The organism is Streptomyces sp. LZ34, from assembly GCF_053890475.1.
On record NZ_CM132680.1, the window covers coordinates 4,642,376 to 4,697,653 of the forward strand.

Genomic DNA, 55,278 nt, shown 5'->3' on the forward strand with positions numbered 1-55,278 from the left:
CGCCGACGACATCGCGCTGGACCTTCCATGACGGAGGCGCCGGAACCCGCCGAGCCGCTGGACCGGCTGCACCGAGGTCTGATCCACCACATCGTGAACTCTCTGGGCTGGCCCGGCCTGCGGCCCCTCCAGCAGGAAGCGATCGCACCGCTCATGGACGGTTCGGACGCCATCCTGCTCGCGCCCACCGCAGGCGGAAAGACAGAGGCCGCGTGTTTCCCCGTGCTGTCGAGGATGGCCGAGGAGAACTGGACCGGCACCTCGGTGCTCTACGTCTGTCCCCTCAAGGCACTGCTAAACAATCTTCTGCCCCGGCTCGAGACCTACACATCGTGGTTGGGACGCACCGCCGCACTCTGGCATGGTGATGTCCCCCATACCCGCCGCAAGCGCATCCTGCGCGAGCGGCCGGATGTGCTGCTGACCACTCCGGAGTCTCTGGAGGCCATGCTGGTCAGCGCGAATGTGGACCATCGGGCGTTCTTCTCGGGGCTGCGCACCATCGTCGTTGACGAGGTTCACGCTTTCGCTGGTGACGATCGAGGCTGGCATCTGCTGGCCGTGCTGGAGCGGTTGGAGCGCGTGGCCGGCCGGCCGGTCCAGCGGGTCGGGCTCTCCGCGACGGTGGGAAACCCCCAGGAGCTACTGACGTGGCTGCAGGGATCCGGAGCGGGCAAGCGCACGGCGCGGGTCGTCGCCCCACACTTGCGGGAGAAGGCTCCGGCTCTGCCACCTCCCGGAGACATAGAACTCGACTACGTGGGATCCCTGGCCAATGCCGCGACGGTGATCGCCGCCCTGCACCGGGGAGAGAAGCGCCTGGTCTTCTGCGAGTCACGCCAGTACGTCGAGAAGCTCGGCGAATCCCTGCGCGCGAAAGGTGTGACCACCTTTCTCTCGCACGCGTCGCTGTCCGTCGACGAGCGGCGCCGGGCGGAGGAAGCCTTCGCCGAGGCCCGTGACTGTGTCATCGTCTCCACGAGCACGCTGGAGCTTGGCATCGATGTCGGTGACCTGGACCGGGTCATCCAGATCGATGCGCCCGGCACCGTCGCCTCTTTCCTGCAACGCCTTGGGCGCACCGGGCGACGGCCCGGCTCAAGGCGAAACTGCCTCTTTCTGGCGGTGGACGAGGCGGGCCTGCTGTCGGCGACCGCGCTCCTCCTGCTCTGGTCCCGCGGCTGGGTGGAACCCGTCATCGCGCCTCCGGAACCCCGTCACCTCGCGGCCCAGCAGATCCTCGCTCTCTGCCTCCAAGAACACCGTGTGGGTGACCGGTTGTGGCAGGAATGGTGGCGTGGGCTCGGCCCGTTCGGTGCCGCAGCGGAGCCGATCGTGCGCCACCTGATCGACGAAGGCTATCTGGATGTGGACGGCGGGCTCATGTTCATCGGCCCTGAAGCGGAGCAGCGTTTTGGCTTCCGGCACTTCATGGACCTCACCGCGGTGTTCACTGCGGCGCCCGAGTTCACCGTGCTGTCCGGCCGCGCCCTGATCGGCACCACGGACCCCGCGCTGCTCACCGACGAGATCGTCGGACCGCGACGCCTGCTGCTCGCCGGGCGCAGCTGGCAAGTGACCTACATCGACTGGTCGCGGCGCCGCTGTTTCGTCGAGCCAGTGGACGGTGGCGGAAGGGCTCGCTGGGGCGGCGTCGGCTTCGTCCGCACCGCTTCGTACGAGCTGATGCAAGCAGCGCGAGAAGTGCTACTCGGCACGACACCACCGGTCACACTGACCCGGCGCGCCGAGGGTGCCCTCGCTCAGGCCCGTGAGGAAAGCACCGAGCTGGTCCACCCTGGCGGCACCGTAATCGTCCGGGGCGGGCGTGACACGAACGTGCGCTGGTGGACCTGGGCCGGATATCGGGCCAATGCCACGCTGGCTGCCACGCTCACCTCCGTCGCCGACCCTTTCCAGCGGCCCACGGACGCGTATGTCCGGCTACGTGAGGACATCACCCCGCAGGAGTGGAAGAAGGCGGTTACGGAGGGCGCGGAGCATCTGTGTCTTCCCGCTGTGGACCCTCGTGCCCTGGCCGGGCTGAAGTTCAGCGCGGCTCTGCCACAGCGCCTGGCAGAAGCGACGCTTGCCTCCCGGCTGGCCGATCTCGACGGGGCGGCCGCGTCGCTTCGCGAACCCACCAGGTTCACGACGGTTCGGTCGCCCCTGGCCTAACTAAGGATCCTGTACTCAGCACTTTCGCTGAGTACAGCGTCTTCGCGTATGTGCAGCCGAGTGCAACGCTGAACCGCTGTTCGCCGGCGCTCGTGGCGTATTCGTGGCGGGGATCTTGGGTTGTTTCCGCGTCTGAGAACGCCGAGGCCCCGGATAACGCTGGGGCCTCTTGCATTGCCTGGTCCCCAGGCTCAGGTCGGGCCAGTGAGGGCAGAGCCATCGACCAGTCGATCAGCAAGCGAGCCGAGGAAGTCCGCAGCGGCCTCCGGATGACCTTCGAAGACGCCTTCCAAGCGCGCTGCACTGATATAGGCGCCGACCGGCGATTGAGGTCTATAGAGCATGACCTCCGCCGTTTCGCGGGGCGGCAGTGGCGACGGGAGGTACATGATCTCGGACTTCTTGAGCCAAGCGCTGATCTCCGCTGCTCGCCCAACGCTTAAGCGTCCCCACTCCGGCTCGTAGTGCTCACGGAGCCATCCCATGGAGACAGCGGTAACCCCATGGTCCTCATCAACCCTGCTCCGGATGGCATCGCGCTGGTTTGGCATGTCCCCCCTCGGATCTTGCAGTGGGGGGATTCTGGCACTACGGCCACAGTTCCGCCACATGCTCCCTATCTACCCCTGAGTGCGACGCGCAGCAGGCCAAAGCAAAGGCCCCGAGACCCGAGTTTGTTGCCCGCCCGACCGCTACCTCGGTGGAGGCCACTCCCGCGTTGAGCCAGGTGGTCAGCACCGAGTGCCGAAAGCCATACGGGCGATCGATCAGTGATGGCGACCTCCGCCTCAGCCGCTACTTCAGCTTGTTTCTGTCAGCCGACGTTCGATTCCCTCACGCGCCGCCATTGCGCGAGGATCGTCGAAGTCGGCGAGGAGCCTCAACGTCTGTTCCCAGTGGCTGCAGGCTTCTTCCGGGCTTTCGCCGAGCACGGCTGAGGCCAGACCATCCAGGGCCAGGGCCTGGTGCCACGCATCGCCGAGATCGCGGTGCGTCGAGGCGGCCTGACGGTAGAAGTCGGCCGCCTCTGCATGCCGTCCGAGCCGGCAGTACACCTCGCCCACGCCCTGCCAGGCCAGCGCCTCTCGGCTGCGGTCCGCGAGGCGTCGGTGCAGCGTGGCGGATCGCTGATAGGAGGTCAGGGCCTCGGCGAGCTGGCCCTTCGCCTGCTGGGCATCGCCGAGAGTCAGTAGCCAGAAGCCCTCCAGACGCAGGTTACGGAGGCCAAGGGCGATGTCGATAGCGGCCTGAGCCGAGACCAGGGCTTCCTCGAGATCGCCCTGCTCACGCCGGACGTCGCTCAGCACGCGCAGGATGTTGCCCTCACCGCGCTGATCGCCGAGAGCTCGGTGCGCTGCCAGGGACTGGTCGATGACGGTCGCCGCCTCCGGAAGGCGCCCGGCGCGGTAGTGGGTGGTCGCGAGGTTGGACAGCGCGGTGGCGGCCCAGTGGGCGGCGTCCTGCTCCTGGAAGACGGCGATGGCCTGCTCGAAGTGGCAGGCAGCGGCGTCGAGTCGTCTGCCGCGGAGGTGATTGAGCCCGATCAGGTTGAGCGAGCGTGCCTCGCCCAGGCGGTCACCCAGCTCTCGCCGGATCAGCAGCGCGTTCTCGTGGCATTCGAGACTCTCAGCCGGGCGGTTGATACGGGTGTAGGCCATGCCGAGCCAGGTGAGGAGTATGCCCTGCGCGGCGCGTTCACCCAGCCGTTCCGCTGCCTCCAGACCGATGCGGCCCACAGCTGGCCAGCTCGCGCCTGGGACAGAAGGAAACTGCGCATTCCATAAGACTGCCGACAACTGCCACGCCAGTCGGTCTTGCCCGGCGTCAGCCGCTCTGCGTACGGCCTGGAGGAGGTTGGCGTGCTCCCGCTCGGCCCAGTCCACGGCAGCGTCGTAGTCGGAGAACGTCAGCGGGCTGACATCATCCGAGGCAGGTTCAAGGGTCAGGCGGTCCTCGGCAGGGTTGATCCAGCTCTGCGCGGCATCAGCGGTGTGCAGGTACCACTCCAGCACCCGGTGCAGGGCTGCCTCTCGCTCGGCAGGCGGCTCCTCGTGCTGGGCCTGGTCGATGGCATAGGCGCGCAGAAGGTCATGGAACTGGTAGCGGTCCGGGGCGGTCTGTTCCAGCAGATGGGCACCGACCAGAGAGTCCAGCAGTTGCCGGGTCCGGCTGCTGCTGGTCGACCCGACCAGGGCCGCGGCGGCCTGCAGTCCGAACTCGGGTCCGGGGTGCAGGCCGAGCAGGCGGAACAGGCGGGCGGCCTGCTCGGACAGGGCGCGGTAGGACCACGCGAAGACGGTGCGAACTGCTTCGGCCTCCTCGTCGTCACCCGTGCTCAGTGCGTCCCAGAGGGCCGATTCGTCGCGCAGGTCGGCGATCAGGTCGGCCAGCCGCAGGTGGGGGTGGCTGGCCGCGCGCTCTGCGGCTATACGCAGCGCCAGCGGAAGCCGTGCGCACAGCCGGGCCAGTTCGGCGAGTTGCCGCTCGTCGTCCACCGGCCGGTACCCCATGGTGACGGCCCGCAGCAAGGCGACCGCTTCCGGCTCCGGCAGCACACCAAGCGTGAGTCGGCGGGCCCCGTCACGGACGGCGAGGCCGGACAGGCGGCTGCGGCTGGTGACCAATACCAGACTGTGCGCGCTCCCCGGCAGCAAGGGTCGGACCTGGCCGACGGTGGCCGCGTTGTCCAGGACGACCAGTACCCGGCGATCGGCCAGCAATGAGCGGTACAACGCGGCGGCGGCATCGAGGTCTTGCGGTACGGCATCGGTCGGCACACCGAGAGAGGTCAGAAAGCGGTGCAGAGCCTCACGTGCCGCGACAGGCTCCCCGGGGTCGTAGCCGCGCAGATTGGCGTACAGCTGACCATCCGGGAATCGCTCCCGGACCTGGTGTGCCCAGCGCAGTGCCAGCGATGTCTTTCCAGCGCCGGCGGTGCCGGCTATCACGTATACCGAGACGACGAGCGGACCGCCGTCCTCGCTGGTGAGAACGGCGTTCAGCTCGCCGAGCTCATCGGTGCGGTTGACGAATCCGCGTACGTCAGCCGGTAACTGGCGTGGGGTGGGGCTGGCGGAACTTCCCGGATCCGGCTTGCCCTGCGCGTGGAAGTGGATGCCCCCGTGGACGTTCCTCGCCTGGACGACGTCACGTGAGGATCCCGACAGCTCGGAATGGGTGCTGCCGGACTGCTCGCCCCCTCTGCCTGGCGCTGCGATCGGCCTACTCCCTTCCTGCGCTCAGCGTCGGCGGATCAAGGTGCGCCACCTCACGGTCGAAGTAGGGGATCACATCTTCACCTACCGCGTAGAGCGCCTTGATGTAGTTCTCCCAGCGCGCTACAAGATCACGGTCGGTGTAGCGGATCGCACCGTTCGCGACTCCTGTCTCGGTGTACAGGACCTGGAAGAGGGTGAGACCTCCGAGTACGACCACTTCAGGGAGCGGGCGGGTGCTCTCCGAAGCGGCCACCCGTTGGGCGGGGACGACCCTGATCCTCTGCCCGTACTGCGCACGCTGCCGCTGGGAGTGGAGTTCCCACTGCACATACGGTGTCAGCGGCTTCTCGACCACCCGCACACGATGAAAGGCATAGCCCCTGCGTGTCTCCTCCTGAACGGCCGCGGCAAGGGTGTCGCGCCGGTCGGCGAGAAGCCGGAGCGCCTCATCCCAGTCGCCCCGACGCAGGGCGTCCCGGCTCGGACTGCCCTGCTCCTCGAAGTGCTGCCGGCGCTCCAGCTTCCAGGAACTCCCGTCACAGACCGCGTCCTCCCGTTCCCGAAAGTCCTGCCTGTAGGCGGTCCGGGTGAGCCGTTCACCATGCTCGGGGGTGAGGGCAGGGGCAAGGAGATCAAGCATCGGGGATGTCCTTCTTTGCCGCGCTGAGCATGTTCCCTGGGATGACAACCAGCCGCTCATCCGGAGCTAGGTTCACGCCTTGAGGCAGACGAGTGCGGTAGGCGGCTGTCAGATCCCTGCCGATCACAGCAACATCGCCATTGTCGAGCTGCCAGATGTCCGGGCACTCGTCATTGCCATCGGAGTTCCCCAGCTCTTCGGCTGATCTCCCCAGCCGACGCTCGAATAACGCGGACGGGTCAGCCTCCCAGGCTCGGGCCATGTCTGCCTCCGGTCGAGGTGGTCGAGCGCGCTGTTGCTACACAGTGTATCCAGGGCTGTACCCAAAGGTGAGAGAGCCGCCCCATGGCTGTCACGCGGATGATCACCATCGGCAGCAGCGGCCCTGCCGACGGCAGATCGCCACCCAGAGCTGCGGCAGCCAGGGCGGCACCGCCACGGGTGGAGCATTCGCGGCAGCATAAGGAGCATGAGCGAGCCCACCGACCTGACGGCGCGCGCCGTTCGCTGGACATGTCGTCTGCGACATATATCATTATCGGAGCGGATGAGCTCTTCGTGATCGAGATTGAACCTGAGGTGCGCGACTGACTGGAAGCTCTGCCAGCCAAGCACTTCCTCAAGATCGATGCGTACGTCGGACTCCTCGCCGAACACGCCGCCGCGCTCGGCGAGCCATACGCCCGCTACCTCGGTGACGGAGTCCGGGAACTGCGCCCCACCCTGGACGGTGCGGACATACGCATCACGTACTGGCTCACCCCCGTTCGGACGGCCGTCCTGCTGACCGTCTTCCGGAAAACGAAGATGCGCGAGGAGGCCAAGGTCAGGCGGGCCAAGCTCGCCCAGAAGATCTGCGAGGCAGAACACGGCCCCGCGCACGAGGAGTTCGTCCGCGTCACCGAGGAAGGAGAGTTCGAGTCATGAACCACAGCCGCTGGAAGACCCTGCGTGAACGGAAGCTCGCCGAGGGGTTCACCGAGCCGGACGACGTCGCCGAGGCCCGTCAGCAGATCGGGCTGTCCATGGCGCTCGCCCGCGCAGTTTACGAGCGCCGCACCGCGCTCGGCCTGACCCAGAGCGAACTGGCCGCCCGGGCCGGACTGACCCAGGCCAAGATCTCGCGCATCGAAGGCTCCGACACCATTCCCACACTGCCTCTCCTCGCCAAACTCGCCAAGGCCCTGGACGCCTCGCTCAACATCGCCCTCGACGATGACGACACACGCGTGACTTTTACCCCACACGAGACCAGCGCAGCCTGAGTCCCGATGGGCAGGGCGTCGTGCCCAAGGGCGGAGGGGACCCTTGCGCCCTGCCGAGCGTGCGCCAAGCGAAGGCCCACACGATGCCGGTCGTCCGGTCCGCCGCTGGTTCCACGCAAGCTGAGGTTCTGCGCGTGGCTCATAGAGGCGGCGGACCCGTCGGATCGCGCTCGTAGGCCCCGGCGAACCAAGTAGGTGGTGAAGCGGCCTGGTCCCTTCACCACCCAGCGGCCCTGCCACAGCAGAGCCGCCGGGCCGCGGCAGGTGGCCGCGAAGGGCGGCCCGGTGCGCAGCGGCCGAAGGCCCGATCGGCTACGTGCCCGCTCGTTTCACCGGGACGGCTGTCTCAATCACCAGCTCACCGCCCACCAATGGATCGGTTTGTCCCCATTTACTGGGTCCTTCGCCGGGGGCACTCGCCGAACAGCCAGCGTGAATTAACCGCTGACCAGGGCGAATACCGACACGAGAGAGCGGGAGTCAGTCTCACTGACTCCCGCTCTCTCTCGCTGCCTCTCGCTGTTCGCGACACACCTCTGACACACCATGCATCCCGGCCCCACCCGGTTAGGCAGCCGTCTTCCCCAGGGCGGAACCCTGATGCAACGATCACGGCATGGCGTCAAGCACGTGGACAGCTCTGATCGCCGCCAGCGGCTCGCTCGCGGGCGTGGGGGTTGGCGCATGGATGAATCTTCTTCACGAGCGCTCGAAGTGGAATCGCGAGAGTGCCCAGCGAGATCGAGAGAGTCGCGAGAATCGCTACGCGGACCTGCTGGCCACTGCCGAGCAAGTACAAAACCTGACTGAGAACATACACGCGCTAAGAGGCCATCCGCCGAGCTCAGCAACCCGACGGCTTGGTGACGAATACAACACCGAGATGGCCAAACTGCGCCGCTTGGTAGCTAACGCTCGGGTGCTGGAACCTGACGAGATCGGGAACGCAGCGAGAGCGGTCCTCGATTCAGCTAGCGCAGCGCTCAAGGTCACGAATGGACCTGATACCGGAGATGTGCTGGAACAGCGATTTAATGGGGCGCTAGGGCGCATGGACGTCGCCATGCAACGACTCAGAAATGAGGCGCGGTCTCATCTCAACTCGTAGCAGCGCAGGAGGAGTCCTGTCGAGCCGGTCGAGGTCGCCGCATAGTTCCGGATCCTCGGTGAGGTCGCGCAGGACCGACAGGAGGATGGTCAGGGTCGTGAGGCGCTGCTGGCCGTCGATGACATCCGCCTTCGGGACTGCGCTGTTCTTGACGAGCACAACGGATCCGAGGAAGTACGGCTCATCCGTCCCACGGTCCAGGGCTTCCTGCAGGTCGGTCAGCAGTTGAGCCGCCTGCTCCTCCTGCCAGGCGTAGGGGCGCTGGTAGTCGGGGATCTGAAAGTCGTAGTCACTGCTGAACACCTTGTGCAAGGGCATCTCGTGCGCCTCGAGCTTTTGCATGCCCTGATGATGTCGGAAAAATGGAGCTCCGCGGCACTAATCCGACGCAACCTCCTTCCACCGGGCAGCACTTCCATGGGAGCCGGGGCCATCCCACGCCCGGACGAGGGCTTCACCGCCTACTGCTGTATCGACAACAGCGTGAGCACCCGTCACGTCCGGTATGAGGCTCAACAGGGACCGGAAGTCCGTCATCCCCTCTCAGTCGGCGCTCAGCCGCGCCCGTATCCCTTGCCCCGCGCGTCTGGTCGCTCGGGACCGGTGTCGCCCAGCAGGGTGCGCGCCCGGTCGAAGCAGAAGTAGCCGCCGTAGGTGCGGGCCTCCTGTTCGCGGGCCACCCGCCGCGTCGGGCCGGGCCCGTGGCCAGAGCCCAGGCCTGTCAGGTAGACCAGCCGAAACTGGCCTTCCTAAGATCTGCCAGCCGAAGCGGGGGGTCGTCTCCGCGGTGAACGTCTCAACGATGCCCTGGCCCCGGCTCATCGCATGATCAGTATCGAATCTCGACGATGCGCCCTTCTGCATCCGGCTCGGGCACCCGAGGAAACCCGGTTCGCTCAGCGCTCACGCCTGCTGGCTCAGCCGATTACCGGTGAGCTCCTGGCATCGGCCGGCGGCCGCCCTGTAGTCCTGCTCCTGCCACGCCATCCTTGGTGCTATGGGGAGAACGCTGCCGCACCGCACCCCGAGCACCCTGGCCGCGAGATCTGCGGCACGCCAGCCCTTCTCGATGTCCAGCGAGCACGTCCGCGCCGAGTAGCGAAGCCATGCTTGGGCTACTGCGGCGATGCTGCGCGCTATGCCCGGCCAGGGTTCAAGGCAGTGGCTGCGTCTTGGCCGGCCCAGCCGTCCGCAGTTCGCCAGAGGACGTGAACGCCGAAGACCTCGCGCACGGTGGCAGCTGACCAGTCCTCGGCGGGTGGTTCGGAGAGAACCAGGTAGAGCCGGTCCGCAGTGGACGGCAGAGCGTGGTTGATCTCCATGAGTCGTACCGCCCCGGCACGCAGATCGGCGTACGACGAGTTTCCGGACCCGAGAACCTCGTACAGGAGGTGGCCATCGTCAGTCACACAGCTGACGTCCGCGATCGGGGAATCCTCGGGCTGCAGGTCCGCCCAGAGCAAAGCCGCCTTCAGCGTGTGCCGTACCGCTTCGTGCTTCTTGCATGTCCGGTCGGCTGCCGCTTGGGTCTCCAATGCCAGCAGCAGCGGCTTCTCGACAGGTGCTGTCGGACCGGGCATGTCGACGGTGGTCATGGGTTCGTTTTCCTTCTGCTCAGGCTGCTGGCCGGCGGGGGATACAGTTGTCCCCGACGGCGGTTCGGCCGTTGAGGCCAGGCGACGCTGGAGTTCCTCGCGGGCTTCGGCCAAGGCGGGCAGCCAGCCAGAGTTCGTCAAGTCGTCCCGAAGCCGGCTGACGTCGAAATTGTCGTCCTTGAGGGCCCGGTGCGTGCTGGTCGCGAGATTGCGCAGCAGGCCGAGGCGGTTCCTGTCAGGGGATCCGAGCACGCGCCGTACGTCCACCCAGTCCGCCTGGTCGCGGCGGAGGACGCGGTTGGCCATGCCCTTCAGTTCGGACAGGCGGTCACGGGCGTCCTGCGGCGCCGCACCTTCGATCAGCTCGTGGAGGACCCCGAGCGCGGCCACGTACCGCTCCGCCATGCGGGGCGAGATCGGATGACGCCCCCTCTGGTCTGCGGTGACCAGGCAGTGGCTCGTCTCGTGGGCGAACACCCAGCAGTCCAGCTCCTCGCCCCGACGGGGCGGAACCGACCCGTGTCGCACGGTCAGGACGAGGGGTACGTCCATCGTGGGGGACAAGGCCCGGACCTTGTAGCGCCCGCCGGGTCCCGGCTCCAGCACCCGGACCCGGACGTCGGTGCCGATCTCGGGGAGGCCGGTACTCGGCTCCGGTTCTGCCGTGGCGCTGGCAGAACCAGCGTCGACCGTGTTCGTGAGGGCCGCGGGAAGCGGAGAAGCGTGCAGGACGGTCAGAGTCTGGGTACTGCGGGTCAGGGCGACGTACAACTGACGCAACCCTGCCGGTCCCCGATCCGCGATGGTCGTCGGCTCGATGACGAGAACGTGGTCGTACTCCATGCCCTTGGCCTGAGCTGCGGGCAGAACGGACACCACCTCGCGTTGAAGCTCGCTGACGCTCTCGGCCTGGTCGAGCTGGCGGCTGATCTCACCGAGCCAGCCGGAGTCGTCGGGGACGATAACAGCCACGGAGCGCAGGGTGCGCCCGTCGTTCGTGCCGACGAGGCGGGTGGCCTGGACCACGGTCTCTTCCAAGAGCCGCCACGGCTCGGTCTCCACGATCTGCACGGCGGCACCGCCCGCCGCGCGCACCGCCCGCGGTCGGGGCAACGCGGGTGCGATCGTGCGGGCCAGCGGGGAGACGAAATCCATGATCTCGGTCGGCACGCGGTAGCTCGTCTTCAGCTCGTCGACCCGCCAGTCTCCGTGGTCGGAGAGCAGGTCGCCGATCCGGTGCCAGTCCGTGTACACGTGGGGGCCAGTCGCCTGGGCGAGGTCTCCCAGGACCGTCATGGATCCGTTCGCCGCCGACCGGCGCCGCAGTGAGCGGGCCTGCATGGGCGTCAGGTCCTGGGCCTCGTCGATGACGATGTGCCCGTAACGCTGCGGGGTCTCCCCGCTGATCAAGTGGCGGAGCTCTTCGAGGCACACGTGGTCATCGAGCGTCCAGGGTTCCGCGTCGGCTGTTTCGGCGCGGGGCCGGCGCAGCGCACCCTGTTCCTCGTCGTCGAGAATCCCCTCGGCGCAGGAACGCAGGAGATCGGGCGAGTGGTAGAGGGTCCGCAGCGCCTCTCTGGCGCCGGGCGACGGCCACACCCGCTCGATGAGGCGCTCGACCTGCCGATTGCGCTGCAGATCGCGGCGGATCGTGTCGTCGCGGCTGCGGCGCGGAGCCTGAGTGAGCAGTTCGCTCAGCAAGCGGTCGACGACCAGGCTCCGAAACCGTTCACGACGCTCCCGGTATGAGCCGTCACCACCGCGAGCCTCGTCCAGAAGCTCGAGCACCTCCGAACGCGGCACGCGCAGCGTCGTCCGGCCGATGGCAATGGTGAGTTCGGGCTTGGCGTCCTTGTACGTGGCGGTGGTGGTGAACTCGTCGATGGCCGCCGGGCGGCATTCCTGCTCCACTCGACGCCGCAGAACGGCGGCCATACGCTCGTCGGATTTCACCAGCCGGGCTTTGGCGGTGTCGGTCCCCACGATCTCGCCCCCGTCCCACAGGTGGCGCACCTGCACGGCGTTCACGTTGCGGGTGCCGAGCGTCGGCAGCACCCGGCTGACGTACTCGAGGAACTGTTGGTGTGGGCCGATGACGAGGATGTCCTGGGCCTTGAAGTGCTCGTTGTTGACGAGCCAGGTCACGCGATGCAGACCGACAGCCGACTTGCCCGTACCCGGGCCACCTTGCACGACGAGGACGTCCGATGGAGATCCGGAGACCAGGGCCATCTGGTCCCGGCGGATGGTTTCGACGATGTCCCGCATGCCGCCGCCGCGCGAGCGCTGGAGTTCTCGCAGCAGGAAGTCATCGAGCGGCTGGGGCTTCCGGCGCTGGATGCGGGTGACATCGACGGGAGTGGGAACGGGCGGGTGTGCTTTCCCCTGTTGCTGTACGTCGGCGGGCGTCGGCTTCGGGTCGGCATCCTGCGCCGACGGCCCGGTCGGTCCCGCGATTTCGTCGAGGAAGTCCTGGACGACGTGCTGTGCACAGTGCAGCTTGCGGCGCAGAAGCACGTCGCCCGGAGTATCAGGGAGCGCCTCGATCCACTTCTTCGCCATTGCGTTGGTCCACTCCACGACGACTATGTCGCGGGTGAGGACGTCGGAGACGGCACGCCTGCCGACGTACCACGTCTCGGCTTCGTCGCCAGGTCCCTCCTGCGCGTCGATGCGGCCGATGACCAGCGACTCCTCGCCTAGACCGCCATATGACGCAGCCCGCGCCTCGACCTCCAGCCGGTTGGCGACGCTGTCCTTGCCACTGGCAGAGGCCGAGGCGACCGAGAAGCCGGAAAGTTCCTTCAGCCGCTCGGAGTAGCAGCGGTAGGCGCGGTCGACTGCCTTCTGCTCGATGGCGATGACCTCGTCGCGCGTCATGGCGCCCATGCAGATCCCCCCTCCCCTGCAGCGCTCGGAAGGCGCTGCGCCGGGCATGAAGCCCGTTCCTCGATCAAGACAACTATCAGAGACCAGCTGGTAACAAGCGGTAAATGCTCAACAGATCGACCGCTGCTGGTGGGCCGATCTCGTAGTGGTGCTGGTGGCACCCCGGGCAGAGGTGCGACCAGACCTGCGTCCGCACGACGGGCGGTCTGTGCCTCGGTGTGGCAACGCAGAGAGATTTAGGTAAAATAGATTTACGTAAACTGATTCTACCTGGAAGCGGACCTTCATGACCGCACCGTCCCCCGCACCTTTCATCGGCCGTTCTGCCGAGCTCAAGCTGCTCCACAAACGACTCGACCGCGTCACCCAAACGGGTACGGGCATCGCTGTCGCCATAAGAGGACGGCGACAGGTCGGCAAATCGCGGCTGGTTCAGGAGTTCTGCGACCAGGCGCAGGCGCCATATGTCTTCTTCTCCGCGATCAAGGGTGCCTCACCCGTCGAAGGGGTGACGGCTTTCCTCGACGAGCTTCGCGAGTCGACGCTGCCGCCGGACCGTGAGCTGGTTCCGGTGCATACCTCCGCGAGCTGGGCCGACGCGTTCCGGGTACTCACTTCCGTACTGCCCGCGGAACCGTCCATCGTGGTACTCGACGAGCTCCCCTGGCTCGCCGAGCAGGATCCGGTCTTCGACGGGACGCTGCAGACCGCGTGGGACCGCCTGCTGTCCAGTCGGCCTGTGCTGTTGATATTGCTGGGCAGCGACCTGCACATGATGGAACGGCTCACCGCCTACGACCGCCCGTTCTACGGCCGTGCCGACAACCTGGTGCTGGGGCCGCTCAACCCGGCCGAGACGGGGAGGGCATTGGGTCTGCGCCCTTCGGAAGCCATCGACGCGCACCTCGTGTCCGGTGGCCTTCCCGGTATCATCCGCGCCTGGCCGCACGGCACACCCGCCCTGACGTTCATCGAGGCCGAATGCGCCGATCCGGCCTCACCGCTGTTCAGCATCCCGGATTCGGCCCTCATGGCCGAGTTCCCCGCTCCGGACCAGGCACGCCGTGTACTGGAGGCGGTCGGCAGCGGGGACCGTACGCATGCAAACATCGCCGCCGCGGCGGGCAGCCAGAGCGGAGCCCTGCCATCCGGCGCTCTCTCGCCCCTCCTGCGCCGCCTCACGGATGAGAAGCGCGTGCTCGCCGCCGACAGTCCGCTGTCCACCAAGGCCGGCAAGCCGGCCCTCTATCGAGTAGCGGACAGCAACCTTCGGCTGTACTTCGCTGTACTGCGCACCGCACAGCAGCTGGCTCTGCGCGGACGTCCGGAAGCCGCTTTCCAGCTGGTGCAGCGTCGCTGGAACGCCTGGCGGGGACGTGCCGTCGAGCCCCTCATCCGCGAGTCGCTGGAGATCGCCGCGGCGAGCGGCGCTCTGCCGTGGCCCGAGGCGGAGGTGGTGGGCGGCTGGTGGAATCGTCAGTTCAACCCCGAAATCGACCTGATCGGCGCGGACAGGTCGCCTGTCGCTGAACGACTGTTCTTCACCGGGTCGATCAAATGGCTGGCGTCACCGTTCGACCAGCACGATCTCGTGGCCCTTCAGAAAGGCGCGGGACACGTGCCCGGCTTCATTGCAGGCAGTACCGGGCTGGCTGTCGTTTCGCTGTCCGGTGCTGCCGAACAGCTGGACACCTCGACGATCGATCTGCTCTGGGGAGCAGCGGATGTCGTCGCCTCCTGGCAGCCATGACATGGGCCCTTGGCGGCAGGGCAGCTTGCGATAGCCGCTGCCCTGCCCCATGCCCGTACGGCGGAAGCCCATTCACTCCGCCACGGTAATGCGCCCCTCCGCGCTCCACGCCGCGCGGCGGCTCCGGTCGTACAGGCGCCGCTTCCAGGGACCGGCTGCGCTTCACAGGCCGTGCCGGTCGAGGAGCCGCATCAGGTTGCGTGACAGGGGGCGCGGCAGGGGGCCACGAAGGGCGGCCCCGTGCGCAACGGCCGAAGGCCCGATCGGCTACGTGCCCGCTCGTTTCACCGGGACGGCTGTCTCAATCACCAGCTCACCGCCCACCAATGGATCAGTTTGTCCCCATTTACTGAGTCCTTCGCCGGGGGCACCACCTGCGCAAGGAAAGGTGCAAGTCAGGGCCTTCTTGGGCGAACTCAGCAGCTGAGGGACCGACAGAAATACTCTGTCAGCCCCTCAGCTTTCCGTGTTCACGCAGGTCAGGTCTGGTACAAGTTCTTGCGCAGGTCGGTACCCCCGGGAGATACCCAATCCATAGGAACGCTTTTCCGGCGGATGGTGACCAGCCAGCGTGCGCGCTTGGTTCTCGTGCAGCCATACGATCCACTCTGCCGAAACTGCCGCCCTGACGCCAATCATCCCAGGACTTCCTTGACACGGGCTGACGGCCCCGGTAAGTACCGCGGACCTACGGCCCGCCCGCCCTCGGCATCTCCCACATCTCCCGAAGACACACCCGAACAGGGACGCTCGTCGCTCAGGATCGCACGATCAGCCCTCGTTCCAGTGCCACGACGACGGCCCGCGTGCGGTCGCTGACGTCGAGTTTCGCGAAGACCCGTAGCAGGTGGGTCTTCACGGTGGCCTCTCCGATGACCAGGCGGCGGCCGATTTCGGCGTTGGACAGGCCGTCGGCGACCGCGTGTAGCACGTCCCGCTCGCGGGCGGTCAGGGCGACCGGCTCGGGGCGGCGCATCCTGGCCACGAGGCGTTCGGCGACCTTGGGGGCGAGGACCGTCTCGCCGCGCGCGGCCGAGCGGATGGCGTCGGCGAGCTGCTGACGGGTGGTGTCCTTGAGCAGGTAGCCGACGGCACCGGCCTCCACGGCCCGTTCGATCTCGGCGTCCGTGTCGTACGTGGTGAGGATCAGCACCCGCGTCGGCACCGGCAGGGCGACGATCTCGGCGGTGGGGCCACCCCGTCGAGCACCGGCATGCGCAGGTCGACCAGGGCCATGTCGGGAACAAGTCGCTCGACCAGGTCGACGCCGGCGCGTCCGTCGTCGGCCTCGCCGACGATCTCGATGGTGGGCTCGGCGGTCAACAGGGCGACGACTCCGGCGCGCATCACGGTGTGGTCGTCGACCACGACCACACGGATCCGGTCGTTCACGTTGTCGGTCACAGTGTCGGTCATGGTCGGTCCTGACTGTGGGTGGGAAGGGTGGCGAGGACGCGGGTGCCTTCCCCGGGAGAGCTGGTGACGGTGAGCTCGCCGTCGAGTTCGGCGAGCCGTCGCCGCATGCCGTCGAGGCCGAAGCCGCGGGCGTCCTCGACGACGAACCCGTGGCCGTCGTCGGTGATCTCCAGCTCTACTACGCCCTGCGATGCGCTGAGGAGCACGCCGACGGTGGAGGCGCCGGAGTGCTTGCGAATGTTGGCGAGGGACTCCTGCATGCAGCGCAGCAGGGCGACGCGGGTGTGCTGGTCCAGGTCGATGTCGGGCAGTTCGGCGGTGGCGGTGAGGCCGGTGTCCTGCGTGAAGCGGTCCAGGGTTCTGCGCAGGGTGGCGGCGAGCGAGCCGGCCGCGACTGCGCCCTTGGGGACGGAGCCGACGAGGACCCGGGCCTCGGCCAGGTTCTCGCGGGCGGTCTGTTCGATGGAGATGAGTTGCTGGGCGCAGCGTTCGGGGTCGCCGTCGGCGGCGGCACGAGCGGCCTCCGCGAGCACCACGATGGAGGCGAAGCCCTGGGCGAGGGTGTCGTGGATCTCCCGGGCAAGGCGCTCGCGCTCCTCGGCCGCCCCCTGCCGCTGATAGGCCGCCGCCAACTCCTCTTGGGTACTGGCGAGTTCGGCGGTCAACTGTTCCTGCCGCTCGTTGCTCTGGTCGACGAACCGGTGCACCCACAGGCCCAGGCCCGCCCCGGCGACGTAGGCGACCACGGTAACCACCAGGTTGCCGGTGCGGAATTGAGGGCTCCAGTTCTGGCCGATCGCGCCGCCGAACACGGCAAGCACGGCGGCCGCCCCGCTGAGCGTGACCGCGTCGCGCGGGGCGCGAGTGTAGAGCCAGAACTGCGGCAGCGACATCACGTAGAGGGCGGCGACGCCGTCCAGGGAGTAGGACGTCGCGCCCAGGACGAGGGCGAGGACGGCGAGGTAGGCACGGCGGCCCAGGACGGGGTTGTCCGGGCGGGTCAGGACAACGATGTGGCACAGGGCGACCAGGACGAGCAGGCCGAGCGTTCCGTACTTCCGGGCCGGCGACTCGTCGAGCACGGCGACGGCCGTCGGCAGCAGGCCGAGCAGGATCCAGCACGCCATGTTCCAACGGCGGATCCGATCCAGGGTGGGCCGGTCGCCCGGCTGCTGCCACTGAGTCAATTGATTCACCTCGTACATAGGGCAGTTGAGTAGCGACCGATGGTCCGTTCGGGTCAGCCCACCGATTCCGGGGGTGAGCCATTTCGGCGTTGCTGGGAGCGAGAGCGAGCGGAGTTACGGCTCACGCGACTGTCCTCGAAGCCGACGGTGCGCTCACCAGTGGGGCGAATGATCCTCGATGCGACACCAGTCCGCACCAGTCGGCACCAGTCGGCACTAGTCCTTGATACCCGCCATGTCCCCAGGGCGGCCTCGCAGCACGGCCCCCGCCGCCAGCAGCGTCGTCGTCAGGGTCAGTGCTGCCGCCGCGGCCAGGACCACGACGAGGATCCACGGGGAGCCGCCGGGTAGCGCCGTGCCGAGGACGCTCATACTAAGCGGTACCAGCGTCGCCCCCGCGGCCAGGAGGCCGAGGACGATGCCGGCCAGGGCCACCAGGGACGCCTCGACCGTCATCATCTGCAGTACCTGGCGGCGCGTGGCGCCGATGAGCCGCTGGAGCATGAACTCCTTGCGCCGCTCCGTCGTCGCGAGGACCTGTGTGTTGATCAGGGAGAGCGTCGCGTAGCCGACGACGACACCGAGAACCAGGTACGCCATCCACGCCTGGGTCTCGTCCGCCTCCGCCTGCGCCGCTTTGAGCGCGTCCGTGCCCGACACCCGCAGGCCGGGCTGGAGCGCGGCCAACTTGGCGAGAGACGCCATGAGCCGGGCGCGGTCGGTGCCGGCCGATGCTGTCACCATGATCTGGGGCACGAGCGCGCCGTCCGTGTGTCCGACCAGCACCGACGCCGGAACGAGCGCGGTCTCGTAACCACGCCGTCCCTCGACCGTGGCCACCAGTTTCAGCTTGACCTGTGTGCCGTCGCCGAGCCGCATCGGGACCAGGTCGCCGAGCTTGCGGTCCTTCGCGTACGTGGCGGGCAGCGCCACCGAGTCGCCGCTGAGGGCGGTGAGACTGCCACTCGCCGCGTGGTAAGCCGTCGTACGGTCCAGGCCCTGTGGGGTGACGCCCTGCATCGACAGCTCGGTGGGTTGCGGGCCCGCGTCCTCTCCCTCGCTCGGGCGCATCGGCTCGTCCGGCTCGATGTACCCGGTCGTGGGGATCTGCGCGGACGCCGCCGCCACCCCCGGCTGCCTGCGGACCGTGTCGACGAGGTCGAGCGGCAGCCCGCCGGAGGCCGACGTCACGACCGCGTCCGCGCGCAGGTTCTCGTCGAACGCCCGCTCGGCGCCTTCGGACTGTGTGGTCTGCATGTAGATCAGGCCGACCGCGAGACCGCTCGCCAGCATCACCGGCATCACGGCCGAGGCGAGGCGTGCCGTACGTGCCCGCGCGTTGTGTGCGGCGAGCTCACCGGCGAGCCCGGACACCATGCCGACGGGCCGCCGCAGCACGGCCACCATGGCGCGTACGACGACAGGACCGAGCAGGCCGAACGCCGCCGCCCACACCATTGCCGCCGGCGTGGCGACACCGGCCGCGTCCGGCCCGGCCGAGCGCGCGGTGCCCCAGGCGAGGGCCGCGCCGCCGGCCATGCACAGCAGCCCGACGATCAGCCGGAACGCACTGAACCAGCGGCGCTGCAGCGTGGCCTCGGCCAGCGCCTCGGTCGGGCGGGTGCGCGCCGCGGCCTGTGCCGCGATGTACGCCGAACCAATCGCGGTGAGCAGGGCCGTGCCCACACCGACGATCACCGGCACGGAGCCGGCCCGGTACGCGATCGACCCCGGTACCACGCCCGCGTCCGCGAACGCGTCCAGGAGCCAGTGCCCGAACCGGGGCCCGGGGATGGTGGCGAGCCCGGTGGCGACGACCGCGAGGAACAGGGTCTCGCCGAGGATGAGGCGGCGCAGCTGCCCAGGGGTCGAACCGATCGTGCGCAGCAGGGCCATCTCGCGCTGCCGCTGCTGGATGGAGAGGCCCAGCGTGCCGGCCACCACGAACACGGTGACCATCGCCGACAGACCGCCGAAGGCGGCGGCGAGCGGGATCAGGTCGCTGCCGTCGGCCACCACGTCCGGGTCCTCGGCGCGGCCGCGGTTGTCCCCGGTCAGTACCGTGATCGGTGAGCCGTCGAGGACCGCGCGGACGGCCGAGGCGACCTCCTGAGTGTTCGCGCCGGAAGCCGGGAAGACACCTATGTTGTCGGTCGTGCCGACGCGGTCCGCGCCCCTGGCGGCCTCGGCGTCCGCGAGGAAGACGTCGCCTCCGTCGTCCGGCCCGGTGGCAAGGCCTGAGACCTGGTAGCCCTTCTGTGTGCCGTGGACGAGGAGCTGTATCCGCTCGCCGGTGGTCAGCCCCGTACGCTCCGCGAGCGCCTTGCCCAGGACGATCTGGCCGTCCTCGGTGGGTGCCGTGCCGTCGGTGAGCTGGTAGGGGGAGAGCCTGGCGGAGGACCAACCGTGGCCGGTGACCTTCCCGCCCTTGACGAGGGCCGCGGGGAAGGACATGTCCTGAACCGCCGCTGCAACGCCCGGTATCTTGACGATCTTTTCCGTCAACTCGGCTTCGATACGCAGTCGTTCCGGGAAGACGAGGTCTTTCTGTGTGTACTTGTAGCGCTGGTCGCCGGTGACGACGATCGGTGCGGCGGCCAGCCGGTGCGGCGGCGCCGCGTTGTGGATCCCGGTCTCCAGGAGCCCGCCGGAGCCGATGACGATGACGGCACCGAGGAACAGGGCCACGAACGAGACGATGAAGCCGCTCATGTGGTGGCGCAGGGTGTGCCACGCAATCCGGATCATCGGCGCACCTCGTGTCCGGTCCGCTGGATGCCGAAGGGGTCGCCCCAGGTGCCCAGCTTCTGCAACTGCTCCGTCACCTGCTCGACAGTCGGCCGGTCGACTACGCCGGTGAGCCGGCCGTCGGCCAGGAACACGACGCGGTCGGCGTACGAGGCGGCCACCGGGTCGTGCGTGACCATCACTACGGTCTGTCCCACCATGTCCACCGACTGCCGTACCAGCATGAGCACTTCGGCGGCGGTGCGCGTGTCCAGGGCGCCGGTCGGTTCGTCGCCGAAGATCACCGCGGGCTGTGTAACGAGCGCCCGCGCGATGGCGACGCGCTGCTGCTGACCGCCGGAGAGCTCACCGGGACGGCTGCGCCGCTTGTCGGACAGGCCGACCTGTTCGAGGACTTCGTCGACGACGGCCTTCTTGGGGCGTTTGCCCGCCAGCCGCAGCGGCAGTGTCACGTTGTCCACCACGCTCAGTGCCGGAAGGAGGTTGAACGCCTGGAAGACGAAGCCGATGCGCTCGCGGCGGAACTTGGTCAGGGCCTTCTCCCGCAGCAAGGCGAGGTCCACCCCGTCCAGGTGCACCGCACCCGATGTCGGACGGTCGAGGCCTGCGGCGCAGTGCAGGAAGGTGGACTTGCCCGAACCCGACGGGCCCATGACGGCGGTGAAAGTACCCCTCTGCAGACTGATGCTGACGTTGTCGAGTGCGGTCACTCGGTTCTTCGGTCCGCCGTAGAGCCTGCTGACGGCGTCGAGCCGGACGACCGGCCGAGCATGCGGGTCCTGTGTCCCGTCCATGGGCTGTCCTTTGGCCTGGGAAAGGGGGTGGCTTGGGGGTGCGGGGCGTATCACCGGGGGGAGATAGGCGCGCCCCGCTGCCATTCATGCTCTTCGTACGGGGTGTGGTGCCGACAGCAGCAAACAGTTGAACCTGAGGTCCACCGAACGGTGGACCCCCGTACGGCTCAGTGGAAGCTGAGGGTGTGGTGGACGGTCACATTGCCTTCGAGCCCAGGCACAGTTCGACTGGCGCACTCTTTGGTGAAGGCGTACGCGCGCCAACAGAGCGGCGTGCATCTTCCCTGTATCGTCACTCCGACTCGGCCGAGGGTCGGCTGTCCGCTCCGGACTCGTCGGCGTTCCCTTCGCCGGGCACTCGAACGTGCGGCAGCGCCTCGTCACAGCAAGCGGTCCACGCCATGCGGCGGCTGCCCACCACCGGCTCCGGTCGTGCGGGCGCAGCTTTCGGGGGCCGGTTGTGGATTCACAGACCGTGCTGGTCGAGGAGCCGCATCAGGTTGCGTTTGCGCTTCTGGTTGGCGCGCAGGGCGGTGAGGTACGTGGTGAACTCGTCCTGGGTACCCAGGCGGCGGTGGCAGTCGCGGATGCTGAGCAGCAGGCTGGTCAGTTGCTCGTAGGTCGCATTGCCCGTCTGCTTCGTGAGGGGTTCGGCCAGGCGCAGGTAGACGCCGAGCGCGTCGGCGGGGCGCGCGGCACGGGCTTGGTCGGCGAGCGTGAGCCACTGCCGGTCGTCGGCGCCGGTCTCGGTGGCGGCCTGCCAGGCGGCGTCGAGGTCCTTGTCGTCGAGCAGGGCGTCGACCAGGACAGGGCCGCCGTACCAGCCCTGTTGCCGCCGCCCCGCATCGGCACGCAGCAGGGCCAGCGCCCCCTCGCGCTCGGCCGGCCAGCAGTCCGCGGCCCGTGCGGCGACTCGCAGTTGCTGGTACGCGAGCAGGGTGCGGCGGGCGCCGAAGTGGTCGCGGCGCAGGGCGACGGCATCGGGGAGCCGGTCCGCCTGCGCGTAGCGGTCGCAGAGGTAGTCGACGAGGGCGGTGTCGACGGCGGCGAGGTCCCGGGCGCCCTGGATGCCGCGTTCCGCCCAGCTCAGGGCCTCGTCGGGGCGCCGAGCGGTGTCCAGCTCGCGGGCGATGACCAGGTGTGTGTGGCCGTTCGGTGAGAGGTCGGCCGCATGCACGGCGATCACCGCGTCGACGTCACCTCCCGCCTTGGCCAGACGCTCCATCAGGTACTTCTCCGCCCAGCCGCGGCGGTTGCCCCGCCACGCCTCGACCGCCAGCTTCCGCAGGACGGTCATCCCCTCTTCGCCGAGGACGTCCTCGTAGTCGAGCGGATCGATGTCAGTGAGGCCGTCGTCCATGTCGCCGAGCGCATGGCCGACCAGCCAGCGCGCGAGCTCCCTCGGATCGGGGCGCGCCGCACGGCACGCTTCGAGGTGGACGCCGGCGAGGTCTGTGCCGACCTGTCCGAGCGAGCCGTCGGAGTCGTCGACATTCTCCATGGCCTCGGTCAGCAGCCGCATCGCCTCCCGCGCCAGGGTGATCGCGTCATCGGCCCGGCCAGATCCGGTGAGAGCGCTTATCGCGGACACCACCTGCCCGGCCTCGTCGGCGTAGGCGCGGGCATCGGCGTACTCGACGTACCCGTACTGCGCGAACGGTGAGATGTCCAGCAGATCGCGGATACGGACGCGGACCGCGGCGAGGTCTCCGCGAGCACTCGCGGCCCGAAGCTCCAGGCGGCGCCGCAACCGCCGGTCCTCGCCGATCTGTTCCCGCACCAGAGCGAGCAACTCGTCCTTGGACAGGCCGGACAGCCACCCGTCAAGGTCTTGCGCACGGTCCCGGGCCGCCTTCCGCTGCCGCGGCAGGCTCTCCCGCTGGGCGAGCACCGTCAGGCCGAGGGCGACCAGATGCTTGCAGAAGTTGCCCTCCATGCCGTACGGGCAGTCGCACTCGCCGGACAGCCCGCCGGGCCCGTCCAGCGTCAGCTCCACCTCGTACCGCTCCGTGCCGTGGACACGCGCGGTGACCCAGCCGTCACCGACCTCGACCCCGGACACCGCGTCCAGGTAGCCCAGCCCGCGCTCGTAGGAACGGGGGCCGGCCAGCATCTTGAGGTTCCCCTCAGTGAGGCCGCGCATGATTCTTCCGCTCTGCTGTGGTTGTGCGCTTGGTGCTCCGCCAGCCTAGGGGAGGCCGGGGGCGCGGGCCGACGACTTCGGCAGACTTGACCTCCAACGCGTGCAATGCCCGGGGGCGGCCGGTGAACACCTTCAGACGCGCGGTGTACGGGGTCGGACCCCAGCTGACCGACAAGCGGGCACAGAGCCCCACCGGCTCGCACCTGCCCGGGTCACCCGCGTCGAAGAGGCCACGGCGCAGCGTTAGGTGGTCGGCTCAAGGCACCGGCGCGCGGTGACGGGCCCGGCTGACCACCTCGGTGAGGACGCGTGCGGTCGAGCGGACCGGCCGCACCCGGTGCGGCCGGTCCGCTCCGTACCGTGCGTACCTCGGCTTCGTCCCTGCGCCGGGACCAGTCCGCCACAAAGCCACGGAGGTGGGCAACGGCCTCAGCCGAACGAGACGTGATTGCTCTCGACCACCTCGTACAGCGCCCGGATCGCATCGCTCGCTGCCGGAGGCACCTTGGACGAGTAAGGTGCCGAGAGAACCCGTGATCAGCAGTTTCGCTGAGCGCAGGGTCTTCGTGCAGCGACGGCCGGATGCAGCCGAAGGCGGTGCACGAATTACTGGCAGCCTTGCCCGCCGGGCACTTCCTCAAGGTCGACGCGTACGTCGGCCTCCTCTCCGAACACGCCGCCGCGCTCAGCGAGCCGCACGCCCGCTACCTCGGTGACGGAATCCGAGAGCTGCGCCCCTTCAGCAGGCCCGCAGGCGGCAGACACGCGGCGGAGGGAACGCGGCGTGACGCGCTCCGCTGCCGTACCCGGCGGCACCCTGGTCCTCGACAGCGAGGGACTGGCCGGGGCCGTACTGCGAGCCCGCGCGGTCACCGGATGGCTCGCCCTGGCCCGTGCCGATGACCTGCGGGTGATCAGCAGTGCCGCCGGCCTCGTGGAGGTGGTCCACCCGCGGGTCAACCGGCCGGCGTTGGAGTGGACGCTGTCCCGCATCGTCGTCGAGCCGGTCCGCCACCGTGCTCAACTCCGACCCCGAGGGCCTCGCGGCGCTGTGCGGCGGACGCGTCACCATCATCAAGATCTGACGGCGCGCCCCTCGCGCGCTGCCGGACGCGGCCTCGGATATTGGGGGCAGCAGGCTGAGTTGTGGCGGAGCGGACTGCTTCTTTCTCGCAGTCGGCGCCTGGCTGTTGCACCCGGGGCCTGGGGGCGGTGGAAAGCGGGGCAGCTGTACGTCATCGACCAGCTGATCCCGGTCGGCGGGCGGAACAACTACCCGCAGGACGTGGCGACGTGGAGACGTGGAGTCCGCGGCCCGAAGGGCCGACGGCTCGCCGAGCGCGGGCGCTGCGTGCGCGGTGTCGGCCGGGGGGTGGGCAGGAGCGGTGGGCGGTCAGTGGCTGAGCAGCCAGCCGACGCGGTCGTAGGCGAGGATCTGGTAGACGACCATAACCGCCAGCAGCCACCGGGCCGCGCGCCGCAGGCCGGCGAAGTGGAGGGTGGCCACCGCGCCGAAGAACACGGCGAGTTCGAGGAGCAGCCGTGCCGGGCCCGGCGTGTGGATATCGCTCTCACCGGACCGGGACGGGTCGTCCGGCACGGTGAAGGTCCCCCACGCCCAGCCCACGGCGACCGGGAGCGCGACGACCGCGAGCCAGCGCCACGGCGAAGGCACGGTACGCCACGCCCAGAGCGTCACGCTGGCCAGCGAGACGAGTTCGAGCAGGAAACGGACGGCGAGCATGCCGTCGTTGTTGGCGAGGGCCAGTGTGACGTTCATCTGGTCGCCTCCGGGCGGTCCGCCTCGGCCGCCGGCTGGAGGGCGGCCGGCCGACGCCGCTGGTGGCGCGTCGTGCCGGATAGGTCGCCGTAGAAGACCCGGTCAGGTATCGAACGTGATGCGACAGGCACGGTTGCCACCTTTTTGCGAGGAACGGTAAGAGCGTCGGTCAGGGTCGGCGCTCCAGTTGGCGGGCCGGCCGCCGTCCGGCGGCGCTGCTGCCGGCAGGACAGTATCCGAGGTGCCCGACGCGTACGTGTTGTCGAGGCTGGATGAGCCAGTCCGGTTCGGTGCCGAGCCAGGCGCTGTGCTTGTGGGGCACGAGGCGTGGCGGAGGATCTTCGGTATGACGACTGACGATCGGCTGGTCCCGCCGATACCGGATGACGCGACCCTCGTCGCGTGTCCGTGCTGCCGCCACCGCACTCTGCGGGAGCGCGCCAACTTCGAGATCTGTATGGAGTGCGGCTGGGAGGACGACGGCCAGGACGACAAGGATGCTCACATCGTTCGGGGCGGCCCCAACGGCTCGCTGAGCCTGGCCCAGGCCCGACGGGAGCACCTGGCCTTCCTGGAGGAAACCGCGGACACGACCGACCCGGCGTCGGTTGCGCACGGCGGTGAAGGGTTGTGGTGCGCAGCCGCTCAGGAACACCTCCGGGAGCAGCCCGAATAGCCCCTTCACCTTGGTCGGGTGAAGGGGCTGTCGGTGATCGGGGTGATCAGGGTGATCGAGGCGATCAGGGTGTGGGTGGGGCGGCGGGCCGCCGCGGCTCGTTGGGCTCGGCGGGAGAGGCGGGTTTCGGGGGCGGGGGGCGGCGGGGGGCTCGGGGGTGTCGTCGGGGTAGATGTCGAGTTCCTCGGCCGGGTTGGCCACGAAGGCGCGCACCATGGGGAGCTCGATGAACGCCGAGGGCCTACCGCTTCACCGGCGTCGAAGCCCTCCTCCTGACCCCCACCCGCCAGTCCCCACCGCCCCACCTCAAGGTGCTCGCCCCGCGCCTCTTCGAGCCCGGGGGCAAGCTGATCCAGTGGGGCGCGGCGGAGGGCCGACCCCGCCCCGACGGCCGAAACCCGACTCCTGGCCTAAGCCCGGGAGCGGTGGGCCCGTCGGGCGCGAGTGCCGCGTGACATGGTCCGCGGCCGCGCCCGGCGGGCCCCTTCGGTCTGACGGCGCTCCCGACCGATCCGGCCATAGGTGAACCACATGTTTCGCCTCTGTGTCGCCGGGCACCCTCACCGAAATGGGAGCGCTCCCATCGCGCGGGCCTCCCCGGCACCCATCGACACCATCCCCCCACCGACGACGGAGATCGGCCATGAAGAATTGTCATGATCACACCAGACACTCCTTACGCTGGGCACTCCGCGCCCTCGGCATGCTGTCCGCCGCGCTGCTCGCTCTGATCCCCTGGACCGGCACCGCCTCCGCCCACGGATCGGTCATCGACCCCGCGTCCCGCAACTACGGCTGCTGGCTGCGCTGGGCGAACGACTTCCAGAACCCTGAGATGGCACAGAAAGACCCCATGTGCTGGCAGGCCTGGCAGGACAACCCGAACGCCATGTGGAACTGGAACGGCCTCTACCGCAACGGCTCCGCCGGTAACTTCCCGGCCGTCGTCCCCGACGGCCAGCTGTGCAGCGGCGGCCACACCGAGGGCAACCGCTACAACTCCCTGGACACCGTCGGCGCATGGCAGACGACGAACATCAGCAACAACTTCACCGTAAAGCTGTATGACCAGGCCAGCCACGGCGCGGACTACTTCCTGGTCTACGTCACCCGCCAGGGCTACGACCCCACCACCCAGCCGCTCAAGTGGAGCGACCTCCAACAGGTCGCCAAGACCGGCAAGTACGGCCCCAGCCAGAACTACTCGATCGACGTCAAGACCTCGGGCTACACCGGGCGCCACGTCGTCTACACGATCTGGCAGGCCTCGCACATGGACCAGACGTACTTCCTGTGCAGCGACGTGAACTTCACCTGAGCCGCTCACCAGCGGCAGCACGAAGGGCGGCTCGCCAGGAATCTGGCGGGCCGCTTTGGCTTGCGGCGGCTGAGGAGCGTGCGCCCCGAGGGCGGCACAGTCCAGGCCGGCCCCGGGGACCGGGGCCGCGCAGTCGAGTTCGGGTGAACGTTTGCCGGGGTTGCTGCGTCATCAGGGAAACGAGGAGGGACCGCGGATGGCCGGATGGCGCAAAGCAAGATCGGTCGGCCCGGACGAGTTATCGCCGCTGACCGAGCCGGAGTACGTCCGGCGGGTGCGCGCGATGCTCGTCCTGGGCGGTGTGCCCTGGGACCAGCTCGACGACGGGGTTCAGCAAGTCAGGCTGAAACTGCTGGAGGAGCAGGCCAAGCCGGGGCAGCCGGAGATCCGCGAACCGATGGCATGGCTCACGGCGGTCGCATCCCGGGTCGCGGTCGACTGGCACCGGGCCAGGACCAGAGACGCGGGCCTGCGCGAGCGGCTGGCGGCGCGCTGGTCGCGGCGCCCTCCGGAGGAGCATCCCGAAGACCATCGCGTCCTCGCGCTGACGGTGTCCCGTGGGCTGGAGGGCTGTCAGCCGTGCAGCGGCAGGTGCTGACGTTGCGTTACTACGCGGATCTGCCCGTGCGCGATATCGCGGTGCTGCTGGACGTGCCGGAGGGCACCGTCAAAAGCCGACTTCACAGCGCCGTTGCCGCGCTGCGGACACAACTCCACGAAATGGAGGTGTTCTGAGATGGCCGACTCCACTGATGTGACAGAGCTGACGGAATCGGAAGAGAACGATCTGCGGCTGGCACTGCGAATGATCGGCAAGGAGGCCGGCCGAGCCGACGCACCGCCACGACCCGCTCCTCGCACCATGTGGTGGCGGCGCCGAGGCACGATCGGGGGTGTCCTCGCGGCCGCGGCGGCGCTGAGCGTCGGGGTGCTGATCTTCTGGCTGGTGGACGGCACCCCGGTCCGGTCGTCCATCGGCGACGACCAGGGCCTGACGGGCGTCGAGTGGGTCGCCTGTGCCCGGATCGCCGCCGAGGGCGAGGTGGTCTCGGTACGCGACGCCTCGCAGCCCCACCAGGTCGTCGTGACCTTCGCCGTGCGGGACTGGATCAAACCCGCACAGGGAGCCAAACAGATCGAAATCAACACCGTCGACCCCGAGTGGCTGGAGGAAAAGCCCTTCAAGGCGGGCCAACATCTGCTGATCGTGGACGCGGGCCTTCCCAACGGCGAGGTCAACTACTTCACCGGCCGCCACATCAAGTACGAGCGAGAGCTGTTCAATAGCGAACTTCCCAAGGCGGCGAACACGGAGTGCCCCGCCTTCTGGCGGGACCAGGACGACGACAGCGCTGTGCCGGAGGACAACTGACCCCGCTACGAGCGCGCGGACAACCGGAGGACATTAGCGGGGCGTTAGCGGAGCGTTAGTGGGGCGGCAGTAGTACGGCAGTGGCCGGGATCAGGGTGGTTGTCGTAGCAATCAGCTTCTCCGATTCCCCGTAGGAGATCCGCCATGCGCCCCGTCACCTTCGCCGAATGCCGTGCCCACGCGGTGCAGATCGCTGCCGTCGCCCTGACCACGGTGGCTGCCCTGACCGCGGTCGTCTGCGGCACCGTGGACGGTACGGGGCTGCGTACGGAGGGGAAGGTGGACCACGGTGGCGGGACGCAGACGGTCACCGTCGACCCCATACGGGCCTCGCTCGTCACCGACGCCACGACCCAGCCCATGGTTCGCTAAGGCCCATTGTCACGGGGGCACGGTGCGCCGGGGGCGAAGCGGTTCGGGGAGCAGGTCACCAGCGCCAGGGACAGGAACGACGTACGGCCGACGTAGAAGCCCACGGACACATCGCCCCCATGCGTCAGCGTGTCCGCGGCCGTGGCCACCAGCCGGGCCAGCCGGGTCGTGTCCGCTTCCTGCTGGGAGTGGAAGCCCGGGGCGTGCTCGGTGAGCTGCCTGCCCAGCCAGGCGGCCGCGTCCTTCGGCTCCTCGAAGGTCTCGCGGATGAGGCGGGGGGTCTTGAGCAGCCAGTGCGCGGTCTCCGTCGGGGGCAGCTCGGAGCGCCTGAAGGCGTCGACCTGCTGCCGGTGGTGCTCCTGGTCCTCCGGGGTGACCGGGGGCCTGGGGCGGTCCGGCAGGCGGCGGAGCACGTCCCGGTCGAACAGCTCCTTCTCGCCCAGCCAGGAATACGCGTGGATGTGCACGCGACAGCTGTTCCCGCCGCCGCGCCATCCGTTTCTTTCAGCCGTCCTCCTTCACCGAGATGTCGGCAACGGTGTCGTAGAACGACAGATGGTCCTTGACCTCGGCTACCGCGTCGATCGGGTCCGGGTAGGCCCACACCACATCCTTCCGCGGACCGCTTCCACCCTCCGCGCCCCGATACGTCCAGTACGCCGCCTCACCCTTGAACGGGCAGGTGGTGTGCGTGTCGGTCGGCTCGAAGAGGGACAGGTCCACGTCCTGCGGGGGCAGGTAGTAGCGGACCGGCAGGCCGGTCTCGAAGAGGAGCAGTGGGCGGCGCGACTCGGCGACGACGCGGCCGTCGATCGTGACCGTGACGTGCTGGGTGCCGCGGGTCACTTCCACGCGGTGGGCACCGGTGCCCCTGCCGGTGCCGGTGCCCGGGGAATGGGTCGTCATGACGGGTCCCTCCTGCGGTAACGATTCCGGTGGTGGTTGCCGGGGCTCGCGTACGTGCGTCGGCGCGCCCCCGCCTCTACCACTTACGTCAACGCAGATCCCGGGCCGGCGATTCCGCTCCCTCCCTCAGCCCTCCGCCACCTCGATGAAGATCGGATTCGTGTAGCACCAGGTGTCGGCCCACGGGTCGCCGTCGCCCGGCTTGTGCGGGATCAGGCCGTGCGGGTTCACGGCCCCGCGCCGCGCTACGCGCCCTGTGCCTGCTGTGTGTCCTGTGTCTCCTGTGTGTCCTCCGGGCGTGGCCACGAGCGTCCCTCGTCCGCCTCCACCTCGCGGTTGAACCGCGTCAGCGCGTCCTCGAACCGCCTCACGTCCTCGGGCAGCCAGCCCGCGAGCACCCGCGCCAGCCCCGCGCGGCGGCGCTCCCGGTCGGCGGCGAGGCGGTCGGCGCCGAGGGCGGTGGCGCGCAGTTTGCGGGCGAGGCCGCCCTGGGGATCAGGGATGCGTTCGAGCAGGCCCGCGCGGAGCAGGGCGCCGGCCTGCCGGTTGACGGTCGAGACGTCGAGCCCCAAGGCGTCGGCGAGCTGGCCGATGGACAACGCGCCCTCGGTGTCCAGGAAGGAGAGGAGGAAGTACGCGGAACGGTCGAGCCGGTCGCCCGAGCACTGATCGGTCTGGCCGCTCTGGCCGGACTGATCGGTCTGGCCGCTCTGGCCGCTCTGGCCGGTCTGATCGGTCTGGCCGACCGGGGCGCGCTTGTCGTCCTGGTCGCCCTGTTCGGTCCGTTCGCCTTGTCTGCCCTGGCCCTTGCGGTCCCGCGGCGTCAGCAGGTTGCACCTGGCGACCAGCATCAGCTCGCGTTCCAGCCTCTCCAGCACGCTTCCTCCTCGTCCCCCGGCCGCTCGTCGCAGGACATGTGCACGATACACACCATGTGTAGGATGCACATCTCATCCTTCCTTATGCCTTTCATATGACAGGTCAGACAGGTCATCTACCAGGACACCCGCTTGGAGGCGGCAGCCGAATGTCCCCGTCAGCTCCAGCAGCCCGCGTCGAGCCGGTGAGCCCCGCGCCGCCCGACCAGAAGCCCTCGCAGCAGCTCCCGCGCGAGGTGGGCGGCGGGTTCGTGGCCGTGCTCGCGTTCTGCGGCATCGCCGTCTCGGTGATGCAGACGCTGGTCGTCCCGCTGGTGACCGAGCTGCCGCAGCTGCTGCACACCTCCAGCTCCAACGCCTCCTGGGTGATCACCGCCACCCTCCTCGCGGGCGCCGTGTCCACCCCGGTCATGGGGCGGCTCGGCGACATGTTCGGCAAGCGCCGGATGCTGGTGGTGGCCCTCGGGCTGCTGGTCGTCGGCTCGCTGGTGTGCGCCGTCACCTCCGACCTGGTGGTCATGGTGATCGGCCGGGCCATCCAGGGCGGCGCGATGGGCGCGATACCGCTCGGCATCAGCATCATGCGCGACGAGCTGCCGCCGAAGAAGCTGGGCTCCGCGATGGCCCTGATGAGCTCCTCGCTGGGCATCGGCGGCGCCCTCGGCCTCCCGGCCGCCGCGTTCGTCGCCCAGCACACCAACTGGCATGTGCTGTTCTACGGCGCCGCCGGGCTCGGTGTGCTCGCGCTCGTCCTCGTGCTCGTCGTCGTCCCCGAGTCCGCCGTACGGACCCCCAGCCGGTTCGACGCCGTCGGCGCGATCGGGCTCTCGGCCGGTCTGGTCTGTCTGCTGCTGCCCATCACCAAGGGCGGCGACTGGGGCTGGACCAGCGGCACCACCCTCGGGCTGTTCGGCGCGGCCGCGGTGATCCTGCTGGTCTGGGGGTTCGTGGAGCTGCGGACCGCCGAGCCGCTGGTGGACCTGCGGACCACCGCGCGCCGCCAGGTGCTGCTGACGAACCTCGCCTCGATCATGGTCGGGTTCTCCTTCTACGCGATGTCGCTGATCCTCCCCCAGCTGCTGGAGCTGCCGAAGGCCACCGGCTACGGCCTCGGCCAGTCGATGGTCATGGCGGGTCTGTACGTCGCGCCGATGGGCGTGGCGATGATGCTGGTCTCGCCGCTGTCCGCGCGGATCAACGCCACGAGCGGGCCGAAGGTCTCGCTGATCCTCGGGCTGATCGTGATCGGCGCCACGTACGGCGGCGGCATCGTGATGATGGACCACGTCTGGCAGGTCGCCGTGCTCTCGACCGCGCTCGGCGTCGGCGTCGGGATCGCGTACTCGGCGATGCCGACCCTGATCATCAGTGCCGTGCCGGCCTCGGAGACGGGCGCGGCGAACGGGCTGAACACCCTGATGCGGTCGATCGGCATGTCCACCTCCAGCGCGGTGGTCGGGGTGATCCTGGCGCACCAGACCACGAACTTCGGCCCGCGCGCGCTGCCGAACACGGACGGGTTCAAGATCTCGTTCGCCGTCGCGTGCGGGGCCGCCGCCGTGGGTCTGCTGATCACCCTGTTCCTGCCCAGCCGACGCCGTACGCCCGTGACGGGCCAGCCGCAGACGGCCCAGGCGCCGGCAGCCCAGGAGGCCGACGCGGCCCCGGCCGCCCCGACGGCCGAGGTGGCCGAGGTGGCCGAAGTGGCTCAGCCCGCGGTGTCGGCCGAGCCTGCCGAGTCCGCCGAGCCGGCCCCGCCGGCCGAGGCCGCCCCGGCCGTCGCGCGCCTCACCGGCGGCGGTGTCCAGGGCCGGGTGCTCGGGACCGGCGACGCCCCGCTGGCGGGTGCCGCCCTCACCCTCATCGACAACACCGGCCGCCAGCTCGGCCGTACGGTCAGCGGCCCGGACGGCCGGTACTCCCTGGCCGCGCCCGACGCCGGCAGCTTCGTCCTGATCGGTTCCGCCCCGGGCCACCAGCCGCAAGCGACCACGCTGCTGCTGTCCGACGCCCCCGTCACCTGTGACGTGCGGCTGGCCGGAGGCGGCGGGCCCACCGGGACCGTACGGACCCTCGGCGGCGGGCCGCTGACCGGGGCGACGGCCACCGCGATCGGCCCCGACGGCGCGGTCGCCGCAACGGCCACCGCCGACGAGAAGGGCGACTTCGCGCTGCCCGAGCTCGCGCCCGGCTCGTACACGCTGACCATCAGCGCCGAGGGCCACCGTCCGCACGCCGCGCAGTTGGAGATCACCGGCCACGGGCAGCCCCCGCGGATCGACGCCGAGCTGCGGCCCGCGGCCAAGGTCCGCGGCACCGTGCGCGCCCAGGGAGGGCGGCCGGTCGAGGACGCGCGGGTGGCGCTGCTGGACTCGGCGGGCGATGTCGTCGGGCAGTGTGTGACCGGCGCGGACGGCGCGTTCCGCTTCGAGGGGCTCACCGGCGAGCACTACACGGTGGTCGCCAGCGGTTACGCACCGACGACCGTTCCGGTCACGCTCGGCCGCGCCGCGGGCACCGGCGGCGCCGAGGCGCGGAACGTCGACTTCCTGCTGAGCCACGGCTGAGGGAGCCGGACCGGTACCGGTACCGGAGCCTGTACGGGAGCCGGTACCGGGTACGGGAGCCGGACCGATCTGGGGCGCCTGCGGTCACCTCGGCGGCCGGCGCCGCATCCCCCGGTCCCCCATCCCCCTGCGTCTCGTCCCCCGGCGTCTCGTCCTCCTGGCACACCTCATTCCCCCTGCGCCCCTACGCCCCCCGGCGCACTCCCCGGAATGCTCTATTCCTCCATGGCGCCCTCCTCTTCCGGAAGGCTCTCCTCCTCCGGGAGGCTCTCCCATGCCTCCCCCCTCCTGAACAGCTCGTACCCTTCCTCCTCCGCGATCGTCTCCGCCTCGGTGCGGCTGTGGAGGGGGACCTCATAGGTGTGACTGTCGACCGTCGCGTGGACGCCTTCGCCGTCGGTGATCGTTTCGATCGCGTGCGTCTCATAGATGACGCGCCCCGGCTCGGCCGTGCTCCAGACCACGTGCATGCTCACTGCCATCGGACACTCCCGAAGGACGAGCCCCCTGGTATCAGGGTCTCACCTGCGGACCTGGTCTTCACCGACTTCCGGTGCACCACCTAGAGCATTGAGCAACGCAAGCTCGGAAACAGGCGTGTGTGCAAGGGTGTTGACGAAAGGATGTTGACGACGGGCCGGGACCGCACCTTCCCCAGGAACCGGCAGGGGTAGAGGAAGGAAGCACGACGATGACGAGCATCGCGGCGGATGCCGAGACGTGGATCAGGCGGTACGAGAAGTCCCCGGACAGCGCGTTACGGCTGGTGTGCCTGCCGTACGCCGGAGGGTCGGCCAGCTACTTCTTCCCGGTGGCCAAGGCGCTGGCGCCCTCGATCGAGGTGCTCGCCATCCAGTACCCCGGGCGCCAGGACCGGCACCGTGAGCCCTGCATCGACGACATCGGCAAGCTCGCCGACGCCGTCGTCGGCGCGCTGGACGGGCTGGACGACAAGCCGCTCGCGCTGTTCGGTCACAGCATGGGCGCCACGCTGTCGTACGAGGTGGCGCTGCGCCTGGAGGAGCGGAAGGTGATGCCCGTCAGGCTGTTCGTCTCCGGGCGGCGGGCGCCGTCCCGGGTCCGTGAGGAGTCCGTGCATCAGCGGGACGACGCGGGGGTGCTCGAGGAACTGCGCATGCTGAACGGCACGACCGGCGAGGTGCTGGAGAACGAGGAGCTGCTGCGGATGGCGCTCCCGGCGATCCGCGGCGACTACCGGGCCATCGAGTCGTACCGCTGCGAGCCCGGGCGGCGGATCAGCTGCCCGATCACCGCGCTGACGGGGGACGCCGACCCGAGGGCGGCGGTCGACGAAGTGCGCGACTGGGCGAAGCACACCACCGGGGAGCTGGACCTCACGGTGCTCAGCGGCGGGCACTTCTTCCTCAATGACCATGTGCCTCAGGTCCTCAAGATCATCTCGGAGCGACTGCTGCCGGCGACCCGCTCCTGAGCCCGGGGCCGCGGGGCCGGGGTATCGCCGTGCCCCGGGCCCGCGGCCCCCGCCTCACCTGTCGCCCTCACCTATCGCCTCACCTATCGCCTCACCGATGACGTACGACCGCGACGTTCACCAGGGCCAGCACCGCGAGCGCGCCCCCGAACCACATCACACTCGACACCGCGATCCCGTCCTCCGCCCGCCCGCCGAGCAGCGCGCCCAGGGAAATCGCCACGTTGAAGACCCCGACGTACAGCGCCGAGGCCGCCTCCCGCGCCTCCGGTTCCGGCACCGCCTGTAGCACCCACGTCTGCGAGGTGACCGACACCCCTCCGTACGCCAGCCCCCACAGCATCAGCAGCACCGTGGCCCCCGGCGTCGTCCCGCCGGCCACCGGCATCAGCAGGACCGCCGAGGCGAGCAGGACGAAGATGACCATGAGGGTGCGGCGCGGGTCGCGGTGGGCCGTGGCGCCGGCCAGGAAGTTCCCGGCGATGCCCGCCACGCCGTACGCGAGCAGCAGCGTGCTGATCAGCCCGGTCCCGACCGCCGAGACCTCCTCCAGCACCGGGCGTACGTAGGTGTACGCGCCGAAGTGCCCGGTCACCAGCAGCAGGGTCGTGATCAGGCCGGTGCGCAGCCGGGCGTTGCGGAACAGGCCGGGCACCTCGCTCAGCCGGATCGCGCGGTCGGCGGGCAGCGGCGGCAGCGTGACGGCCAGCGCGGCCGCGACGGCCAGCGAGAGCGCGCCCACCACCATGAACGCGGCGCGCCAGTGCACCAGATCGCCGATGAGCGTCCCGACCGGCACGCCCACGACCGAGGCCACGGCGATGCCGCTGAAGACGACCGACGTGGCGTGGCCGACGGACTTCTCCGGCACCAGCCGGGCGGCCAGGCCGGCCGCGATGGACCACACGCCGCCGATGCTCACCCCCACCAGGATCCGGGCGAACAGCAGGACGGCGAAGCCGGGCGCGAGCGCCGACAGCAGGTTGGCGGCGGCCAGCAGCCCCATCAGGCCGATGAGCAGCAGCCGCCGGTCGAGCCGGCCGACGGTGGCGGCCAGCAGGGGCGCGGCGACGGCGGCGACGAGGCCGGGCACGGTCATGGCCAGGCCGGCCGTGCCGGCCGAGACCTCGAGCGCGGAGCCGATCGAGGTGAGCAGGCCGACCGGCAGCATTTCGGTGGTGACGACCGAGAAGGTGCCGACCGCCACGGCGGCGACGGCGAGCCAGTTCCTGAGCGGCGAGCGCACGGCTCCGGCCCCGGACCCGGACATGCCTTCCGGGGTGCTGAGTTCCGTGGTGTTGGACATGTCTCAAGCGAACAGCCGGTATCGGCCGGGAACAACGGCGAATTCCTCAGCCTTCTATGAGCCGGGCTCATCGACGCCCGGAAGCGAGGAGGTGGTGGAAGGTGGGGACGGGCGGTCTGGACATCCGCGAGCTGGAGTGTTTCCTGGCGCTCAGCGAGGAGTTGCACTTCGGCCGGGCGGCGGAGCGGCTGTACGTATCGCAGAGCCGGGTCAGCCAGCTGCTGCGCTCGCTGGAGGGGCGCATCGGCGCCCGGCTGCTGGAGCGCACCAGCCGCCGGGTGCGGCTGACCCCGCTCGGCGAACGGTTCCTGGCCGACGTACGGCCCGCGTACGCGTCGCTGCACGGCGCCCTGGAGGCGGCGCGCGACGCCGCGCGCGGGCTCGAGGGCGTCCTGCGGATCGGCTTCCAGGGGACCGCCGACGAGCGGGTGATGGAGGCGGTCGCCGCCTTCCGCGACCGGCACCCCGGCTGTGAGCTGGAGGCCGTGGAGATCCCGCTGGCGGACCCGTTCGGCGCGGTGCGCGGCGGCGAGGTGGACGCCGCGATCGTCTGTCTGCCGGTCGCCGAGCCCGACCTCGTCCTCGGCCCGGTCTTCTCCCGGCAGCCGCTGACGCTCGCGGTCTCCACCCGGCATCCGCTCGCGCGCCGGGTCGGCGGGGGTGGGGCGGGCTCAGCGGGCGGGGCGGGTGCGGCGCTCGGCGTGGTCGACGCCGAGGAGTTGGCCGACCACCCGGTCATCGGGCCCGGCGAGCCCGCGCCGCGCTACTGGCGGGACGTCATGGCGCCCGCCACCACGCCCGCCGGCCGCCCGGTCCCGCGCGGGCCGCGCGTCTGCACCCTTCAGGAGGGCCTGGCGGCGACGGCGGCGGGCCGGGGCACGATGCTGCTGTGCGCGCCGACCGCCGCGCTCCACGGCCGCCGCGACATCGCCTTCGTACCGGTCGAGGGCCTGCCGGAGTCGGCCCTTGGCCTGGTGTGGCGGCGGGCCGGGGAGACCGCGCGGGTACGGGCGTTCGGCCGGGCCGTGGCCGAGCTGTACGCGACGCCCGCTCAGGCGGCCTGACCGCCGTGGCCCGGGGCGCCCCGCACCTCCATGTGGGTCACGAGGCCGTCGCGGAAGGTGTAGACGTGTTCGATGGTCTCCTCGGCCCAGTGGTCTCCCTCGGCGTCGCGCATCCCGGGCCGCACGGTGACCACGACCCGACCGTCGCCGACCGGTGACAGCCCCTCCGGCGACACCAGCGGATGCGCCACGTCGAACTGGGCCTGCCAGTACGCCCGTACCTCGGCGTGGCCGTGCAGGCGGGTGTTCTCGGCGACGTTCGGCCAGTCGACCTCGGGGTGGAGGGCCTCGGCCATCATCGCGTCGACGTCCTGGGTGTTGAAGACGTCGTACATGCGGCGCAGCAGAGCCTCGGTCTCGGGCGGGACGGAATCGGGCATACCAGCACCCTAGGCACCCGGTGCCGCCGCCCCAAGCGATTACGTCCACAGCGATTGCGTCCACAGCGAACGCGCCGGGGGGAAGCGCGGGGGCGAGGCGAGGGGCGCGGGGAGCCGTCCGGGGGGAGCCCTCAGCGGGAGCCGTCAGCCCACCTCGCGCCGCATGCAGACCCGCGGCCAGCGGTCCAGCCCGTGCGCGGCCTCGCTCTGCCGGATCTCCCGCAGCCCGGGGGTCAGTTCGTCCTCCCCCAGGGTTCGGAACCCGCACCGCGCCGCGTAGTACGGGGCGTTCCACGCCACATCGACGAACGTGGTCAGCGTCAGCGCCGACGCCCCCTCGGCCGCCGCCCGCCCCGCCGCATGCTCGATCAGCGCCCGCCCCAGGCCGCGCCGCGCGCTGCCGGGGTGCACGGAGACCTGCTCGATGTGCATGTTCCCGTCCACCGGGTCGGTGATCAGATACGCCACGGCCCGGTCCTCGCCGTTCGCCGCGACCCACGCCCGCCCGTCTCGCTGGTACTGGCTCAGCTCCTCCAGGCTCAGCGGCTCGTCGTCGGCGATCTCGTCCATGCCGATGTCCCGGAAGCACAGGCCCGCGGCCCGCTCGATGTCCTGAAGGACGGGAAGCTCTTCGATGGTGCTCAGTCGTATCCGCACGCACCTATCATCCTCCCGGGCGGCCGACGCGCCCTGCGGGCAACCCGCTCACCCGTCCGCCGCCGACGAGATCCTCAAATCCCCCGCCGACTACCTCGCCAAAATCGGCCCACCAGCCACCGAAAACCAGCAGGAAACTTAAGACCGGGATTTCTGACGCATCACACCTGGCCCACGGTGTGATCCCCCTCGTCCGCCGATGTGAGGGCGTCGAGGTCATCGGCGTAAGAGCGGATATGGATGTCCCGGTGGGCGCGGGCGGCGGCGATCACGGGGGCGAACGCCGGGTACGCGTGCGGGTGTTCCTCCAATAGGCCCACGGCGGCGACGGCACCGCACTCCGCGGTGTCCTCGTCTTCCGACTGGGTCAACCGTAGGCAGGTCTCCGCCGCACGGACCGGGTCAGCCATGGCGATGAGCGTCTCTGCCAGCGGGTTGTCCGACCAGCGCCACTGTTCGCCTTCGATGACATCGCCGTTGAGCACGTCGCCGTGCTCCCAAGCCTCGGCGACGGCGGTGGTCACCTCGGTGGTCCACGGCAGTCCGGCTTGGGCGATGCCCCACGCCGCGGCGGCGCGCACAGCGGGCGTGTGACGGGACGCCAGAGCACCGGAGAGCCAGGCGGCGCGGTTGGCGACGTCGTGCCGGGCGACGCCACCGGTCATGACCGCCGCGATGAGCGGGTCCGGTTCGCTGAGGGCGCGCTCGCCCAGCGCGCGTACTGCAAGCTCCTCGTGCCCGGTGCGCAACCCGGTCACGTAGGCGACGCGGTGCCGCACTTCACGGACCGGGTCGGCGAGGAGGGGGAGCAGGCGGGGTGTCGCCCGCGCGTGGGCCGCACGGATCTCGTGGTGCACGGCTTCGGTCTCCGCGATGCCGATGGTGATGCCGAGCAGCAGGTCAGCGAGGGTTGCCCGGCTAGGTGCCGCGGGGTCGAGCAGGAGGTCCACGAGAACGGGGTACGCCTTGGCCGACCCCGCGTAGACGCTTCCCTGGTGGACCAGGCAGTTGTGGAGGACGTCAGCGGCCCGCTCGGCGCGATCCGAATCCTCACCACAGGCGTCGCGAAGCCACTTGAGAGTGTCCGCTCCGTCGCCGTAGGCGTGTCCCGCCCCGGTCCAGTCGGCGTCATGTAGTTCGATCCGTGCCCGCATCGTTGCTTTCGTCCCCTCCGAGGTGTGCGCACTCTCTCGCCATCGGTCGGACCAAGGCTAACGACGGCACGTCGGAGCAGGCCGCGGACCCGGCGTTCGCCGGCTTCCACCGGAGATAGCGCATGTCGGCGCTATTGCGCTCCACGACGATGAGGGCCCCGCTGTCGTAAACGACCTTCGGCGTCATGCGGTGCGCGGGAACTTGTCGAAGAAACGATCGAGCACCGCGTCAAGCTCCGCCTTACGCTCCTGAGGCAGCGGCTCCGGATCGGGCCAGATGCCAGCGTCGGCGGCGGCGTAGGCCGCGTTCGTCGCCGCGTCCGCGTCCGCGAAGGTTTTCCTTATGGCCTCGTCCTGCTCGATCGCGCCGTATGACCCAGCGCGCCGCATGGCCCGGACCCGTCACACGGGACGCACCGGGTGCCGCAGAATCGTACGCATCTTCGCCGGATCGGTCTCACGGACATCGGAGAGATAGATCTCGTGGTGCATACCTGCCCGCTCCAGGCCCTGCCCGATCATGTACTCGTCCAGCAGGGCCAAGGAGGCGGGCTCGTCGGCGTAGTGGCCGCGGTGGGTCATCTGCACGCACTGCCCCTCGGTGAAGGTGACCGACTGCACCCGGTCCACCGCGATCCCCGACGGCCGGGCGTCCTCGCGCGCCCGGTCGACGGCGCCCGGCTCCAGGTTGTCGGGCAGCCGCAGGAACAGGTGCCAGCGCCACTGGTCACGCGGCACCTCCAGATACGGGCGCGGGTCCTCCACCCACCAGCGGCCTTCCAACGGCGCCATGTGGGGCGAGGGCAGCGCGGCGGCCACGGCGTACAGAGCAGAGACGCAGATGCCGTACTCGCTCCCGCCCGGTTCGCCCTGCCCGGTCACCCCCAGGCCGTGGACCGGCCCGAACGTCACGAGTTCGGGCTTGTCAGCGGCGGTGTACCAAGCGTCCAGGTGGTTCACGGTGTCTCCTCCAGGGGGATCAGCAACTGGGTGACCAGGTGGTCGGGGGCCGTGGTGGCGGGGTCGTTGAGGTAGAGCTCGCGGATGGGCCCGGTGGGGGTGTGGCCGCGTTCGATGCACCAGGCCAGCAGGGCGTGGGCGGTCAGGGAGATCTGGTCGTACGGGCCCGTGTGGGTCGCGCGGGCGAACGTGCCGCCGGGGAGCAGGTCCGCCGTGGTGCCCGGCGGCGCGGGGCGGCCCTCGGGGAGCATGGCCGCGATGGTGACGGGGACGTACTCGCCCAGGTCGACGGGGAAGAGCCCGATCAGCCGAAGCCTCTCCCCCGGCGGCCCCGGCGGCCCCTGCGATCCCTGTGCTCCCCGCTCTCCCCGCTCTCCCGCTGCCAGCAGCGCCAGCAGCCTGCCCACACACGCCCCCGTGACCCGTCCGATGTCCTCCGGCGAATCGGCGACATCGCGGACGACGGCCACCCGCTGCGGTTCCTCCCGCCGGAGGGTCACCTCGGAGGTGGGCAGGCCGTGAGCCAGGATCCGCCCCAGGGTGGCGAGCGCCCGGCGGCGGCGGGCGAGCTCGTCGTCGAGCCGGTCGCGTACAGCGCCCAGGGCGTGAGCGGGGTCCTGCCCGGAGAGCACGTCCTCGATGGCGGCCAGCGGCACATCCAGCGAGCGCAGCAGGCCGATGGACAGGGCATCCCGCGCCTGGTCCGCGCGGTAGTAGCGGTATCCGGTGTCAGGGTCCACCCGAGCGGGCGGCAGCAGGCCGAGGTCGGCGTAATGGCGCAGCTGTTTGACGCTGAGCCGTACGAGACGGGCGAACTGGCCGATGGACAGGGGGGCGTCGTCGTTCACGCGCCTCAGCATGGTCTCTCCCACGGGGGGAGAGTCCAGCCGCCGACCCACGGCTCGCCCCCACCCCTTCCGTTACCGGGTCAGGCCCAGTGCCTTGAGCACGCCGTCGCTGAGGGCCACGTCGTTGTCCGGCCCGGCCTCGGCGTGGCCGGACTCGGTCCCGTAGGAGCCCTGGGCGGTGTTCACCAGCGCGTACCTCCCGTCGTCCATGCGCTCCAGCAGCAGGACGTACTCGTGCCGGACGGTGAGTTCGGGCCCCGCGGGCAGCGCGGCGCCCGGGCTGATGTACGACACCTGGATCGTGCGACCGGGGGGCTTGCCCTTGCTCGTTGCCACCACGCTCACCGTGGCCACGGTCTCCGGGATCCCGTCCTCGTCGGTCTCGCGCGTGGCGTCGAGGCGCGCGCGGACGATCAGATCGGCGGACCGCTCCAGGTCCCCGGTGGTCCGGTAGTACGGCTCGTCGGCGACGGGAGGCTTGGCCGCCGGGTCGCCGGAGCTACCGCCCTGGGTGCCGAAGACGGCGAAGACGGCGATGACGGTGACAACGGCGGCGGCGAGAACGGCCACGACCCCGCCCAGCACCGGCCCTCGTCGGCGCAGCGGCTTCCTGGGCGGCTCCGCCGACTCCCCTGGGACCGCCTCCGGGACCGGATTGGCCTGCTGCATCAGGTCCTTGACGCGGATCATGCTGACTCCAAGGGCGAGGGGGCCGGGGCCCGGTAGAGGTCGCGAAACGCCTTGCGCGCGCGGTGCAGCCGCACCCACACCGCCGGTGCGCCGCACCCCAGGACCGCGCCGGCCTCGGCCGCGCTCAGCCCGTCCCAGTAGCTCAGCGCCAGCACCTCGCGATGGTGGGCGGGCAGCCGGTCCAGCGTGTCCAGCACCGCCGAGTCCTGGCCGGTGGCCGCCGTACGGCCCAGCTCCTCGGTGATGCGCCGGTGCAGCTCGCTCAGGCGCGCCTCGGCGCGGTAGTGGTTGCGTACGAGATTGCGCGCGGTGACGAACAGCCAGCCGGCCGTGATCTCGCCCCCGTCGGCCTCGGGCACGAGAGTGCGCTCCCACGCGATGCGGAACACCTCCGCCGCGAGTTCCTCGGCCGCGCCGCGGTCGCCCACCCTCCGGTGCACGAAGGCGACGACGCGCGGGTGCTCGCGCGCGTACACCTTGGTGAACCGCGCCGAGCGCCCGCGCTCGTCCCCCGTCTGAATCGTCTTCACGCCCCCTATATGTCTCGCGCCCCCGGCATCCTTACGGGATCGGCATCCTTACCGGGCCGCGCCCAGGACGCGCCGGAGCCCCACGAACTCGAACTCCCCGAACGCCGCCACCGCCACCGCCCCGACGACCATGAACGCCCTCCCCAGCCCCGTGAGCTCCACCACGTCCGTGCAGGCGAGCACCACAAGCCCCACGCACGACAGCGTGTTGACCACGACCACGGCCGCCCCCAGGCGCGTCGGGATCCGTGGGTATCCGGCGATCAGCGCGAGCACGGCGGCCCCGCCCAGCATGGCGATCCCGAACGCGACCGACCAGCTCACCGGCAGCCCCAGCAGGCCGTCGAACGACGTCGCGCCGACGAGCATGACGACGCCGAAGACGGCGGTGGACCAGCTGTCGACGCGCAGGGTGGTGCGCAGCAGGTCCGGTGTCGTGGTCATGGGCTGGGTCATGGTCTGAGTACTCATACGGGTCCCCTCGCTGTGCGGGCCGGGGCCTGACCGGGCCCCTGGTCTGCGCAAACGGTGACACCGCGCGGTCATGGACTCAATGACCTCCGAGGTCATGGCCGCGATGATCCGCCGGCGGCTACGCTCCCGGCCATGGATGTCGATCAGCCGTCCCGTGTGGGTGCCCTGCTCCGGGAGTGGCGCCGACGCCGCAGGCTCAGCCAGCTCGAACTGGCCCTGCTCGCGGACACCTCCGCGCGCCACCTGTCCTGCGTGGAAACCGGCCGCGCCCGCCCCAGCCGGACGATGGTGCTGCGCCTGTCCGCCGCCCTGGACGTCCCCCTGCGCGAGCGCAACACGCTGCTGATGGCCGCCGACTACGCCCCCGCGTACCGGGAGAGCAGCCTCGACGACGAGGACATGGCCTCCGTGCGCGCCGCGCTCGACATGATGCTGACCTCCCACGAGCCGTATCCGGCCGTCGTGGTCGACCGGGTATGGAATGTGCTGACCGGCAACCGCGCCATGTCCGTGCTCATGGACGGCATACCGCCCCACCTGCTGGATCCGCACCCGAACGTCTACCGGCTGACCCTGCACCCCGACGGCCTGGCCCCGCGCCTGGCCAACCTCGACGAGGTCCGGCCCCTCTTCCTCGAACGGCTGCGACGCCAGGCCGACGCCACCGGCGACACGGAGCTGCGGGCGCTGTACGAGGAGGTACGCGGCTACCCGGCCCTTCCGCTCCTCGGCGACGAGGCCGCCCCCGATGCCGACGCCGGCCCGCCGACGACGCGGCCGAGCCCCATCCAGGTGCCGCTGCGGGTGCGCACGCCGATGGGCGAGCTGTCGATGTTCGGCACGATGGCCACGTTCGGGGCCCCGGCGGATGTGACGCTGTCGGAGCTGGCGATCGAGCTGTTCTATCCGCTCGACGAGTTCACGGCGAATGCCCTGCGGGCGCTGGGGTCCGCTCTCAGCCCGTAAGGCGGTCGAAGTCCCCGGCCTTCGCGGCGGCGACGAAGGTGGCCCACGCGGTGCGGGTGGTCGCGGCGGTGACGCGCGGGGCGTCGCTCTCGCGGAAGTGGATCAGCCCGTCGGGCCCGGTCGCGATCTCGACGCACTCGCCTTCGCCTCCACCGCTGTACGAGGACTTGCGCCACGCGAGCTGGGACATGGGGCTCCTTACTCAGAGTCTGTACATGACGTGCTGGATGAGGCTCAGCGAGTCGCGGGACTCGTGGGCCTCGGGTGCGGATTCGGGATCGACTGGCGCGAGAGCCAGTTCCGACAGTCGCTCAAACATTTTGGCGTACTCGTCGACGTGCTCTCCATCCCGCAGGAAGACGGAACTCCACGGATGCTCCAGATAGACCGTGTCAAGCTCGGGTACCCTGCCTCCGAAGATCACGAAAGAGCGGCTGAACGCCGAGTAGGCGCCTGCTTCGAACGGGAAGATCTGCACGGTGACGTTGGGGAGACGCGACGTTTCGATCAGCCGGAGCAGCTGCCGCCGCATGACCCTCGCCCCGCCGATCTGGGCATGGAGCGCCGCTTCGTGGATGATGGCCCGGTAGGTGACGGGTGATCCCGAAAGCACCTGCTGTCGGCGCATTCTGAACTCCACGTACCGCTGAACGCGTTGAGGGTCGCTCTCCGCCTCTGACATCACCGCGTGTGCGTACTCCTCCGTCTGCAGCATGCCGGGAACGAACACCGACTCGTGCGTGCGGAGGGCAGCCGAACGGGACTCCAGCTCGGCCAGATCACGACCCATGGGGCCAACGGTGTCCCGGAACTCATCCCACCAGCCCTTGCCCCGGTCTTGAGCCATCTCCATCAGCCCTTCGAACAACGGGCCCTCAGCGCAGCCGTAGGCGCAGAGCAACTTGTGGAGTCCGTTGCGGGGAACGTCGACCCGCCCCGCCTCGATATGGCTGATCCGTGTGCGCTCGATGTCGAGCAATGCGCTTGCCTCGTCTCCGGACATCCGTGCACCAGTACGAAGTTTGCGCAGCTCGACACCGAGTCGCCGCTGCCGTTCGCTGGGGGTCTTCCTCGGCGGCATTTTTCCTCCTCGTAGCCGTGCGGCAGTTTGACGTGAAGCCCCCGAGCGGTCCACCCATTCGCCCGCCCCGTCACCCACACGGAGGGACTTCGAGGGACACAGTTGCAACAACTCGACATTTGACCATACCGTCGAGAACGACCCGCTCGCGCTGCGGAGTACACAAGTGCGGCCCGTGCACAGCCACTTGAGCCAGCTCCCGCGCATCTCACCCCAGGAGGCCGACATGCCGCCTTCCAACTCCCGCCTCGTCTCCCTCGTCTTCCCGCCCGAGCCCGTCTGGGTCCGGGCCGCCAGGGAAGCCGTCCGCACCCTCCTCACCGCTGCCGACCGGCGCGACCTCGCCGACACCGCGCTGCTCCTCACCTCCGAGGCCGTCACCAACGCGGTGAACGCCTGCCTGCGCAGCGGCTGCTCGACACCCGTCACGCTCTTCGCCGAGTGGACCGACCCACACGTCCTCCGCGTCCTCGTACAGGACGAGGCACCCGGCCGCCCCGTCCCCCGCGCACCGGCTGCGGAGGACGAGCACGGGCGGGGGCTGGCGCTCATCTCCTCCGGCGCCGACGCGTGGGGCGTGTGCGCGCACGGTCCGGGGCCCGGCAAGGCGACATGGTTCGAGCTGGGCCCCTTTCCCTCGCCCCCGCAATCGGGTGAATCCGACGCCTTCCCGCCGCGTACTGCGATCCGCTCCGCCGTGAATCACTGAAGGTGGTTGTCCTGACGTCGGAGTGATCGGAGTTCACCGTGCGTCGACCGCGCCTGCTGACCGCCTGTGCCGCCGCCATCCTCATCGGCCTCTCCACAGCGGCACCCGGAACCGCCACGGCGGCCCCGGCCCCGTCGGCCGTGCCCCAGCGTGTGACCGGGGTGGTCAGCCTGTGGGCGGCCGACTACAAGGGCGGCGGCAACTACGTCGACTGCCCGAGGATGGACCACCCCATCGACATCTCGCTCGTCCTGGACACGCCGCCCCTGGAGCGGCAGTACATCGACCGCTGCAACGACTCGATTCGGGTCGAGTGGTTCGTCACCTACCGCTATGTGAGCCCGGCCCAGAATTCCGCTGCGGCCGCCGCCAGGGAAAACCAGGTCAACGTCCATGTGCACGGAGTCATGTACGAAGGCGACTCGGAGCAGACGATGGGCAAGAAGGGCGAAGTCGACAGGGACTTCTTCATCGGGCCGGGCCGGCCGCTGCAGCAGACGGTCGAGATGCTCAACCAAGCGCAAGCCAGCCCCAACGACGCAAGAATGACCGACAAGGCCTGGGCCCAGTTCGACCTCAAGAACGACGATCCGCTCTCGCCGCCCCAGGGGCAGCCCGCGCTCTCCCCGCTGAAGGACAAGCTTCCCGGCCTGGACAAGTTGCCCGGCTTGGACAAGCTGGGCAATGGGGCTGGGCTGCTGGACAGTTTGGGCGGCCTGGGCGGGAAGCCCCTCTCAATCCCCTAGCGCTCCCGTCGTGACCCGCCCGCCCCTCTGGGGGTTCTCGGCCAAGTTGGCTGACGTGTCCCTTGCAGTACGTAACCAACCTCCCTACGCTCCGTAGTGATCGATGGAAACGTGTAGGACTTGTAGGGGGAGACAGCATGGCCCGTCCCTGGGAGGCCGATCCGTCCGCGTTATTCGTGCGGCGATTGGGAAAGTCGGCCAAGGAACTGGGCACGACCAAGGACGAGGACGGCTGCCCGGACATCTGGGAGCTCGGCAACGGCGATATCGCCGTCGTCGGGCGTGACCTCACCGATGCCTATGCCGCGCGTTTGCCCGCGGATGTCACCATCGCCTCGGATGAGCGCCTGGTGGTCATTCCGGGTAGCATGCTCCGCTCCGCGAAGCCGGACATCGCGGATGCTTGACCCGAGCGACCTCGAACTCCCCGCCTCGCAAGGAGATCGGCTGCCTACCGAGGCTTACAGGCGCGACTACCGGCAGCGTCGAGCCGAGCTCCGCGACCGGCATTCCTGGAAGTTCGAGCGGCAGCAGGAGTTCGAGGAACAGGATGACAGTTGGGAAGCCCTTCGCCGGGGGCGCTGGGAAGAAGCCCTGCGCCTCCTTGAAGGCGAGCGGGAAGAACTGGCCAAGGCTGCCCAGCGGGACCGGGAACGCGGCACCGCCTTCCACCGCGTCCGGGTGGTGGAAGAACCGCTCACGCCCTATATGCAGTGGGAGTTGCACGCACTGCGGGTACAGGTGGAGTCCGGCAAGAACATTCGGGTCGTCACCCCCGCAGCCCTGGGCATGCTGGAGAGTGTCGGCCCGCTGCCCGAAGTCGTCGTGGTCGGCGGCCAGGTCCTGTACGAGGTGGTCTACACCGAAGCGGGTTTCCTGGACGGAGCCATCCGCTTCACGGACGCCGAGCTCATCGGGCGGTGGGAGGGCTTCATCAGGGAGCTCTACAAGGCCGGCGAGGATCTGCTGTCCTACTTCGGACGCCGCGTGGCGCACCTTCCGCCGCCGCAACTGAAAGCGGTGTAGGCGATCAGCAGCGAAGACGCGGATGAGGGGCGTCGGGGAGGTACGGACAACGATCTATCGGGATCCTCTCGCGATGTCGTACAAGCCGGAGCCATCACCGGAGGCGTGCACTTCCACCACACCCGGGCGTCGGAAGACCATGTCCGGGTTGTTCCGCGGCAGCTGCCCGGTGATGCCAGGGGCTTTGTCAATCGCAGGGCGGAGTTGCACCGCCTTGACGCGATCCTGACCGGTGGCGAGGGCGACTCCGTCGTCGTCGCCATATGCGTGATCGCCGGTACCGCTGGAGCGGGGAAAACCTCTCTGGCCCTTCGCTGGGCCCACCAGGTGAAGACCGACTTCCCCGACGGTCAGCTCTACGTCAACCTGCGGGGCTACGATCCCGGCGAGCCGATCACCGCACAGGAGGCACTGCACCGGTTCCTCACCGGCCTTGGCGTCGCGGCAGGCGCGGTGCCGACGGATACCGAGTCCGCCGCGGCCTTGTTCCGCTCCCTGTTGGCCGACCGCAAAGTGTTGATCGTCCTGGACAACGCCGCCACCGTGACCCAAGTACGGCCGCTGTTGCCCGGCCATCCCGGCTCCCTGGTGGTCGTCACCAGCCGTGGCCGTCTGTCCGGGCTCGCCGTACGTGACGGGGCGCACCGCATCACCCTCGGGACCCTCCCCGAGCCAGAGGCGGTCGCTCTTCTGCGGGCTGTGACGTCCGGCTACCGCCCGGAAGACGACACGGAGAAGCTGGCAGAGCTTGCCCACCTCTGCGCACGACTGCCCTTGGCGCTGCGCATCGCGGCGGAGCGGGCCGCGAGCCACCCGTATATGCATCTGGACGAGCTGATCGCCGACCTGCGTGACGAGTCGGCGCTGTGGGCGGCTCTCAGCACGGGAGACGAGCAGGACGCGGACGCGGTGCGCACGGTATTCGCCTGGTCGTACCGGGCGTTGCCCCCGGACGCGGCCCGCCTCTTCAGACTGCTCGGTGTCCACCCGGGGCCCGGGTTCGGCGTGGCAGCCGTCTCCGCCCTGGCCGGTGTCAGCGTGCGACAGGGGCGGCAACTGCTGGATGTGCTGGTCGGTGCCCATCTGCTGGAGCAGACCGCCCCCGATCGCTTCGAGTTCCACGATCTCCTCCGGGCCTACGCGACCGATGAGAGCCGTCTGGAGGAGACGGCCGACAGCCGTGCCGCGGCACTGCGGCGCGTACTCGACTGGTATCTGCACACCGCCGATGCCGCGCAGAGCTGGATCGCCCCCGCCCGCGAACACGTTCCGCTCGGTCCAGCGGACGAGAGCGCCGTTCCCCTGTCCTTTTCCGACTTTGAGACTGGACGCTTGACGGAAGCGGAAAGCAATCTCGGGGAAGCCCTCGCGGTGCATCAGCGGATGGTGAACAAACGCAGCGTGGGCAACGTGCTCCGCATGCGCAGTGCGATCCATCTGGAACGCGGGGAGCTGCCCGAAGCCGACCGGGTGGCGCACGAAGCTCTGGACATCTCTCTCGAACTGCGCGATCACGCATTGGAGGGTTACTGGCTCCTTTATGTGGGCGATGCACAGCGAGCTCTCGGCCAGTACGCCGAGGCTCTGACCTCATACCAACGCTCCGCAGTGCTTCACCGCCGTTTGGGCGACCGCAGCCGCGAAGCCCTCGCGTGGCACGGTGCCGGCGGGGCCTACCAGCGCCTTGGACGTCACGGCGAAGCCGCCGACTTTTACCGCAGGGCCGCCATGGTGCATTAAGAGCTCGGTGCCTCCTGGCACCAGACCATCGCACTGGATGGCCTCGCCGCTTCGCTGTGCGACAAGGACGCGGCGGCGGCCAGGAGACATTGGGGCGCTGCGCTACGGCTCCTGGCCGACTTCGACGACGCGCGTGCGATGGCGCTGCGACAACGGATCGACGGCCGGCTGGGGCATGACCGCTGAGCCTCACCCCAGGCTTCGGCTTGAGCGGCCGAATCAGAAACCGCGAAAGATGCCGTCTTCGTCGACGCGGCCACCTCCTCGGAGCGCCCCGAGGCCGTGGCGATTCAACCCACCGGGAAGGTGGCGCCAGGAGCGGCGTAGTCGATGGGACCGTTGAACCGGGTCGAGGCACGAGCCACTGCCTGCTGCGGTGTGAGGAAACGCCCGACGTGCGTGACGAGCAACCGTCCCGCCCGGGCCGCGCCGGCGGTGTCACCGGTGTCCTCCGGTGTGTGGTGGACCTGTTCCCCCGTGCTCGGGGCCTGGGCGCTCTCGGCCTCGCACAGCAGCACATCGCACCCCTCGGCCAGGCTCGTCAGCGCGGGGCAAGGTGCCGTGTCGCCGGAGTACACCAGCGACCGGCCCGCGGCCTCGACGCGCAGGGCGAAGGCGGGGATGCCGTGTTCCACCGCCCGGCTGGTCAGCGTCAGCGCGCCGACCCGCGCCTGATGTCCGTCGTGCAGTTCCTCGACGGCGAAGGCGGATTCGACCGGGCTGCGGGTCGCGGTGTTGGTGAGGAAGTGGGCCAGCCGGTCGGCGATGCCCGGCGGGCCGTACAGGGGGATCGGCGCCGCGAGCTGGATGTCGGCAAAGAGCGCACCGTAGTAGGCGGTGAGCAGGTCCGCACTGTGATCGGCGTGCAGATGCGAGATCCAGATCGCGTCCAACTCGTCCAACCGGACGTGTCGTTGCAGCTGAGCCAGCGTCCCGCTGCCCGCATCCACCCACACCCGGGTGCCGCCGCCGGACACCAGGTAGCCGGAACAAGGGTTGTCCACACTCGGGTAGGGCGTTGCACAACCCAGAACCGTGAGACGGAGAAGATCGCTGTTCATCCGCGAACTCTAGAACACTTGCCCGGCGTCGCTCAGTGCAGCGCCGCCACCCATCCGGGCAGCGGCTCGCGTCGCTCCAGCCAGTCGGCCGGGGCGGCGGAGACGCCCGTGGCCGCCCCCACGACGCCGCCCACGATCGCGCAGGTCGTGTCCACGTCGCCGAGGCCCTCGGCCGTGGCCCACAGCGCGGCGATCAGGTCGTCCTGGTGGCGGGCGGCGCACCAGAGGGCGAAGGGAACGGTGTCGTCGGCGCGGATACGGCGGCCGCTGCCGAGGAGCTCGGCGGCCTGGCGCGGGGTGGTGGTGGGTGGCAGGGCGATGGCCTGAGTGAGGCCGTCGCGGACCGGGCCGGGCGGGGTGCGGTCCACGACCTGGCGCAGGAGGTCCGGGGTCGGGCCGAGGGGGTCCGAAGTCGGGGCGCGCAGGTCCGGGGCCGGGGCGCGGCGGGCGGTGAGGGCCGCCGCTACGGCGACCGCGACCGCGCCGGCGATGCCCTGGGGGTGGGCGTGGGTGACCTCGGCCGAACGGCGGGCCTGTTCGGCGGCGCGGTCCGGGTCCGCGCTGAACCACGCGCCCAGCGGCGCGACCCTCATCGCCGCGCCGTTGCCGAGGCTGCCCTCGCCGCCGAACAGGGCGCGAGTGGCGGAGGGCCAGGAGGCGGGGGCGGCGGCGAGGGAGGGCAGGAGTTCGTGCATGCCGCTGCCGTAGCCGCGCCCGGGGTCGGACAGGAAGGTGTCGGCCAGGGCCTGGGCCAGCCGGGGCTGGTCGATCTTCCCGTGGCCGTTCAGCACGCTCAGTAAGCCGAGCGCCATCGCCGTGTCGTCCGTCCAGGGCCACAGCGACTCCTCCGGGACCGCCCGCGCCCGGATCTCGTCGTACGCCCGCCGACGGTCACGGAAGAGCGGGAACCAGCGCTCGCCGAAGGCGTCGCCGAGGGCGAGGGCCTCGATGCTGCGGCGGGCCGCCGACAGGTTCGGGGCCGGAGTCGGAGTCGGGTTCGGGGCCGGAATCGCGGTCATGGTGCGCATCGTGCCAGTGGGGGGTTGCCCGCGCATCGCGGTTTTCCCGCGCGCCGCCTCCCCGCGCCGCGGTGTTCGCCCCTTACGCGCGTCCGCGCGTGAAGTGGGCCTCGACCGTGATCGCGGTCTGCCCCTTCATCATGCCGAGCCGGTTCCAGGTGAGCCCGAAGTCGGCCGGGTCGACGGACAGTTCGGCGGTCAGCGTGACCCCGTCCGCGGTGGCGCCCGGCGCGGTGGCCGTGAAGGCCAGCGGGCGGGTGGTGCCGCGCACCGTCAGCTCACCGGCGATCTCCACCGCGCCCCGGGGGTCGGGCGTGGCGCGGTGGGCGGTGAAGACGAGGGTGGCGTGGCGGTCGGTGTCGAAGAAGTCCGCGCTCCGCAGATGGGCGTCGCGCTTGGCGTGGCCCGTGTCCACCGAGGCCGCCTCGATGGTCAGGGTGCCGCTCGCGGAGCCGTCGGGCAGGACCTCGCCCTCGCCGTCGACGCGGGTGAAGCCGCCCTTGACCGTGACCATTCCCCACATCGTCTTGTGCTGGATGCGAACCCGCGTCCGCGCGGGGTCCAGGATCCAGGAGCCGGACTCGACGGCTGGGAGGGGCTTGGCGGCAGCGGGTTCGGACATGACGGGTGGCCTTTCGTACGGGCAGGTCAGGGGAGTGTTCAGATAGCCAGTTTTAGATAGCCAGATATTAAGTAGCTAGTTAGACAATAGCTGGCGTTGATACCCTGGGCAAGACCGGTCGACAGTGTGAGTCGACAGTGTGAGAGGGGAGCGAGACGTGGCGGAACGCCGGGAAAAGGCGTGCGCGGGCGAAGAGGACGGCTCCCGGTGCCCCACCTCCGACGACCTCGCGCTGCTCGATCAGTGGGACGTCCTGCAGTCCGGGATGCGCCGGCTCACCGCTCAGCTCCTGGACGACGTCGAGGCGAAGACCGACCTGGCGCCCTCGTCGTTCCGGGTGCTGTGGTTCCTGCTCACCGCCTCGGACCACGCCGCCCCGATGAACCAGCTCGCCGCCACCCTCGGCTTCACCACGGCCGGCACCACCAAGGTCGCCGACCGGCTGGCCGAGGCCGGGCTGCTCGAGCGCCATCCCTCGCCGAGCGACCGCCGGGTCACCCTCGCCCGGCTGACCGAGCCGGGTCTCACCGCCGCCGTGACCGCCGCCCTGACCTTGGCCGACGCCCTGCGCAAGCGCGTCGTCGGGCCGCTGGGCGCGCAGAGCTTCGCCTCCCTCGTGGACGGGGTCGGCACGGTCGACCCCACGCCGGCGCCCCGGCACAACTGCGGCTGAGCCCCCGAACCTCAGCCACCCCCGCAGCCACCCGTCAGCCGTCCGCCGCGCCCTCGGCGATGGCCGCCGCCACCTCTCCCGTACGCGCCGCCTCCTCCGCCCGGAAGCGCCTCGCGTCGAGCCGGTCGGCCAGCTCCTCGTCCTGGGCCATCAGCTGGTCGAGGTCGCCGTCGCCCAGCTCCAGCACGCCCAAGTCGACATAGGCGCGCCGCAGCCGCGTGCCCCACAGCCCGATGTCCTTCACACACGGCACGATCCGGCTGAACAGCAGCTTGCGGAAGAGCTGGAGCTGCGGCGACCGCTCGGTGTACTCGTGGGCCTCGGCGCTCGGGATGCCGAGGTTCTCCAGGACCTCGACCCCGCGCAGCCGGTCGCGCATCAAGTAGCAGCCCTCGATGACGAACTCCTCGCGCTCGCGCAGCTCCGCGTCCGTGAGCTGGCGGTAGTAGTCGCGCAGCGCCATCCGTCCGAAGGCGACATGGCGGGCCTCGTCCTGCATGACGTAGGTGAGGATCTGCCGGGGCAGTGGCTTGTCGGTGGTGTCGCGGATGAGCCCGAACGCGGCGAGCGCCAGGCCCTCGATGAGCACCTGCATGCCCAGGTACGGCATGTCCCAGCGGGAGTCGCGGAGGGTGTCGCCGAGCAGCGCGGCCAGGTTGTCGTTGACCGGGTAGAGCGTGCCGAGCTTGTCGCGCAGAAACCGGCTGTAGATCTCGGCGTGCCGCGCCTCGTCCATGGTCTGGGTGGCGGAGTAGAACTTGGCGTCCAGGTCGGGCACCGATTCCACGATCCGCGCCGCGCACACCATGGCGCCCTGTTCACCGTGCAGGAACTGGCTGAACTGCCAGGCGGCGAAGTGGTGCCGCAGCTCACCCTTGTCCCGCTCGGTCATCTTGGCCCAGTGCCGGGTGCCGTGAAGGGCGAGGGCCTCGTCGGGGGTGCCCAGCGGGTCGTGCGGGTCCACCTCCTGGTCCCAGTCGATCCGCTTGACGGCGTCCCACTGCTTGTCCTTGCCCTTCTGGTAGAGGGCGAGCAGCCGTTCGCGGCCCTGGCCGTAGTCCCAGCTGAAGCGGGCCGCCCCGGCGGCGGGCACCTGCCACATCGGATCCCCGGGGTCCATCGCGTAGAGCTCCTGCGTCGGCATTCGACGCCTCCTTCGCCTTACTCGCTCCCCCGTGAACGGATGGGAAAACGCGGGCTCACACGTCCGGTACGGCCGAGCCATATGCCGCTCGAGGATCGGTCGAGCGTATCGGCGGCCCGCTCCCCGCGCGGCCTTGGCGCGGCCGTGCGCCGGGGATTGACGTGCTTGCTGACACAGCGTCTCATAAGACGTATCCGCCGGTAACCCTCCCGGCGGCACCCCCGCCTACCCGCCCGCCCCGTTGCACCACAACCTCGGCCGCTTCTTCAAGACGGTCTCCACGACCCCCGGCTCGTTCACCGCGACCCTGCTGGGCGAGGAGATCCTGGACTGGATGCAGCGGCTGACCTTCCCCGACGAGCGGATCCAGCCGCTGGTGCGCGGCGCGACCCGGATCCATGTGGTGGAGGAGGCGCGGCATGTGCGGTACGCGCGCGAGGAGTTGCGCCGCCAGATGGTGTCGGCGTCGCGCTGGGAGGCGGAGCTGACCCGGCTCGGCTCGGGCGAGTTCGCCCGGGTGTTCGCGCGCGCCTTCGTCAACCCCCAGGTGTACGCGGACGTCGGGCTCGACCGGCGCGCGGCGGTCGAGCAGGTACGGGCGAGCGGCCATCGGCGCGAGGTGATGCGCGCGGGCGCGAAGCGGCTGACCGACTTCCTCGACGACATCGATGTGCTGCGGGGCGCCGGGCACCGGTTGTGGCAGAGCTCGGGCCTGCTGGCCACGTCGGCCGGGGGCACCTCCCAGCGGTAGCTGGGGGAGCCGAAGGGGCGCGCCGCCCGCGCCGGAGGCGCTGATGTGCGCTGTGAAAGGGAGAGCGCGCGGAGGCCCTGAGGCGCGAAGGGCCGAGCACGGTCGACCGTCGACAGGGGCTGAGGCGCCCCGAAGGCGGTTCGAGCCCTGAAAACAATTCGCACGCAGGGCCGGTTACGCTGCCAGGCATGACGACAGGCAGCGGCACCGCCCCGGCGCACCCGGCGGCAACGACCCGTGCCGCGGCGTCGCCCGCGGCACCCGCCACACCGGCGGCCGACCCCGCGGTCCCCGCGGCCGCGGCGCGGCGCCCCGCGCGGCGCGCCGCCTATCGCAGGCTCGGCGTCGAGGAGCGGCGGGCCCAGCTGATCGCCGCCGCGCTCGGGTTGTTCGCCCATCGCGCCCCCGAGGACGTCTCGCTGGACGACGTGGCCACCGCCGCCGGGGCCTCCCGGCCGCTCGTCTACCGCTACTTTCCGGGCGGCAAGCAGCAGTTGTACGAGGCGGCGCTGCGCAGTGCCGCCGACGAGCTGGAGCTGTGCTTCGCCGAGCCCCGGAGCGGCCCGCTCACCGTACGGCTGCGCCGGGGGCTCGACCGCTATCTCGCCTTCGTGGACGAGCGCGACGCCGGGTTCAGCGCGCTGCTCCAGGGCGGCAGCGTCGCCGACACCTCCCGGACCAACGCGATCGTCGACGAGGTGCGGCGAGCCGCCGCCGACCAGATCCTGCTCCATCTGGAGGTGGCGGAACCCGGCCCGCGGCTGCGGATGATGGTGCGCACCTGGATCACGGCGGTCGAGGCCGCCTCGCTGATGTGGCTGGACGACGGCAAGCAGCCGCCGATGGCGCAGCTGCGCGACTGGCTCGTCGACCACTTCGTCGCGCTGATGGCCGCCACGAGCGCGAGCGACCCGCAGACGGCGCGGGTGCTGCGCGCGGTGCTCGCGCTGGAGACGGCGGAGGGGCAGGCCGGGGCGCTGGCCCGGCGCGTGCTGCCGGTGCTCGGCGACGCCTCCCACCTGCTGTGAGACTGGGCCGGTGAGAAGCGAGGAGACGCCCTTCGTGGGCGGGCCGCTGGACGGCCGGGTGCTGCCGGTGCTGGTCGGGCTGACCGGGCAGCCGCCGAAGACGTACGAGGTGCCGGTGCCGGACGAGGGCGGCGGCCCGCCGACGGTGTACGTCTACCGCCGGGTGCCGGCCGCCACCTCGCGGCGGCTGGGGCTGGTGCGCGGGTGGCGGTACGAGTACGACCCGGAGGGCAAGCCGCAGGGCGGGCTGAAATGGCCCTGGTCGAAGCCCGGCTGACGGCACGCCAACACGGCACACCAACGCGGCATGGTGGCAAGGGACGACAGCGGCGACAGCACGGTCGCTCGCACAGACATACGGCAGACGGGCGGGCGGACCGACCGCCGAACGAGTGA

At 70.0% G+C, this 55,278-nt stretch carries 53 protein-coding genes and 5 pseudogenes (1 of these 58 running past the window's edge); 24 read left to right on the forward strand and 34 right to left on the reverse strand.

What is annotated here, in order from left to right; translation table 11 throughout:
- Positions 1-31 carry the 3' end of a BREX system ATP-binding protein BrxD gene (gene brxD, locus ACWY4P_RS18005; RefSeq protein ID WP_456211565.1) on the forward strand. 1,307 nt of this gene lie to the left of the window's left edge, so the window shows 31 of its 1,338 coding nt (coding positions 1,308-1,338); its start codon lies off the left edge, out of view; the stop codon is at positions 29-31.
- Entirely contained in the window at positions 28-2,178 is a 2,151-nt protein-coding gene (locus ACWY4P_RS18010; RefSeq protein ID WP_456211566.1) for a DEAD/DEAH box helicase, read from the forward strand. The genes brxD and ACWY4P_RS18010 overlap by 4 nt, the downstream gene beginning before the upstream one ends.
- A gap of 191 nt (positions 2,179-2,369) precedes the next feature.
- Here the strand turns inward: ACWY4P_RS18010 and ACWY4P_RS18015 are convergent, their stop codons facing one another.
- The 4 genes from ACWY4P_RS18015 to ACWY4P_RS18030 all read right to left on the reverse strand — a co-directional run bounded on the left by ACWY4P_RS18015 (position 2,370) and on the right by ACWY4P_RS18030 (position 6,298).
- Positions 2,370-2,729 carry a hypothetical protein gene (locus ACWY4P_RS18015; RefSeq protein WP_456211567.1) on the reverse strand — a complete coding sequence of 120 codons (360 nt, stop codon included), beginning with the start codon at positions 2,727-2,729 and terminating at the stop codon, positions 2,370-2,372.
- A gap of 249 nt (positions 2,730-2,978) precedes the next feature.
- Positions 2,979-5,294: an ATP-binding protein gene (locus ACWY4P_RS18020; protein WP_456212961.1), complete on the reverse strand. Its 2,316-nt coding sequence runs from the start codon at positions 5,292-5,294 to the stop codon at positions 2,979-2,981.
- Between the two features lie 106 nt (positions 5,295-5,400).
- A complete protein-coding gene (locus tag ACWY4P_RS18025) occupies positions 5,401-6,036 on the reverse strand; it encodes a DUF6879 family protein (protein WP_456211568.1) in 636 nt (211 codons plus the stop codon).
- The gene (locus tag ACWY4P_RS18030) at positions 6,029-6,298 is read right to left on the reverse strand and encodes a hypothetical protein (protein WP_456211569.1); all 270 of its coding nucleotides are present in this window, start codon (positions 6,296-6,298) and stop codon (positions 6,029-6,031) included. Before ACWY4P_RS18030 ends, ACWY4P_RS18025 begins: the two co-directional genes overlap by 8 nt.
- A 362-nt stretch (positions 6,299-6,660) precedes the next feature.
- On the opposite strand from ACWY4P_RS18030, the pseudogene ACWY4P_RS18035 reads away from it, so the two are divergent.
- Both ACWY4P_RS18035 and ACWY4P_RS18040 read left to right on the forward strand, forming a co-directional pair.
- Positions 6,661-6,801: pseudogene (locus tag ACWY4P_RS18035) on the forward strand (type II toxin-antitoxin system RelE/ParE family toxin); the annotation flags it as partial.
- A gap of 158 nt (positions 6,802-6,959) precedes the next feature.
- Positions 6,960-7,301, forward strand: coding sequence for a helix-turn-helix domain-containing protein (locus tag ACWY4P_RS18040; RefSeq protein ID WP_456211570.1), 342 nt, complete (start codon positions 6,960-6,962; stop codon positions 7,299-7,301).
- 1,042 nt (positions 7,302-8,343) lie between these two features.
- Here ACWY4P_RS18040 and ACWY4P_RS18045 read toward each other — a convergent pair.
- From ACWY4P_RS18045 to ACWY4P_RS18060, 4 genes are all read right to left on the reverse strand, one after another.
- The gene (locus ACWY4P_RS18045) at positions 8,344-8,751 is read right to left on the reverse strand and encodes a DUF262 domain-containing protein (protein WP_456211571.1); all 408 of its coding nucleotides are present in this window, start codon (positions 8,749-8,751) and stop codon (positions 8,344-8,346) included.
- A gap of 212 nt (positions 8,752-8,963) precedes the next feature.
- Positions 8,964-9,089 carry a hypothetical protein gene (locus ACWY4P_RS18050; RefSeq protein ID WP_456211572.1) on the reverse strand — a complete coding sequence of 42 codons (126 nt, stop codon included), beginning with the start codon at positions 9,087-9,089 and terminating at the stop codon, positions 8,964-8,966.
- A 223-nt stretch (positions 9,090-9,312) separates the two neighbouring features.
- The gene (locus ACWY4P_RS18055) at positions 9,313-9,441 is read right to left on the reverse strand and encodes a hypothetical protein (RefSeq protein WP_456211573.1); all 129 of its coding nucleotides are present in this window, start codon (positions 9,439-9,441) and stop codon (positions 9,313-9,315) included.
- A gap of 104 nt (positions 9,442-9,545) precedes the next feature.
- Positions 9,546-12,893 carry a HelD family protein gene (locus ACWY4P_RS18060; protein WP_456211574.1) on the reverse strand — a complete coding sequence of 1,116 codons (3,348 nt, stop codon included), beginning with the start codon at positions 12,891-12,893 and terminating at the stop codon, positions 9,546-9,548.
- A gap of 286 nt (positions 12,894-13,179) precedes the next feature.
- On the opposite strand from ACWY4P_RS18060, the gene ACWY4P_RS18065 reads away from it, so the two are divergent.
- Positions 13,180-14,643 (forward strand): ATP-binding protein, encoded by a 1,464-nt coding sequence (locus tag ACWY4P_RS18065; RefSeq protein WP_456211575.1) that lies wholly within the window; start codon positions 13,180-13,182, stop codon positions 14,641-14,643.
- Positions 14,644-15,400: 757 nt separating this feature from the next.
- Here the strand turns inward: ACWY4P_RS18065 and ACWY4P_RS18070 are convergent.
- The 5 genes and pseudogenes from ACWY4P_RS18070 to ACWY4P_RS18090 all read right to left on the reverse strand — a co-directional run bounded on the left by ACWY4P_RS18070 (position 15,401) and on the right by ACWY4P_RS18090 (position 22,931).
- Positions 15,401-16,059, reverse strand: a pseudogene (locus ACWY4P_RS18070) (response regulator).
- Positions 16,056-17,246: a sensor histidine kinase gene (locus tag ACWY4P_RS18075; protein ID WP_456211576.1), complete on the reverse strand. Its 1,191-nt coding sequence runs from the start codon at positions 17,244-17,246 to the stop codon at positions 16,056-16,058. The pseudogene ACWY4P_RS18070 and the gene ACWY4P_RS18075 overlap by 4 nt, the downstream one beginning before the upstream one ends.
- A gap of 216 nt (positions 17,247-17,462) precedes the next feature.
- Positions 17,463-19,994, reverse strand: coding sequence for an FtsX-like permease family protein (locus ACWY4P_RS18080; protein ID WP_456211577.1), 2,532 nt, complete (start codon positions 19,992-19,994; stop codon positions 17,463-17,465).
- Positions 19,991-20,788, reverse strand: coding sequence for an ABC transporter ATP-binding protein (locus ACWY4P_RS18085; RefSeq protein ID WP_456211578.1), 798 nt, complete (start codon positions 20,786-20,788; stop codon positions 19,991-19,993). Before ACWY4P_RS18085 ends, ACWY4P_RS18080 begins: the two co-directional genes overlap by 4 nt.
- A gap of 466 nt (positions 20,789-21,254) precedes the next feature.
- Complete coding sequence (locus ACWY4P_RS18090; protein ID WP_456211579.1) at positions 21,255-22,931, reverse strand: SWIM zinc finger family protein; 1,677 nt, start codon at positions 22,929-22,931, stop codon at positions 21,255-21,257.
- Positions 22,932-23,715: 784 nt separating this feature from the next.
- Between ACWY4P_RS18090 and ACWY4P_RS18095 the strand changes: the two are divergent.
- A pseudogene (locus ACWY4P_RS18095) lies at positions 23,716-24,016 on the forward strand (DNA-binding protein).
- 308 nt (positions 24,017-24,324) lie between these two features.
- On the opposite strand, the gene ACWY4P_RS18100 reads toward ACWY4P_RS18095, so the two are convergent.
- Complete coding sequence (locus ACWY4P_RS18100; protein ID WP_456211580.1) at positions 24,325-24,711, reverse strand: YrdB family protein; 387 nt, start codon at positions 24,709-24,711, stop codon at positions 24,325-24,327.
- A 346-nt stretch (positions 24,712-25,057) separates the two neighbouring features.
- On the opposite strand from ACWY4P_RS18100, the gene ACWY4P_RS18105 reads away from it, so the two are divergent.
- The 5 genes and pseudogenes from ACWY4P_RS18105 to ACWY4P_RS18125 all read left to right on the forward strand — a co-directional run bounded on the left by ACWY4P_RS18105 (position 25,058) and on the right by ACWY4P_RS18125 (position 28,449).
- Positions 25,058-25,387 carry a CPCC family cysteine-rich protein gene (locus ACWY4P_RS18105; protein WP_456211581.1) on the forward strand — a complete coding sequence of 110 codons (330 nt, stop codon included), beginning with the start codon at positions 25,058-25,060 and terminating at the stop codon, positions 25,385-25,387.
- A 643-nt stretch (positions 25,388-26,030) separates the two neighbouring features.
- Positions 26,031-26,705, forward strand: coding sequence for a lytic polysaccharide monooxygenase auxiliary activity family 9 protein (locus ACWY4P_RS18110; RefSeq protein ID WP_456211582.1), 675 nt, complete (start codon positions 26,031-26,033; stop codon positions 26,703-26,705).
- A 196-nt stretch (positions 26,706-26,901) separates the two neighbouring features.
- A pseudogene (locus tag ACWY4P_RS18115) lies at positions 26,902-27,440 on the forward strand (RNA polymerase sigma factor).
- Between the two features lies 1 nt (position 27,441).
- Entirely contained in the window at positions 27,442-28,077 is a 636-nt protein-coding gene (locus ACWY4P_RS18120; RefSeq protein ID WP_456211583.1) for a hypothetical protein, read from the forward strand.
- Between the two features lie 144 nt (positions 28,078-28,221).
- Positions 28,222-28,449 carry a hypothetical protein gene (locus ACWY4P_RS18125; RefSeq protein WP_456211584.1) on the forward strand — a complete coding sequence of 76 codons (228 nt, stop codon included), beginning with the start codon at positions 28,222-28,224 and terminating at the stop codon, positions 28,447-28,449.
- Here the strand turns inward: ACWY4P_RS18125 and ACWY4P_RS18130 are convergent.
- From ACWY4P_RS18130 to ACWY4P_RS18140, 3 genes are all read right to left on the reverse strand, one after another.
- A complete protein-coding gene (locus ACWY4P_RS18130; protein ID WP_456211585.1) occupies positions 28,446-28,916 on the reverse strand; it encodes a hypothetical protein in 471 nt (156 codons plus the stop codon). The genes ACWY4P_RS18125 and ACWY4P_RS18130 overlap by 4 nt on opposite strands.
- Positions 28,917-28,953: 37 nt before the next feature.
- Complete coding sequence (locus ACWY4P_RS18135) at positions 28,954-29,355, reverse strand: DUF427 domain-containing protein (protein WP_456211586.1); 402 nt, start codon at positions 29,353-29,355, stop codon at positions 28,954-28,956.
- A 245-nt stretch (positions 29,356-29,600) separates the two neighbouring features.
- On the reverse strand, positions 29,601-30,233 hold the full coding sequence (locus ACWY4P_RS18140; RefSeq protein ID WP_456211587.1) for a MarR family winged helix-turn-helix transcriptional regulator: 633 nt from the start codon (positions 30,231-30,233) through the stop codon (positions 29,601-29,603).
- Between the two features lie 149 nt (positions 30,234-30,382).
- Here ACWY4P_RS18140 and ACWY4P_RS18145 point away from each other — a divergent pair, with 149 nt between their 5' ends.
- Positions 30,383-32,800, forward strand: a complete 2,418-nt coding sequence (locus ACWY4P_RS18145) for an MFS transporter (protein WP_456211588.1) — start codon at positions 30,383-30,385, stop codon at positions 32,798-32,800.
- A gap of 215 nt (positions 32,801-33,015) precedes the next feature.
- Here the strand turns inward: ACWY4P_RS18145 and ACWY4P_RS18150 are convergent, their stop codons facing one another.
- The gene (locus ACWY4P_RS18150) at positions 33,016-33,282 is read right to left on the reverse strand and encodes a hypothetical protein (protein ID WP_456211589.1); all 267 of its coding nucleotides are present in this window, start codon (positions 33,280-33,282) and stop codon (positions 33,016-33,018) included.
- Positions 33,283-33,491: 209 nt separating this feature from the next.
- Between ACWY4P_RS18150 and ACWY4P_RS18155 the strand changes: the two genes are divergently transcribed.
- Complete coding sequence (locus tag ACWY4P_RS18155) at positions 33,492-34,253, forward strand: thioesterase II family protein (RefSeq protein WP_456211590.1); 762 nt, start codon at positions 33,492-33,494, stop codon at positions 34,251-34,253.
- Positions 34,254-34,344: 91 nt separating this feature from the next.
- Here the strand turns inward: ACWY4P_RS18155 and ACWY4P_RS18160 are convergent, their stop codons facing one another.
- Positions 34,345-35,559 carry an MFS transporter gene (locus tag ACWY4P_RS18160; RefSeq protein WP_456211591.1) on the reverse strand — a complete coding sequence of 405 codons (1,215 nt, stop codon included), beginning with the start codon at positions 35,557-35,559 and terminating at the stop codon, positions 34,345-34,347.
- 56 nt (positions 35,560-35,615) lie between these two features.
- On the opposite strand from ACWY4P_RS18160, the gene ACWY4P_RS18165 reads away from it, so the two are divergent.
- Positions 35,616-36,623: a LysR substrate-binding domain-containing protein gene (locus ACWY4P_RS18165; protein ID WP_456211592.1), complete on the forward strand. Its 1,008-nt coding sequence runs from the start codon at positions 35,616-35,618 to the stop codon at positions 36,621-36,623.
- On the opposite strand, the gene ACWY4P_RS18170 is transcribed toward ACWY4P_RS18165, so the two are convergent.
- From ACWY4P_RS18170 to ACWY4P_RS18210, 9 genes are all read right to left on the reverse strand, one after another.
- Positions 36,611-37,003: a nuclear transport factor 2 family protein gene (locus tag ACWY4P_RS18170; protein WP_456211593.1), complete on the reverse strand. Its 393-nt coding sequence runs from the start codon at positions 37,001-37,003 to the stop codon at positions 36,611-36,613. The two genes, ACWY4P_RS18165 and ACWY4P_RS18170, sit on opposite strands and share 13 nt — an antisense overlap.
- A 144-nt stretch (positions 37,004-37,147) precedes the next feature.
- A complete protein-coding gene (locus tag ACWY4P_RS18175; protein WP_456211594.1) occupies positions 37,148-37,660 on the reverse strand; it encodes a GNAT family N-acetyltransferase in 513 nt (170 codons plus the stop codon).
- Positions 37,661-37,821: 161 nt separating this feature from the next.
- Positions 37,822-38,814, reverse strand: a complete 993-nt coding sequence (locus ACWY4P_RS18180) for a hypothetical protein (protein WP_456211595.1) — start codon at positions 38,812-38,814, stop codon at positions 37,822-37,824.
- Between the two features lie 183 nt (positions 38,815-38,997).
- A complete protein-coding gene (locus tag ACWY4P_RS18185; protein ID WP_456211596.1) occupies positions 38,998-39,204 on the reverse strand; it encodes a hypothetical protein in 207 nt (68 codons plus the stop codon).
- A gap of 12 nt (positions 39,205-39,216) precedes the next feature.
- Entirely contained in the window at positions 39,217-39,774 is a 558-nt protein-coding gene (locus ACWY4P_RS18190; RefSeq protein WP_456211597.1) for a GyrI-like domain-containing protein, read from the reverse strand.
- Positions 39,771-40,622, reverse strand: coding sequence for a MerR family transcriptional regulator (locus tag ACWY4P_RS18195; RefSeq protein ID WP_456211598.1), 852 nt, complete (start codon positions 40,620-40,622; stop codon positions 39,771-39,773). The genes ACWY4P_RS18190 and ACWY4P_RS18195 overlap by 4 nt, the downstream gene beginning before the upstream one ends.
- A 72-nt stretch (positions 40,623-40,694) precedes the next feature.
- Positions 40,695-41,312, reverse strand: coding sequence for a hypothetical protein (locus ACWY4P_RS18200; RefSeq protein ID WP_456211599.1), 618 nt, complete (start codon positions 41,310-41,312; stop codon positions 40,695-40,697).
- Positions 41,309-41,842, reverse strand: a complete 534-nt coding sequence (locus ACWY4P_RS18205; protein WP_456211600.1) for an RNA polymerase sigma factor — start codon at positions 41,840-41,842, stop codon at positions 41,309-41,311. The genes ACWY4P_RS18200 and ACWY4P_RS18205 overlap by 4 nt, the downstream gene beginning before the upstream one ends.
- Before the next feature lie 48 nt (positions 41,843-41,890).
- A complete protein-coding gene (locus tag ACWY4P_RS18210) occupies positions 41,891-42,313 on the reverse strand; it encodes a hypothetical protein (protein WP_456211601.1) in 423 nt (140 codons plus the stop codon).
- A gap of 135 nt (positions 42,314-42,448) precedes the next feature.
- On the opposite strand from ACWY4P_RS18210, the gene ACWY4P_RS18215 reads away from it, so the two are divergent.
- Positions 42,449-43,282 (forward strand): MmyB family transcriptional regulator, encoded by an 834-nt coding sequence (locus tag ACWY4P_RS18215; protein WP_456211602.1) that lies wholly within the window; start codon positions 42,449-42,451, stop codon positions 43,280-43,282.
- On the opposite strand, the gene ACWY4P_RS18220 is transcribed toward ACWY4P_RS18215, so the two are convergent.
- Both ACWY4P_RS18220 and ACWY4P_RS18225 read right to left on the reverse strand, forming a co-directional pair.
- Entirely contained in the window at positions 43,272-43,472 is a 201-nt protein-coding gene (locus ACWY4P_RS18220; protein WP_456211603.1) for a DUF397 domain-containing protein, read from the reverse strand. The genes ACWY4P_RS18215 and ACWY4P_RS18220 overlap by 11 nt on opposite strands.
- Before the next feature lie 12 nt (positions 43,473-43,484).
- Complete coding sequence (locus ACWY4P_RS18225) at positions 43,485-44,363, reverse strand: helix-turn-helix domain-containing protein (protein ID WP_456211604.1); 879 nt, start codon at positions 44,361-44,363, stop codon at positions 43,485-43,487.
- 226 nt (positions 44,364-44,589) lie between these two features.
- Between ACWY4P_RS18225 and ACWY4P_RS18230 the strand changes: the two genes are divergently transcribed.
- From ACWY4P_RS18230 to ACWY4P_RS18250, 5 genes are all read left to right on the forward strand, one after another.
- Positions 44,590-45,072, forward strand: coding sequence for an ATP-binding protein (locus ACWY4P_RS18230; protein ID WP_456211605.1), 483 nt, complete (start codon positions 44,590-44,592; stop codon positions 45,070-45,072).
- 38 nt (positions 45,073-45,110) lie between these two features.
- Complete coding sequence (locus ACWY4P_RS18235; RefSeq protein ID WP_456211606.1) at positions 45,111-45,818, forward strand: hypothetical protein; 708 nt, start codon at positions 45,111-45,113, stop codon at positions 45,816-45,818.
- Positions 45,819-45,955: 137 nt separating this feature from the next.
- Complete coding sequence (locus ACWY4P_RS18240) at positions 45,956-46,225, forward strand: hypothetical protein (RefSeq protein ID WP_456211607.1); 270 nt, start codon at positions 45,956-45,958, stop codon at positions 46,223-46,225.
- Positions 46,218-46,844, forward strand: coding sequence for a DUF6879 family protein (locus tag ACWY4P_RS18245; protein WP_456211608.1), 627 nt, complete (start codon positions 46,218-46,220; stop codon positions 46,842-46,844). Before ACWY4P_RS18240 ends, ACWY4P_RS18245 begins: the two co-directional genes overlap by 8 nt.
- A gap of 105 nt (positions 46,845-46,949) precedes the next feature.
- Positions 46,950-48,584, forward strand: a complete 1,635-nt coding sequence (locus tag ACWY4P_RS18250; RefSeq protein WP_456211609.1) for an ATP-binding protein — start codon at positions 46,950-46,952, stop codon at positions 48,582-48,584.
- A 290-nt stretch (positions 48,585-48,874) separates the two neighbouring features.
- Here the strand turns inward: ACWY4P_RS18250 and ACWY4P_RS18255 are convergent, their stop codons facing one another.
- The 3 genes from ACWY4P_RS18255 to ACWY4P_RS18265 form a co-directional block, all read right to left on the reverse strand.
- Positions 48,875-49,645: an MBL fold metallo-hydrolase gene (locus ACWY4P_RS18255; RefSeq protein ID WP_456211610.1), complete on the reverse strand. Its 771-nt coding sequence runs from the start codon at positions 49,643-49,645 to the stop codon at positions 48,875-48,877.
- 32 nt (positions 49,646-49,677) lie between these two features.
- Positions 49,678-50,673 (reverse strand): ADP-ribosylglycohydrolase family protein, encoded by a 996-nt coding sequence (locus tag ACWY4P_RS18260; protein ID WP_456211611.1) that lies wholly within the window; start codon positions 50,671-50,673, stop codon positions 49,678-49,680.
- Positions 50,674-50,746: 73 nt separating this feature from the next.
- Entirely contained in the window at positions 50,747-51,286 is a 540-nt protein-coding gene (locus tag ACWY4P_RS18265; RefSeq protein WP_456211612.1) for a YceI family protein, read from the reverse strand.
- Between the two features lie 157 nt (positions 51,287-51,443).
- Between ACWY4P_RS18265 and ACWY4P_RS18270 the strand changes: the two genes are divergently transcribed.
- Positions 51,444-51,959 carry a MarR family winged helix-turn-helix transcriptional regulator gene (locus ACWY4P_RS18270; RefSeq protein ID WP_456211613.1) on the forward strand — a complete coding sequence of 172 codons (516 nt, stop codon included), beginning with the start codon at positions 51,444-51,446 and terminating at the stop codon, positions 51,957-51,959.
- 34 nt (positions 51,960-51,993) lie between these two features.
- Here ACWY4P_RS18270 and ACWY4P_RS18275 read toward each other — a convergent pair whose 3' ends face one another.
- Complete coding sequence (locus ACWY4P_RS18275) at positions 51,994-53,103, reverse strand: ferritin-like domain-containing protein (protein WP_456211614.1); 1,110 nt, start codon at positions 53,101-53,103, stop codon at positions 51,994-51,996.
- A 211-nt stretch (positions 53,104-53,314) separates the two neighbouring features.
- On the opposite strand from ACWY4P_RS18275, the pseudogene ACWY4P_RS18280 reads away from it, so the two are divergent.
- The 3 genes and pseudogenes from ACWY4P_RS18280 to ACWY4P_RS18290 all read left to right on the forward strand — a co-directional run.
- Positions 53,315-53,854, forward strand: a pseudogene (locus ACWY4P_RS18280) (diiron oxygenase); the annotation flags it as partial.
- A gap of 188 nt (positions 53,855-54,042) precedes the next feature.
- Positions 54,043-54,882 (forward strand): TetR/AcrR family transcriptional regulator, encoded by an 840-nt coding sequence (locus ACWY4P_RS18285; RefSeq protein ID WP_456211615.1) that lies wholly within the window; start codon positions 54,043-54,045, stop codon positions 54,880-54,882.
- A gap of 10 nt (positions 54,883-54,892) precedes the next feature.
- Positions 54,893-55,159 (forward strand): hypothetical protein, encoded by a 267-nt coding sequence (locus ACWY4P_RS18290; protein ID WP_456211616.1) that lies wholly within the window; start codon positions 54,893-54,895, stop codon positions 55,157-55,159.
- Positions 55,160-55,278 lie beyond the last annotated feature (119 nt).

What these genes read in the sequence shown, in the direction of transcription:
- ACWY4P_RS18010 (WP_456211566.1), top strand. Translation starts at nt 28, where the DNA reads ATGACGGAGGCGCCGGAACCCGCCGAGCCGCTGGACCGGCTGCACCGA.
- ACWY4P_RS18015 (WP_456211567.1), bottom strand. Translation starts at nt 2,729, where the DNA reads ATGCCAAACCAGCGCGATGCCATCCGGAGCAGGGTTGATGAGGACCAT.
- ACWY4P_RS18025 (WP_456211568.1), bottom strand. Translation starts at nt 6,036, where the DNA reads ATGCTTGATCTCCTTGCCCCTGCCCTCACCCCCGAGCATGGTGAACGG.
- ACWY4P_RS18030 (WP_456211569.1), bottom strand. Translation starts at nt 6,298, where the DNA reads ATGGCCCGAGCCTGGGAGGCTGACCCGTCCGCGTTATTCGAGCGTCGG.
- ACWY4P_RS18040 (WP_456211570.1), top strand. Translation starts at nt 6,960, where the DNA reads ATGAACCACAGCCGCTGGAAGACCCTGCGTGAACGGAAGCTCGCCGAG.
- ACWY4P_RS18045 (WP_456211571.1), bottom strand. Translation starts at nt 8,751, where the DNA reads ATGCAAAAGCTCGAGGCGCACGAGATGCCCTTGCACAAGGTGTTCAGC.
- ACWY4P_RS18060 (WP_456211574.1), bottom strand. Translation starts at nt 12,893, where the DNA reads ATGGGCGCCATGACGCGCGACGAGGTCATCGCCATCGAGCAGAAGGCA.
- ACWY4P_RS18065 (WP_456211575.1), top strand. Translation starts at nt 13,180, where the DNA reads ATGACCGCACCGTCCCCCGCACCTTTCATCGGCCGTTCTGCCGAGCTC.
- ACWY4P_RS18080 (WP_456211577.1), bottom strand. Translation starts at nt 19,994, where the DNA reads ATGATCCGGATTGCGTGGCACACCCTGCGCCACCACATGAGCGGCTTC.
- ACWY4P_RS18085 (WP_456211578.1), bottom strand. Translation starts at nt 20,788, where the DNA reads ATGGACGGGACACAGGACCCGCATGCTCGGCCGGTCGTCCGGCTCGAC.
- ACWY4P_RS18090 (WP_456211579.1), bottom strand. Translation starts at nt 22,931, where the DNA reads ATGCGCGGCCTCACTGAGGGGAACCTCAAGATGCTGGCCGGCCCCCGT.
- ACWY4P_RS18100 (WP_456211580.1), bottom strand. Translation starts at nt 24,711, where the DNA reads ATGAACGTCACACTGGCCCTCGCCAACAACGACGGCATGCTCGCCGTC.
- ACWY4P_RS18105 (WP_456211581.1), top strand. Translation starts at nt 25,058, where the DNA reads ATGACGACTGACGATCGGCTGGTCCCGCCGATACCGGATGACGCGACC.
- ACWY4P_RS18110 (WP_456211582.1), top strand. Translation starts at nt 26,031, where the DNA reads ATGAAGAATTGTCATGATCACACCAGACACTCCTTACGCTGGGCACTC.
- ACWY4P_RS18120 (WP_456211583.1), top strand. Translation starts at nt 27,442, where the DNA reads ATGGCCGACTCCACTGATGTGACAGAGCTGACGGAATCGGAAGAGAAC.
- ACWY4P_RS18125 (WP_456211584.1), top strand. Translation starts at nt 28,222, where the DNA reads ATGCGCCCCGTCACCTTCGCCGAATGCCGTGCCCACGCGGTGCAGATC.
- ACWY4P_RS18135 (WP_456211586.1), bottom strand. Translation starts at nt 29,355, where the DNA reads ATGACGACCCATTCCCCGGGCACCGGCACCGGCAGGGGCACCGGTGCC.
- ACWY4P_RS18145 (WP_456211588.1), top strand. Translation starts at nt 30,383, where the DNA reads ATGTCCCCGTCAGCTCCAGCAGCCCGCGTCGAGCCGGTGAGCCCCGCG.
- ACWY4P_RS18150 (WP_456211589.1), bottom strand. Translation starts at nt 33,282, where the DNA reads ATGGCAGTGAGCATGCACGTGGTCTGGAGCACGGCCGAGCCGGGGCGC.
- ACWY4P_RS18155 (WP_456211590.1), top strand. Translation starts at nt 33,492, where the DNA reads ATGACGAGCATCGCGGCGGATGCCGAGACGTGGATCAGGCGGTACGAG.
- ACWY4P_RS18160 (WP_456211591.1), bottom strand. Translation starts at nt 35,559, where the DNA reads ATGTCCAACACCACGGAACTCAGCACCCCGGAAGGCATGTCCGGGTCC.
- ACWY4P_RS18165 (WP_456211592.1), top strand. Translation starts at nt 35,616, where the DNA reads ATGAGCCGGGCTCATCGACGCCCGGAAGCGAGGAGGTGGTGGAAGGTG.
- ACWY4P_RS18170 (WP_456211593.1), bottom strand. Translation starts at nt 37,003, where the DNA reads ATGCCCGATTCCGTCCCGCCCGAGACCGAGGCTCTGCTGCGCCGCATG.
- ACWY4P_RS18180 (WP_456211595.1), bottom strand. Translation starts at nt 38,814, where the DNA reads ATGCGGGCACGGATCGAACTACATGACGCCGACTGGACCGGGGCGGGA.
- ACWY4P_RS18185 (WP_456211596.1), bottom strand. Translation starts at nt 39,204, where the DNA reads ATGCGGCGCGCTGGGTCATACGGCGCGATCGAGCAGGACGAGGCCATA.
- ACWY4P_RS18200 (WP_456211599.1), bottom strand. Translation starts at nt 41,312, where the DNA reads ATGATCCGCGTCAAGGACCTGATGCAGCAGGCCAATCCGGTCCCGGAG.
- ACWY4P_RS18210 (WP_456211601.1), bottom strand. Translation starts at nt 42,313, where the DNA reads ATGAGTACTCAGACCATGACCCAGCCCATGACCACGACACCGGACCTG.
- ACWY4P_RS18215 (WP_456211602.1), top strand. Translation starts at nt 42,449, where the DNA reads ATGGATGTCGATCAGCCGTCCCGTGTGGGTGCCCTGCTCCGGGAGTGG.
- ACWY4P_RS18220 (WP_456211603.1), bottom strand. Translation starts at nt 43,472, where the DNA reads ATGTCCCAGCTCGCGTGGCGCAAGTCCTCGTACAGCGGTGGAGGCGAA.
- ACWY4P_RS18225 (WP_456211604.1), bottom strand. Translation starts at nt 44,363, where the DNA reads ATGCCGCCGAGGAAGACCCCCAGCGAACGGCAGCGGCGACTCGGTGTC.
- ACWY4P_RS18230 (WP_456211605.1), top strand. Translation starts at nt 44,590, where the DNA reads ATGCCGCCTTCCAACTCCCGCCTCGTCTCCCTCGTCTTCCCGCCCGAG.
- ACWY4P_RS18240 (WP_456211607.1), top strand. Translation starts at nt 45,956, where the DNA reads ATGGCCCGTCCCTGGGAGGCCGATCCGTCCGCGTTATTCGTGCGGCGA.
- ACWY4P_RS18245 (WP_456211608.1), top strand. Translation starts at nt 46,218, where the DNA reads ATGCTTGACCCGAGCGACCTCGAACTCCCCGCCTCGCAAGGAGATCGG.
- ACWY4P_RS18255 (WP_456211610.1), bottom strand. Translation starts at nt 49,645, where the DNA reads ATGAACAGCGATCTTCTCCGTCTCACGGTTCTGGGTTGTGCAACGCCC.
- ACWY4P_RS18260 (WP_456211611.1), bottom strand. Translation starts at nt 50,673, where the DNA reads ATGCGCACCATGACCGCGATTCCGGCCCCGAACCCGACTCCGACTCCG.
- ACWY4P_RS18265 (WP_456211612.1), bottom strand. Translation starts at nt 51,286, where the DNA reads ATGTCCGAACCCGCTGCCGCCAAGCCCCTCCCAGCCGTCGAGTCCGGC.
- ACWY4P_RS18275 (WP_456211614.1), bottom strand. Translation starts at nt 53,103, where the DNA reads ATGCCGACGCAGGAGCTCTACGCGATGGACCCCGGGGATCCGATGTGG.
- ACWY4P_RS18285 (WP_456211615.1), top strand. Translation starts at nt 54,043, where the DNA reads ATGACGACAGGCAGCGGCACCGCCCCGGCGCACCCGGCGGCAACGACC.